Source organism: Pandoraea communis (genome assembly GCF_902459745.1).
GTDB lineage: Bacteria > Pseudomonadota > Gammaproteobacteria > Burkholderiales > Burkholderiaceae > Pandoraea > Pandoraea communis.
The window spans coordinates 285,526-342,217 of sequence record NZ_CABPSJ010000006.1 but is presented as its reverse complement, the minus strand read 5'-3'; the positions used below and the strand labels follow the sequence as shown (position 1 = coordinate 342,217).

Below are 56,692 nucleotides of genomic sequence, written 5' to 3'. Positions count from 1 at the left end.
GGCAAGATGCGGATGCATTACATCCGCATCCTTCCCGGAGATAAGGTGACGGTAGAGTTGACGCCCTACGATCTGTCGCGTGCGCGGATCGTCTTCCGGGCGAAGTGATTAGAGAGAGGGAATTGTCATGAAAGTTTTGGCATCTGTTAAGTGCATCTGCCGCAATTGCAAGTTTGTGAAGCGCAAAGGCGTGCTGCGCGTGATCTGCAGTTCGGATCCGCGCCACAAGCAACGTCAGGGCTAATCGGCCTTTAACGCTATTTAGTTGGGGAATTACGAATGGCTCGTATCGCAGGGGTTAACATCCCGAACCACCAGCACACCGCTATCGGCCTGACGGCTATTTACGGTGTCGGCCGCACGCGCGCTCGCCAGATTTGCGAAGCCGCCGGTGTGCCGTTCTCGAAGAAGGTCAAGGACCTCGACGACGCTGATCTCGAAAAGCTGCGTGATCAAGTCGGTCAATTGACGGTTGAGGGTGACCTGCGCCGTGAAGTGACGATGAACATCAAGCGCCTGATGGATCTGGGCTGCTATCGTGGTATGCGTCACCGCAAGGGCTTGCCGCTCCGCGGTCAGCGCACCCGTACCAATGCGCGTACCCGTAAGGGCCCGCGTAAGGCCGGCGTCTCGCTGAAGAAGTAACCAGAGGATAGGAACTCATGGCTAAGCAACAGAACAACGCCGCTTCGCAGCGCGTTCGCAAGAAGGTCAAGAAGAGCGTTGCAGAAGGCGTCGTGCACGTCCACGCTTCGTTCAACAACACCATCATCACGATCACCGATCGTCAGGGCAATGCGCTGGCATGGGCGACGTCGGGTGGCCAGGGCTTCAAGGGTTCGCGTAAATCGACCCCGTTCGCTGCCCAGGTTGCTGCTGAGTCGGCTGGCCGCGTGGCACTCGAATACGGTGTGAAGAACCTGGAAGTTCGCATCAAGGGCCCGGGCCCGGGTCGCGAATCCGCGGTTCGCGCGCTGAATGCGCTGGGTATCAAGATCACGGCCATCTCGGACGTGACGCCGGTCCCGCACAACGGCTGCCGCCCGCCGAAGCGTCGTCGTATCTAAGACGCTTCAAATCCTGCTATAATCGCGGGTTCGCGCACGGTCTCGGCCGTGCGCGTAGCAATTTCTAAGACCACCGTCCGGTACATTGGTGCCGGACTTGCGTAGTGGACAAAGTTCGCTACGTCAGATTTTGAGATAAAGGAACAACCGTGGCACGTTATATCGGCCCGAAGGCCAAACTCTCCCGCCGTGAAGGTACCGACCTCTTCCTGAAGAGCGCACGTCGCTCGCTCGCCGACAAGTGCAAGCTGGATAGCAAACCGGGTCAGCATGGCCGCACCTCGGGTGCACGTACGTCGGACTACGGTAACCAACTGCGCGAAAAGCAGAAGGTCAAGCGTATTTACGGCGTGCTCGAGCGTCAGTTCCGTCGTTATTTCGCGGAAGCCGACCGTCTCAAGGGCAACACGGGTGAAAACCTGCTGCAAGTGCTCGAGTCGCGCCTGGACAACGTCGTGTACCGCATGGGCTTTGGCTCGACGCGCGCTGAAGCGCGCCAGCTGGTCGGCCACAAGGCGATCGTGCTGAACGGTGTTGTTGCCAACATCCCGTCGATCAAGGTCAAGGCCGGTGACATCGTCACCGTGCGCGAGAAGGCCAAGAAGCAAGTGCGTATTCAAGAATCGCTGTCGCTGGCTGAGCAAGTCGGTTTCCCGATCTGGGTTTCGGTTGACGCCAAGAAGATGGAAGGCACTTTCAAGGCACTGCCGGAACGTAGCGATATCGCGGGCGACATCAACGAAAGCCTGATCGTCGAATTGTATTCGCGTTAATCCGTATGCTGACGCGCCTCACGGCGCGTTTTGCGTTCCGTGCAGGTTGTCACCCATCAGCCTTATCGGTGTAACGAGCCGAGGGTATTGAAAAGGAAACCTATGCAAACCAGTTTGTTGAAGCCCAAGATCATTGCGGTTGAGCCGGTCGGTGAGCATCACGCCAAAGTCGTGATGGAGCCGTTCGAACGTGGCTACGGCCACACCTTGGGCAACGCGCTTCGCCGCGTGCTGTTGTCGTCGATGGTGGGCTATGCGCCGACCGAAGTGACGATCGCCGGCGTTGTGCATGAATACTCCACCATCGACGGTGTCCAGGAAGATGTCGTCAACTTCCTGTTGAACCTGAAGGGTGTTGTGTTCAAGCTGCATAACCGTGACGAAGTCACCGTTACGCTGCGCAAGGATGGTGAAGGTGTAGTGCGCGCTTCGGATATCGAAGTGCCGCATGATGTGGAACTGATCAACCCCGATCACGTGATTGCGCATCTGGCCAAGGGCGGCAAGCTCGACGTTCAGATCAAGATCGAAAAGGGTCGTGGTTATGTCCCGGGTAACGTGCGCCGTTATGGCGACGATTCGGCCAAGGTGATTGGTCGTATCGTCCTCGACGCGTCGTTCTCGCCGGTCAAGCGTGTGAGCTATGCGGTCGAATCGGCCCGTGTGGAGCAGCGTACGGACCTGGACAAACTCGTGATGAACATCGAAACCAACGGTGTGGTGTCGCCGGAAGAAGCGATCCGTCAATCGGCTCGCATCCTCGTCGACCAACTGTCGGTGTTCGCTGCGCTGGAAGGCACGGAAGCCGCCAGCGAAGCGCCGTCGCGTGCGCCGCAGATCGATCCGATCCTGCTGCGTCCGGTGGACGATCTCGAGTTGACGGTGCGTTCGGCCAACTGCCTGAAGGCCGAAAACATCTACTACATCGGTGACCTGATCCAGCGTACCGAGAACGAATTGCTCAAGACCCCGAACCTGGGTCGCAAATCGCTCAACGAGATCAAGGAAGTGCTTGCCTCGCGTGGTCTCACGCTGGGCATGAAGCTCGAAAACTGGCCGCCGGCTGGTCTCGAGAAGTAATGTGTAACGATATGGCCGCCTTCGGGTGGCCATGTCGTTCCGTAAGTGCGGCACGTCGGAGTGTTCCGATACGGCCGATAGCGAAGGTACCGGCCCGCGGTGTTTGTCACCGATAGAAGAGCTAGGTCGAAAACTCTGTTTAAAGGAAAGTTGAAATGCGTCACCGTCATGGTCTGCGTAAACTGAACCGCACCAGCAGCCACCGTCTGGCAATGCTGCGTAACATGTCGAACTCGTTGATCCAGCACGAAGCGATCAAGACCACGCTGCCGAAGGCCAAGGAGCTGCGTAAGGTTGTCGAGCCCCTCATCACCCTGGGCAAGAAGGACTCGGTTGCCAACCGTCGTCTGGCGTTCAATCGCCTGCGCGATCGTGAAATGGTCACCAAGCTGTTCAACGAACTGGGTCCGCGTTTTGCCAACCGTCCGGGCGGCTATCTGCGTATCCTGAAGATGGGTTTCCGCGTGGGCGATAACGCTCCGATGGCTTTCGTCGAACTGCTGGACCGTCCGGAAGTCGACACGGAAGCGCCGGAAGTCGCTGAGTAAGCGATTCGCGCAACGATCTTTTCGAGATCGTGAGTCGTATGAGAAAGCCAGGTCATTGACCTGGCTTTTTTCGTTTCGGCGTGTTGTCCGAAAGCGTGATGGCATCAGTCCGGAAATTGCAGACCGATGCGCACGTTTCATGGGGGCGGTGTACAGTGAACAATCCTTATGCCTGAACGGTCTACCGCACACTATGGATGCTCTTCTTATCGTCATGACGACGTTTCCCGACGAGACTAGCGCCGAAGCCGTGATCGACGGCATGCTTTCCGAGCGGCTGGCGGCATGTGTACAGCAATTGGCGCCGGTGCGTTCCAGCTATCGGTGGCAAGGCAAGCGCGAGACGAGTATCGAAGTGCCACTCATGATCAAGACGACTGCCGCCCGTTATGGTGCGCTTGAGCAGTACATCAAAGAACATCATCCTTACGACGTACCTGAAATCGTTGCATGGCCCGCCACTGCGGCATTGCCTGCCTATGCACGCTGGGTCGAAGATGAGACGCGGGGGAAACTGAATGTTTGATGTGTTAAGAATTGCCGGGCCGCTGATCGTGAGAGCCGGTAGCGATCCGTGGGCATTGCCACGCAATCGCATCTTCCGACGATGGACGTTTGTAGGGTTGGTCGTGGCAGTCGTGCTCTCGCTAGGCGCGGGGCTTGCTCATGCTGCCGACGATTTTCTCGATCCTGATGTCGCCTTCAAGGTGTCGAAGACGGAGCAGCCCGGTGCTGTTCTCCTGCATTTCGAAGTGGCCAAGGGCTACTACCTTTATCGTGAGCGATTCGCCTTCGCGGCGGACAACCCTGCCGTTAAGCTTGGTGCGCCAGAATTTCCGAAGGGAGAGGTCAAGCATGACGAGACCTTCGGCAAGGACATGGAGGTGTATCACGAACCCATCGACGTCCGTATTCCTGTCAGTCAGGCGGGCGGCCCGTTCACACTGAATGTCACCATGCAGGGCTGTGCGGACAAGGGGCTGTGCTATCCGCCGATGGACAAGCCGCTCAAAATTTCGGCGGCTGCTGTAGGTAGCCCGGCGAGCGAGAGTTCAACCGCCGCACCGGCCTCCGGTTCGGTCACGAAGGCACTGCTCGGCGAGGGGGCGCAGGCACCTGGTGGCAAACCGGCTGACACAGCTCAGGTGGTAACGTCCGCCCGCACGGCAGGTGGCTGGTTGTCGGCACGAGACGACTACAGCGAGGCGGAGCGCATTCTTTCCGGTGGCAGTTTTGCGTTGGCGCTGGGTATCTTCTTCGCGCTCGGCGTCGGGTTGGCTTTCACGCCATGCGTATTGCCGATGGTGCCGATTCTTCTGTCGATCGTCGCGGGACAGGAGGCCAGCCGCGGTAAGGCGATACGTCTTGCCATTGCTTACGTGCTCGGCATGGCCGTGGTGAATACCGTCATCGGTGTGGCGGCCGGATTATTGGGGCAAGGCCTCATCGCGTTTTTGCAAGCCCCGTGGGTGTTAGTCCTGTTTGCGTTGCTGATGGTCATCCTGTCGCTGTCGATGTTCGGGATGTACGAGATTCAGTTGCCGTCCGCATTGCGCGCCAGAATCGATGACGCTGCGCGCAAGCAGAAGTCCGGTCAATGGATCGGTGCCGCCATGATGGGCGTGCTCTCGGGGCTGATTGTCAGCCCATGCGTGACGGCTCCGCTGGCAGCTGCGCTCGCCTTCATCGCGAAGACAGGGGACGCGGTCTTTGGTGGTGCGACGCTCTTCGCATTGTCGTTGGGGATGGGGTTGCCGCTCGTGATCCTCGCAGGCGGTGGCGGTGCATTGCTGCCGCGCGCCGGGGCGTGGATGGACGGCGTGAAGCGTTTCTTTGGCTTCCTGCTCCTCGGTGTCGCCCTGTGGATTGTGCGGCCGTTGCTGCCAACGCCCGTTCTGTTGTTGGGCTGGGGGATCCTGCTGTTGGTGGCCGCTACCTTCATGCACGTTTTCGACAACCTGCCTGACGGCGTGAGCGGTGCGCGACGCCTTCTTAAGGGGCTCGGTGTTGTCGTTGCGCTTCTTGGGGCTGTCGCGTTGGTGGGCGCTGCGGCCGGCGCACGTGATCCGCTCGCGCCACTGGCCGGGTTGACGACGGTGGCCTCGGGGAACACCGGCGCGAGTCCTGCGGCGTTCGAGGGCGTCAGGTTTCAGCGTGTACGTAGCGTTGCGGAACTCGATCGGGTTTTGGCGACGGCGGGGCGTCCGGTGATGTTCGATTTCTATGCCGACTGGTGCATTAGCTGCAAGGAGATGGAGCGCTTTGTCTTCACGGATCCGAAGGTGAAAGCGCGCCTTGATCAGATGGTGCTTGTGCAAGCAGATGTCACTGCGAATAATGCCGACGATCAGGCACTACTTAAGCGCTTCGGATTGTTTGGGCCGCCCGGCATCATCTTTTTCGATGGCAATGGAGAGGAAGTGGCTGGCACACGCGTCATCGGGGCACAATCCGCAGACCAGTTTCTGCGCAGCCTCGATAAGGCATATGGACCAGCGCTTTGAGCGTCTGAGTCTCTAAGCGGCACCCGACGTGTTTGTCGATGCGAGATCCGTGGATCTGGCGATAGCTCGATCTCATAGGCAATGTCAAACGGCTAACCCGAGTTGAACCAACCTCCGAGCGTTGGGTGCAAACCCAACCCTTGGGGCCAGTTCAAAAATCGGGGCGGCCGTTCTTTTCGCCGCAGAGGCTTGTGCTCGCGCTAGTGCAGGCAGTCAGGTCGCGTTTGCTTGCCTGACGCTGCCTGCAAATTCTGCCGCTCGCGTCTTGCGCCGCGCTCAGGCTTGCGCGCGGATCAGACGGGCCGCATCAAGTGCGAAGTACGTCAGGATGCCATCCGCCCCGGCCCGCTTGAATGCGAGCAGCGATTCCATCATCACCTTGTCGTGATCGAGCCAGCCGTTCTGCGCGGCGGCCTTGAGCATCGCGTATTCGCCGCTGACTTGATATGCGTACGTGGGGAAGCGGAACTCATCCTTCACGCGGCGCACGATATCGAGATACGGCATGCCGGGCTTGACCATCACCATGTCCGCGCCTTCCTCGATGTCGAGCGCCACTTCGCGCAGCGCTTCGTCCGAGTTGGCCGGGTCCATCTGGTAGGTCATCTTGTTGCTCTTGCCCAGATTGGATGCCGACCCGACAGCGTCGCGGAAGGGGCCGTAGAAGGCCGATGCGTACTTGGCGGCGTACGCCATGATGCGCGTATGGATGTGGTCAGCCGCCTCAAGGGCTTCACGAATAGCGCCGATACGTCCGTCCATCATGTCGGAAGGGGCAACGATGTCCACACCGGCTTCGGCCTGTGTGAGGGCTTGCTTCACGAGAATGCGCGTCGTTGTATCGTTGATGACATAACCGTTTTCGTCGAGTACGCCGTCCTGACCGTGGCTCGTGTACGGGTCGAGGGCCACGTCGGTCAACACACCGAGATCGGGGAAATTGCGTTTGAGTTCGCGCACGGCGCGCGGGATCAGGCCGTCCGGGTTGGTCGCCTCAATGCCATCAGGGGTCTTCAGCGACGCCTCGATGTTCGGAAAGAGTGCAATCACCGGTACGCCGAGCGTGACGCACGTGTCGGCCACGTGGAGCAACTCATCGACGGAGACACGCTCGACGCCGGGCATCGAATCGACTGCCTCACGGCGTTTTTCGCCTTCGAGCACGAACACCGGGTAGATGAGGTCGTCGCAAGTCAGGCGGTTTTCACGCATCAGACGGCGTGAGAAGTCATCGCGACGCATGCGGCGCGGGCGAAGGAGGGGGTAGGAACTCATGCGATCGGTCCTTTGGACGAAGAGTGGTGCTTCGAAGGTTCCCGCGAATTCGGCTGTGTGGACGTGTCCCGAAAACGGATAGTCGTTGCGTTTGGCTCAACGATTCCCTAAGAGGGAAGGCGCGCAAAAAACGGCACTTGCCGGGAAACTTTCGAACGCATGGTATATCATACCAACCGGATGTTCGCACTGTGTGCGAGGGTCCCCCGCTTCTCCTCCCTGAGCGGGCGCCTGTCGTTCTACGATAAGGCTTATTTGAACCCGCCGTGCCTACACGGCGGTTTTTTTATGTGCGCGAGAATCGTTACGGCAAAGCCCCGGACAATCAGGCTTCCCGGCCGATTCAAACGGCCTCATCCGTTCGGCTGAGGGGACGCTACGCCGTCACGTGCGCTCACCAATTCTCGATGACTCCACGAATCGCCAAGCGGCTCGCCGCGACGATTTGTCGCGCCCGTTGGGCATGTCCGCCGTCTACCTTGGCAGTTTGATGCAATGCTGCCTTGCGGTTGTGCCGAGGTGTCGTTCGCGGAACTGAGGATTGCGGACAAGGATGCGCCTGCCCCCCAGTGAGCGAGGGGGCCCGGACAAGCTCATTTCTTGGCGGTGTTGCGCGCCGGAATGGCGAGCCATGCTTCTAGCATGCTCTGTGCTGCATCGACACCGGTGCGCTTTAGCGACGAGAACAACTGGGCCGTGAACTGCGGCGGCGTCGCGGGATCGTCGGACGGCAGTCCGTCGGTGCGAGGCAGCGCAGCCAGGCGTTTTTGCGTGTCGCGCAATACGACAGTCGCATCCTGACGCGTGAGTTTGTCCGCTTTGGTCAGCAGCACATGGATGGGGCGGCCCGTCGGCATGAACCAGTTGATCAGTTCGCAATCGAGGTCGGTGAACGGCCGGCGCGAGTCCATGACGAGCACGAGGCCGCGCAACTGCGGACGCTGCACCAGATAGTCGCCGAGAAGCTGCTGCCAGTGAACCTTCACGCCACCGCCGACTTCCGCGTAGCCATAACCCGGCAAATCGACAAGATAACCGTACAGGTGTTCGAGGTGAGCGATCTCGAAGTAGTTGATGTGCTGCGTACGTCCCGGCGTCTTGCTCGAGAAGGCCAGCCGCTTCTGGTTGCAGAGGATGTTGAGTGCGCTGGACTTACCCGCGTTCGAGCGTCCCGCGAAGGCGACCTCGGGCACGGCCGTAGGCGGCAGATCGCGCAGATGATTGACGGTCGTGAAGAAGCGGGCTTGATGAAGTAGGGACATGACGGAAACCGGGGAGCGCCGCAGCCACAGGGATCGGGCCGCAACGCGGGTGCAGGGGCGCAAAAACGGTGAGTTTGATGCCCACCGGCGACAGGCCGGGGAGCCCCGTTCTGCGGCCTTCTACATGGAAATCCCCTAAAGTCGGGGAAAGACTTTATTGTACAATATGAAAGTTAACCTTGGCCTTGCCAAGGCTTGCCCGAACGTCTCGCGCGCCGTGAGGTTGGAGGAGAAACACGGCGTCGGACGGTGAGTTCGAACGACCGATTTCCCGACAAAACAGATATAAGGTGTGCGAATGAACCGAGGAGTGTGGAAGTCTCTCGCTGCAACACCGTTGGCGCTGGCATGCTTTCTTCTGAGCGGTGCAGGACAAGCCGCCGAGCCTCAGGCGCCTGCCAAGCCAGACCTGAACCGGGGACAGGCGATTGCCAGTCAGGTCTGCGCCGCGTGCCACGCGGCAGACGGCAATAGTACTGGTGGCGCTTATCCGAAGCTCGCCGGCCAGCACGCCGAGTATCTGGACAAACAGCTCGTCGACTTCAAGGCGCAACCCGGCAAAACGCCCGCGCGTAACAACGCCATCATGGCCGGCATGGTCGCGGCACTGTCCGAACAGGACATGCGCAACGTGTCTGCCTATTTCGCCTCGCAGACCGCGAAGCCGGGCGTCGCGCGCAACAAGGACACCGTGCCGCTGGGCGAGAAGATCTATCGCGGCGGTCTGGCCGAGAAGGGGGTGCCCGCGTGCGCTTCTTGTCACGGCCCCACCGGTGCCGGTATGCCGTCGCAGTATCCGCGTCTGTCAGGCCAATGGGCAGACTACACCGCAGCTCAACTGGTCGCGTTTCGCGATGAGACCCGCAAGAACAACGCCCCCATGCACACCGTGGCCTCGCGTTTGTCGGACAAGGAAATCAAGGCAGTCGCGGATTACATCGCCGGTTTGCGCTGATCGGCAGCCCCTGCCCTGACACCATATGAACGTCAGGGTATATTCGCTGACTTATAACGAAACCAGCAGCGGCGCCGCAGAGCGACCGGATCGATCTGGTTTAGCATACACAGGGTGGCGGGCGCGTGAGAAACGCGTCCCCGCCCTTTTTTGTTGTCGGAAACAGGATGAGCATCAGTACCTCCGGAATTCAGATCAAGGGCGCGCAACGATGGGTGCGCGATGGTGTCGAGCTGGTCAGTTCGATGCGTTTTGCCATCAGCCTGCTGACCGTGCTCGCCATTGCCAGCATCGTTGGCACCGTGCTCAAGCAGGGCGACCCGTATCCCAACTACGTCAATCAGTTTGGTCCATTCTGGGCCGACGTTTTCCGTTCGCTCGGCCTGTACACCGTGTACAGCTCGTGGTGGTTCCTGCTGATTCTGTTCTTCCTGATGGCGTCGACGACGCTGTGCGTCGTGCGCAATGCGCCGAAGATGATCGCGGACATTCGCAGTTGGCGCGATCACGTGCGCGAGGGCAGCCTGCGCGCTTTCGGTCACAAGGCCGAATTCACCGGGCCGACGCCGCGTGGTGACCTGCTGCCGCGCCTCACGAGCTATCTCGGACGCCATGGCTACCGTTTCGTTGTGCGCGAGCGCGATAACGCGACGCTCGTCGCGGCCAAGGCGGGCGCGATCAACAAGATCGGCTACATCTTCGCGCATAGTGCCATCGTCATCATTTGCCTGGGCGGGCTGGTCGACAGCGATCTGCTGATCCGTGCCCAGATGCTGCTGTTCGGCAAGTCGCCGCTGCAGGGCAACGCGGTGATCTCGCAGATTCCGGAGACGCATCGCCTCTCGTCGAGCAATCCGGCGTTCCGCGGCTACGCGTTCGTGCCGGAGGGCGGTAAATCGACCACGGCCATCCTGAATTTTCAGGATGGCTCGGTTGTGCAGGATCTGCCGTTCGCCATCGAACTGAAGAAATTCCACGTCGACTACTACTCGACGGGCATGCCGAAGCTTTTCGCGAGCGACATCGTGGTCACCGACCCCGAGACCGGCAAGATGACGGACGCGACGGTGAAGGTCAACGAGCCGTTCATCTTCAAGGGCGTGGCGATCTATCAATCGAGCTTCGAGGACGGCGGCAGCAAACTGAAGCTGACCGGTTACCCCATGCACGGCGCGTCTGACCGGACGTTCGCGTTCTCGGGCGACGTGGGTGGCTCGACGCAACTGCGTGGCGGCGCCGCGGGCAAGGACGAATACACCGTGGAGTTCAGCGACTTCCGGGCGATCAACGTCGAGAACATCAGCAATGGCGGCGGCGAGCGCGATGTGCGCGGTGTGGCTCGCAAGTCGTTGCGCGATGACCTGAGCGCGCAACTCGGCTCGGGCGCCCGCACCGATCTGAGCAAGGATCTGCACAACGTCGGCCCCTCGGTGCAATACAAGGTGCGCGATCGCAGCGGACAGGCGAAGGAGTACCGCAACTACATGCTGCCGATTCTGGTGGGAGACGGCGAGCGTGTCTTCATGACGGGGGTGCGTGACACGCCGGACGGTCCGTTCCAGTACCTGCGCATTCCGGCGGACGAGGACGGCTCCGTCAAGCAATGGATGCTGCTGCGTGCCGCTCTTCAGGACGATGGCGCACGTGCCGAGGCCGCTCGCCGCTTCGCTGCACAATCGCTGCCGGCGCAGACCTCGGCGGCGCTTCGCGGTCAGTTGCAAGAGAGCGCCAAGCGCGAACTGGATCTGTTTGCCGGTGTGATTCCGGCAAGCAAAACGAGCCAGACGAAGGGCGGCTTGCAGGCGATTGCGGAGTTCGTGAACGAAAAGGTGCCGCAGGAGCAGCAATCCAGCGCAGCGGACATGTTCCGCCGCATTCTCGACGGTACGGTCTGGCAATTGTGGCAGGTCGCTCGTGAACAGGCCGGGCAACCGGCCATGGCGCCCTCGCCGGAGAGCGAGCGCTTCGTGCATACGGCCACCAACGCGCTGTCCGACAACTTCCTGTACGACGCCCCGGTCTTCCTGCAACTCGATTCGTTCGAGCAAATCCAGGCGAGCGTCTTCCAACTCACACGCTCGCCGGGCAAGAAGATCGTGTATCTTGGCAGCTTGCTGCTGGTACTCGGCATCTTCTCGATGTTCTATGTACGCGAGCGGCGTCTGTGGATGTGGCTCAAAGACACGCCGGACGGTGGCAGTTCGGTATTGATGGCGGTCTCGACGACACGCCGCACACTGGATTTCGAAAAGGAATTCGCCCGCACGAAGGCGGAGATGGACGAGATCGTCACGAAACGATGAAGGTGAGACAGATGGAGTTATCGCAAAGCTATTCGGATGTCTCCTGGCTGCGCCAGCGCAGTATCGGCGACTGGCTGTTCGCACTGGCGCTGGCGATCGGTGCGGGCTTTGCCCTCAACCGCTACGGCCATTACATGGATTACTACGAGCACACGATTCTGGTGCTCGCCGTACCCACCTTCGCGCTACTCGGCTGGCATTGGCGATCGGTGCGCTGGCTGATGGCCGGGATCGCCATTCTCGCGCTCGCGGGCATCGGCTTGTATCACCATGATTTGGCGCGGGCCGATCAGGCGTTCTTCCTCAAGTACTTCCTCTCGAGTCAGTCGGCCATCCTGTGGATGAGCGCGCTGTTCTTCCTGGCGACGCTTTTCTACTGGGGCGGTCTGCTCGCCCGTTCGCCGTTCGGTGCGAGCGTGGGCTCGTCATTGTGCTGGGCGGCGGTGCTGCTTGGCTTCACCGGCATGATGGTGCGCTGGTACGAGTCGTATCTGGTGGGGGCCGACGTCGGCCACATTCCGATCTCGAACCTGTACGAAGTCTTCGTGCTCTTCTGCCTGATCACGGCGCTGTTCTACCTGTACTACGAGCGTCGCTATGAAACGCGCTCGCTCGGACCGTTCGTGCTGCTCGTCATCAGCGCGGCCGTCGGTTTCAACCTCTGGTACAGCGTGGCGCGCAGCGCCTACGAGATCCAGCCGCTGGTGCCGGCGCTGCAAAGCTGGTGGATGAAGATCCACGTGCCGGCGAACTTCATCGGTTACGGCACGTTCGCCCTCGCCGCGATGGTCGCGGTTGCGTATCTGCTCAAGTCGGGCGAAAACCAGCGTCTGGCAGTGGCCGGCAAGCCGCTCGACAGCGGTTTCTTCTCGTCGCGCCTGCCGTCGCTCGAATTGCTCGACGACGTGATGTACAAGGCCATCGCCGTGGGCTTCGCTTTCTTCACGATCGCCACGATTCTCGGCGCATTGTGGGCTGCCGACGCATGGGGCGGTTACTGGAGTTGGGACCCGAAGGAGACGTGGGCGCTGATCGTCTGGCTGAACTACGCCGCGTGGCTGCACATGCGTCTGATGAAGGGGCTGCGTGGTGTGGTGGCGGCGTGGTGGTCGCTGACCGGTCTGCTGATCACGACGTTCGCGTTCCTCGGGGTGAACATGTTCCTCTCGGGGCTGCACAGCTACGGACAGCTCTGACGCGGGTCTGCGCATCGGGGCCCACTCGGAAAGCCGCCGCGCTCAGGTGCCGGCGGCTTTTTTCATCGTGCCGTATGATTGCCCGCAACGTGGTGGCGGGAACGGCGTCGCCGGAGCGTCAGTCTCAATCGACAGTGGCGTACGCAATTTGGTGAAATGAGCAACAGAGGCAGACCGGGCTGGTCAGGGAGGCGAATCATGAGTACGAGCAGATCGCGTTTGCGCGGTGCTGACATTCCGGCGAGCAGCATCACGCCTCGCGAGGTCGTCACCGGACGGCGGCGCTTTTTGCGCGCTTCCGGTGTCGGATTGACGGGGTTGGGCGGTGCGGCCCTCGGCGTACTGCCGCAACGTTTCGCGTTCGCAGCCGATAGCCCCGGCACCGGCCTCGCAAAACTGACGTCGACGCGTAACACGCGCTACGTGATTACCGACAAGCCGACCGACATCAAGGACGTCACCACCTACAACAACTTCTACGAGTTCGGCACCGACAAATCCGATCCGGCACGCCGGGCAAGCACGCTCAAGCTGCGCCCGTGGCAGATTGCGATCGAGGGCGAGGTGAAACAGCCGAAGGTCTACGACATCGATGCGCTGCTCAAGCTCGCACCGCTCGAGGAGCGTGTCTATCGCCACCGGTGTGTCGAGGGCTGGTCGATGGTAATTCCATGGATTGGCTATTCGCTCGCCGAACTCATCAAGCAGGTGCAGCCAACGGGCAACGCGAAGTACGTGGAATTTGTCACCCTGGCCGATCCGAAACAGATGCCGGGGCTGTCATACCCTGTGCTCAGTTGGCCGTACGTCGAGGGCCTGCGGATGGATGAGGCGATGCATCCGCTTTCGCTTCTGACGTTCGGCCTGTACGGCGAGGTGCTGCCGAACCAGAACGGCGCACCGGTGCGGATGGTGGTGCCGTGGAAGTATGGGTTCAAGAGCGCCAAATCCATCGTGAAGATCCGTTTCGTCGAGAAAATGCCGCTGACGAGCTGGAATCGTGCCGCGCCGGACGAGTACGGTTTCTATTCCAACGTGAATCCCGGTGTCGATCATCCGCGCTGGAGTCAGGCGACCGAGCGGCGCATCGGCGACGGCGGTATTTTCACGCCCAAGCGCAAGACGTTGATGTTCAACGGCTACGGTGAGCAAGTCGCCAGCCTGTATCAGGGCATGGATCTGCGCAAATTCTTCTGAGCCGACAGCGCGTGCCGACGACGCCATCCAATTCGAGGGAAGTGCCCGGCGCTGCCGCTGGCGCCGCCCGTGCCGCGAAACATTCGCCCCCCGTGCCGCGTTGGCTGCCGTGGGCCAAAGCGGCCGTCTTCCTGCTGGCGATGGTGCCGTTGCTACGACTTGGCGTCTACGGGTTGACCGATCGGCTTGGCGCGAACCCGGTCGAGTTCATTACGCGTTCGACAGGCACCTGGACGCTGGTCATGCTTTGCATCACGCTCGCGATCACGCCGGTGCGTCGCGTGTTGGGGCAGCCATGGTTACTGCGCTTGCGCCGCATGCTCGGGCTGTTTGCGTTTTTCTACGGCGCGCTGCATTTCACGACGTATTTCTGGCTGGATCAGTGGTTCGATTGGGCAAGCATTCTGCGCGACGTGTCGGGCAAGCGCCCGTTCATTACCGTGGGTTTTGCGGCGTTCGTGCTGATGGTGCCGCTGGCGCTCACGTCGCCGTACGCGATGGCGCGACGCATGGGCGGGAGGCGCTGGCAGCGGCTGCATCGCGTGATCTATGCGATTGCCGTGCTGGCGATCCTGCACTACTGGTGGATGAAGGCGGGCAAGAACGATCTCGCCCAGCCGGCGATCTATGCGATCGTGGTGGCTGGCCTGCTCGGCGCCCGTCTGATCTGGGCGCTTCGCAGGCAGTGGCGTCAGGCGTTACCGGGCAGCAACCGTTCGCCGGCGAACAGCGACTCGACCGTTTCACGTTCGCGCACGAGGTAGGCCTGGTCGCCGTCGACCATGACTTCGGCGGCGCGCGGACGCGTGTTGTAGTTGGAACTCATCGCGAAGCCGTAGGCGCCCGCCGAGCGGATCGCGAGCAGATCGCCCGGGACAATCGCCAATGCACGGTCGCGGCCGAGCCAGTCGCCGCTTTCGCACACGGGGCCCACCACGTCATAAGTCACGGCATCGGTTGCGCGACGCGCAACCGGATCGATCGCGTGATACGCCTCGTACATTGCCGGACGCGCCAGATCGTTCATCGCCGCGTCGACGATGGCGAAATTCTTCGTCTCGCCGTGCTTGAGGAATTCCACGCGCGTAAGCAGCACACCGGCGTTACCGACGAGCGAGCGGCCCGGTTCGAACAACACCTGACGATGGCCATGACCGCGCTTGGCGATGTGATCGAGCAGCGTGGTGGCGAATGCCGTGATGTCCGGCGGCGTCTCGTCCGTATAGGTGATGCCCAGGCCGCCGCCAACGTCGATGTGATGCAGTGAGATGCCTGCGGTTTCGAGTTTTTCGACGAGATCGAGGACCTTGTCAGTAGCGTCGAGATACGGCGAAATTTCCGTGATTTGCGAGCCGATATGGCAGTCGATGCCAACGACTTCGAGGTTTGGCATTGCGGCGGCGGTGCGATAGGCGTCGAAGGCTTCTTCGTAGGCCACGCCGAACTTATTGCCGCGCAGACCCGTGGAGATGTACGGGTGCGTCTTGGCATCGACATTCGGATTCACGCGGAGCGACACGCGGGCGCGCTTGCCGGCTTGTCCGGCCACTTCGTTGAGGCGATCGAGTTCCGGACGCGATTCCACGTTGAAGCAGAAGACATCCTTTTCCAGCGCGTAGCGCATCTCGTCCGCATGTTTGCCGACGCCCGAGAACACGGCACGCTTCGGGTCGCCTCCTGCTGCGATGACGCGGGCGAGTTCACCGGCCGACACGATATCGAAGCCGGCGCCGAGCTTGGCGAACACGCCGAGCACGGCGAGGTTCGAGTTGGCCTTGGCGGCGTAGTGCACGGCGGCGTTGCGGCCTTCGCACGCCTTGGCGTACGCCTGATAGGCGTTCGTCAGGGCCGCTTTCGAATAGACATAGAGCGGCGTGCCGAAACGCTCGGCGAGGACGGGCAGGGCAACGTTCTCGGCGTGGAGTACGTCGTCGCGGTAGGAGAAGATGGCGTCGGACATCGCAAAAACTCGGTAATCAACTAGGGCACGCTGGCAAAGCGGAGGGCTTCAGGCCTGATCCTGCTTATTCCGGCTTGGCTGCCGGCACCGATGCGGCCGAGGGCACGTCGACAGACGGCCCACGCTGAGGCTCGGGCACGAGTGGCGGCGGCGGCAGCGGTGTACCTGGCGGCGGCGCCGGTTTCACCGGAGGGGCAGGATAGTACAGCGGCCCGGCCTGACCGCAGCCAGCCAACACGCTCAAAAGGGTAATCGAGGCTACAATCGCGCAGGTTCGAATAGGTGCAGTCATTGGGGGTATCGCCGCGTGGTGCGGCATGCGAACGATGACGCAAAGCGTGGAGTTTAGCATGACGGAAAGTGAATTCCTGGCGCTCGCCGAGGCAGTGCTGGCGCAGGTGGAGGTGGCCGTCGAGGGTAGCGACGTGGATATCGACTGCGAACGTACGGGCAACGTCCTGACGCTCGAATTCGAAGACGGCAGCAAGATCATCGTCAACCTGCAAACGCCGATGAGCGAAATCTGGGTGGCCGCGCGCTCGGGCGGTTTCCACTACCGCCTGAAGGGCGACGAATGGCGTGACACCCGCGACGATTCCGAACTATTCGAAGCACTGTCGCGTTTTGCGTCGCAACAGGCGGGCGAGGCGGTGACATTGCAGGCCGGTTGACAAAAGAATCGCGGCGCAGGGCTCCAGCGTGACTGGAGGCGCAGCGCCGCGCGGCGTTTCCGGGCCACCGGCCCGGACGACCCCCGTCAGGGCTTGCCGTTGAACATGTCCAGAATGCGCTGACGCTCCTGCCGATCCACCGGTGCGGGTGCCGGATTCGATTGCGCCGGTATCTGACCCGGCAGCGATCCCCCCGACGGACCCGGCGCCGCCGACCCGTCCGGCGCGGTATCCGCGCTCAGGCCAACCGTACTCACCGCGCGTCCCGGCGGATAGTCATCGTAGAAGTAATCGCCATTCGCCTGAATGATGCCCTGCGGCATCGTTCGCGTTGATTCCGGTACACCGCGCAAGGCCTTCGACATGTAGTCGATCCAGATCGGCAGTGCCAGACCGCCGCCTGTTTCTCGATCGCCCAGATTGCGCGGCTGATCGAAGCCGATCCACGCCACGCCCACCAGTTGCGACTGATAGCCGGCGAACCAGGCATCGTGCGAATCGTTTGTCGTCCCCGTCTTGCCAGCCAGATCGCTGCGCTTGAGCGCGTTGGTCTTGGCTGCGGTGCCGCGCGTCGCGACGTCGTGCAACATCGAATTCATGATGAACGCATTGCGTGCCGGAATGGCCCGGATCGTCTCGTCGCCCGCTATGGAGGGCTTTTCCTCCATGACGACGTTACCCTTCGAGTCGGTAATGCGCGCCACGATGAATGGATTCACGCGGAAGCCGCCATTGGCAAACACGGCATAGGCGCTCGCCATTTGCAGCGGCGTGACCATCCCCGCACCCAGCGCCATCGGCAGATAGGCCGGATGCTTATCGGCCTCGAAGCCGAATCGTCCGATGAACTTCTGCGCATAGCCCGGCGTGATGCTTTGCAGGATCCGGATGGACACGAGGTTGCGTGAGCGCATCAGCGCAACGCGCATCGGCATCGGGCCTTCGAAGCCGCCGCCGTAGTTCTTCGGCTCCCAGGGCTGCCCCCCCGTCTGTGCCGCCGTGAAGTACAGCGGGCCATCATTAATGATGGTCGCCGGCGCAAAGCCCTTCTCAAGGGCCGCCGAGTAGATGAATGGCTTGAAGCTCGACCCTGGTTGACGCCACGCTTGCGTGACGTGGTTGAACTTGTTCCGGTTGAAGTCGAAGCCACCGACCAGCGATCGAATCGCGCCGTTCTGGGGGTCGAGCGATACGAACGCCGCTTCGATATCCGGCATCTGCACGATTTGCCAGTTTTCCTTCGCGTCCTTTTTCACACGAATCACCGAACCCCGGCGAATCTTTTGTTTCGGCTGGGCTTTTGCATTCAAACCGGCCGCAGCAAAGCGCAGGCCGTCGCCGGTCACGGTAACGTCGTCGCCGTTCAGCAGCACGGCCTTGACCTGCTGGGGCGAAGCGGAAAGCACCACGGCGGCAACCATATCGCCACTGTCCGGATGCTCGACCAGCGTGTCGTCGATCAATTGTTCGCGCTCGTCCTGATCGTCCGGCAGATCGATATTGGCCTCCGGGCCGCGATAGCCATGACGCAATTCGTAGGCCATGACGCCGGCGCGCAACGCCTCGTAGGCGGCCTCCTGATCGGCGGAATTGATCGTCGTGTAGACGTTGAAGCCACGCGTGTAGATCTCGTCCTTGAACTGGGCGTAGAGCAACTGGCGAACCATTTCCGCAACGTACCCTGCATGCACGCTGAACTCGCTGCCCAGCCCGCGCACTACCAGCTCCTGTGCGATGGCCTGATCGTATTCGGCCTTTGTGATGTACCCGAGGTCGTACATCCGCTTGAGGATGTACTCCTGACGCACGCGAGCGCGCTTGTAGTTGACGATCGGGTTATATGCCGACGGTGCCTTCGGCAGTCCGGCGAGCATGGCGGCTTCAGCGAGCGTGATGTCCTTCAGATCCTTGCCGAAGTAGACCCGTGCCGCACTGGCGAAGCCGTAGGCGCGTTCTCCGAGATAGATCTGATTCATGTATAGCTCGAGAATCTGATCCTTCGTGAGGCGCGACTCGATCTTGTAGGCGAGCAGCGCTTCGTAAATCTTGCGTGTGTAGGTCTTCTCGCTCGACAGGAAGAAGTTGCGCGCGACCTGCATCGTGATCGTACTGGCGCCCTGCGAGGATCCGCCGCGCGTGAAGTTCGCGACGCCCGCGCGGAAAATGCCGATGAAGTCGACCCCGCCGTGTTGATAGAAGCGGTCGTCTTCGATGGCGATCACCGCCTTCTTCATGACGTCCGGAATATCGGCGAAGTGCACCAGATTCCGACGCTCCTCACCGAACTCGCCGATCTGGATTTCATCGGCGGTGTAAATGCGCAACGGGATCTTGGGCCGGTAGTCGACGATCGTGTCGAGCGACGGCAACTGTGGCGTCATCACCACCAGGATGTACCCCACGAGCAACGCGCCACAGACGACCATCGCGGCCATCAGGCCGGCGAACCAAAGCGCGAGGCGCAGCCAGATGGAGCGGCGCGGCTTGGGCGGGCGCTTGTCGCGGGGTGTCTCAGTTTGGGGTGTGCTTGCCATGGGGGAACCGGAAAAATCGATGGGCCGATTATAACGAACGCCCCGCAACCTCCCGTTGCCACCCCTCGAAATCAGGGTTCAGGCCTACGGGTTCTAGGAATCGGACGAAGAAAAAGTGGCGTGAATTCCTAAAGCGCATTTCGCTTACCTCGTCGACGCGTGGATTCGGACTGGTCCGATTGGGCAGCCTCGTTGCGCTGGATAGCATCGATCACATCGACAAGAAGAGAGACGGGAGGACGTCATGATCGAAGCGGTCTTGCGCGGTGCGCGCCACATCGGCAGTCAATTTTCGGCGGTGTTGCCGCGGGCCGGGGGTGGGGGTTGCGGTATTTATTTTGACGCTGGCGGCCTGCATTTCGTTCGCCTGACGCGTGTGGCCGGGCTAGCGCGATTGCGTCTGGCCGGCTACGGGTCGGCCATTTTGGAGGATGACATGCTGCGCGGTGCGTTGATCGCCAAGCCGGAGGCGGCAGCCCGTCGTCTGGAAGAGCTACTGGAACGAATCGGCATCAGCGCCACGGATTTACGTGATGACACCATCGTGCTCGCCCTACCTGCGCACGGGCTCAAAACGCAGGTCGTCGATTATCCGGCGGACCTTCCGGCGCGTGCGTTGCGCGCCTGGTGCGAGCGGCGCGCCGCCTTGCTGTTGCCTGGGGATGGCGACCCCGATTTGCGCAATCGTGTGGGTGTGACGTGGGCCGACCCGGGCAATCACCGGCTGCGGTTGTACGCCTGTGAGGCCGAATTGGTGGATGACCGCGTCGCCGTGCTCGAAATGTCGGGACTTCGAGTGCATGCGATCGACGCAGCGCACGAGGCGGGGCGCAGAGCGTTCCGATGGGCGTGGCCGGCAGATGGTGATGCGAGTACGCCCGAGCGAGCCGGTACGCCTAAGGCGCTGCTGCAGGTGGATGCTCACGATCTCGACCTGTCGGTATTCGCCTCGGACACTTGTGTCGCCGACGCGCGAGAGCGATTCGATGGCGTCGGCGCGCATCCTGATGCGTTGGCAAGCGTTGTGCGAGAGTTGGCTGGCAAGCTGCCGGTTGGTCCCAGCGTCATGTACGTGGCGGCACAGGGCGCGAGTCCCGGTGGACTCGTGGCGATCTGCGACGCCTTGGGTGCGGCGTGTGGCATACCGGTGAGGCCGTTCGATCCGCTACGGCGCTTTGAGGTACCGGGTGCGGCCGGGCCAAGGCGTCAGACGTTTGCGCAACGCACATCGCTTGCCGTGCCTTGCGGGCTGGCACTGCGTGCCATGTCGATACAGGGGGTGGCATGCGAATGAGTATGGAAATGCCGCCGCTCGATTTCCTTCCCACGCTGGCTCAGCGACGGCAGCGCGACTTTCGGCGGCAATGCCGCGTGTGGGCGTGCGTGGCGGCGTTCGGCGCGCTGGCGTCGCTTGTGCCGATTGTCCGCGACATTCACGTGCGTCGCGAGGCACTGGCGCAATTGGCGGCGTTACGCGTAGCCAGCGACAAGTTGAGCGCAACGTTGACGGCGTTCGACATCACGGGACGCGAACTCGCGGTCATGCATGCTCATCGCCGGGCCGCCGTCGCGCTGGTCGAACGGCGGCAACCCGTCGCTTACCGATTGCTGGACATCATGCGTGCCTGCGCCGACGGCGTGCGATTGACTGCGGTGACGACGGGCGACGCTCAGCTCCGTGTCGAAGGCTATGCGACGACGCAATCGCGAGTGCGGGAAACACAGAAGCGTTTGAGAGCATTACCGTGGGTGCGCAAAGTGGCGGAAGTCGAATCGAGTGTCGTCCCGGAGAGCGTCAGACGTCAGTGGGTGAGCGCTGCGGGGCAGGCACTGGCGCCGAACATCCGGCGATTCACGCTGCGTATCGAATGGAAAGTGGACGCCAAACCGATCGCACTCGCGGTCAATGCGGATGCCGGCGTTGCATTGAGAGAGGAGGTGCCAGATGTACGGTGAGCAACCTCCGCCGGAGGATGTCCGCGACATTTTTCACGACGTGGCGGCCCGTTGGCGCGCGCGGCGGGCGGTGTGGCGGTCGGTGTCTCCAGTCGAATGGACGCGATCGGTGCGGTGGGCGCTGGCAAGTCTCGCCTGGCTGATGGGTCTTGCGATAGCGTGGTCGGTCTGGTGGCTGGTGGGCTTGCCCGCGCGCGCGACTTTGCAGAAGGATCTCGGCGTCGAGCAGCAGACGTTGGATAGCGCTAACGAAGCTGCGCGTCGATTGCCCGTCCTGATGGCGGCGCTTCAAGAGGCGGAAACCGAGTCGACGGCCTGGCGGCGTTTGTTGCCGCTTGCCGCGAAAGGCGAGGGCGACGACGCTCCGGCAACGGGCCAGTCCGAGGCTTCGCTGCCCGATTCCGCGAATGACGCGGATTCGGCGTGGCGTGCCGATCTTGAGTATCTCGTTGCTCGCGCGGGCCTGACGTTGGAGATGGCCCGAGCGGGGCCGTCGGCGTTAGCGGACGATATCGTGATCGAACGGGCGGAAATCCGCGTCAGGGGACCCGTCTCGAACTTGCTTGGCTGGCTTGCCGAGATTGACAGTGTGCCGCGTCATGTGGCCGTCGAGCACCTGTCGCTTCAGGGACCCGGATGGGGATCGTCGGGCGTGACAGGTGCGGGCGATGCCGGACTGACCGTCACGGTGGCTGCCTACCTGTGGCAGCGACCCTCAGATCTGCCCGGTGCGCCCGTAGCGCAGCCTTTGCCGGCGTTGCCGGCGCCTGCGTCGCGCTGGCGCATGCCCGAAGACACGAATGACGTCTTTCGCACGCCGCTCACACGTCATTCCGCGCAAGACGCGGTGACGATGACACCTTCCGGGCCGCAGCAGGCATCGGACGACGATGGGAATCCGGTCGGATCGATGCGTGCGGGATCGCGTCAAGTCACGCTGCGACGCACGACAACGACCGGATTGTCCGCGACATGGCAAGAGGAGCCTTTACGGCAAGGGACAGCGGGAGCGCAAGCGCCGTGCGTTGATATCACGCTCCATGGTGTCGACGTGGTCGATGCGCTGCGGGCATTCGCGCGTCTGACCGGGCGGAGCGTGGTGATTGGCGAGCGCGTTGCGGGGCGTCTCGACATGGAGGTGCGGTGTGTCTCTACGGCTACGGCGTTCGACGTGATGATCCGGAGTGCCGGCCTCGGCGTCCAATCCCTGAAGGGTGTCGACTGGATCGCCCCGCGAACCGACCTGCTGGCCGACGAGCAGACGCAACTGGAGGCTGCGGCAAAGCGCGAGGCGTTGCTGCCGCTGGTCAGTCGGCGCTTCACGCTGAACTACCCTAGGGCGTTGGCGTTGCGGGAGATCATCATGGGCGAGAAAGACCGTAAGGGGCAGCGGCTGTTGTCCTCGCGAGGCAGTCTGATCGCCGATCCGCGAACGAACCAATTATTCGTGACCGACCTACCGGAAAAACTCGATGCGCTGGCTTCGTTCGTTGCGCGGATCGACGTACCTGTGCGGCAGGTGCTGATCGAAGCGCGCATCGTTGAGGCCGATGATCGGTTCAGTGAGTCGCTCGGCGTCCGGCTGGCGGGATACGACGAGCGGGGAGATCGTGGGCAGAAGGCGGACATCCGACCGGCGGCAGGCAATTCGTCCGGCAACGGCGACACGCATCAGGGCGACGGAAAGTCGCAAGGCCATGCGCTCGACGTTGGGCTGTCTGCGGCGGCGCTGGCAGGCGTCACGCCGCCCAGTCTGGCCATCACGTTATTCGGTCGCTCGGCGACGCGTTTTCTGCAATTGGAGCTGTCGGCGCTCGAGACGACCGGGCGCGGGCGCGTCGTTTCCCGGCCGCGCGTGGTTACGGCGGACAAGATTCAGGCCGTCATCGAGCAGGGTACGGAGTTGCCGTACCAGACCCGCAGCGTTCGTCGCAACGTGACTTCCGTCCAATTTCGCAAGGCCACGCTGAAGCTCGAAGTGACGCCGCTGATCACGCCCGATGGTCAGGTGATCCTGGATGTCGACGTGCGCAAGGACAGCATTGGGCACGCCGTGGCCGAGGGCTTTGCGGTGGACACCCGGCACGTCAAGACGCAGGTCCAGGTCGAGAACGGCGGGACCGTGGCTATCGGCGGGATCTACCAGGAAGAGCGCCGCGACAGCCATGCCAGCGTGCCATGGTTGGGGAATGTGCCTTTGCTCGGGGCGTTGTTCCGTAATCGAGCCAACGACGACCGTCGTACCGAACTGCTGGTGTTTCTCACGCCCAGCGTGGTGCCTGAGGGTAAGCATGAGGAAGATATTGCCGAGCCTGCGAGGCATTCAGCCTTGAGCGTGGGCATGGGCACGAAAGCTGGCCCGTCGAGCCCGGGTGGCGCGGTGGATGGGGGGAATGAGCTGGCGTGGGGGCAGGTGTCTGCACGGGGCGAAACCCCGAACTCCCCCCGAGCGGCCAGCATCCCGCCAGCCACAGGGACGTCACCGGCAACGCGCCTCGAATCGTCGCCAAACGTCCGGCTGCTTGGCCATCCCCGGCTGACTGGGGAGGGGGCCTGAGGCGACGCGTTCCGCACGCCCGACGCATATCCCGGTATCATCAGGGGCTGGAACCCAAATATCAGCGATTTATGCTGGAAAACGTAATACTTGTCGGATTGATGGGGGCGGGCAAGACCACGGTTGGACGCGCAGTGGCACGACGTCTAGGACGACAGTTCTATGACTCCGACCATGAGATCGAAGCGCGCACGGGTGTGCGCATTCCGGTCATCTTCGAACACGAAGGCGAGGACGGCTTCCGTCAGCGCGAAGCCCAGACCATCGACGAACTCACCCAGCGCAGTGGCATCGTACTCGCGACCGGCGGGGGCGCGGTGCTGCGCGCCGAAAATCGCGAGAACATCAAGTCGCGGGGCACCGTCGTGTATCTGCGCGCCAATCCGCACGATCTCTGGCTGCGCACGCGTCGCGACAAGAACCGTCCGTTACTGCAAACCGCAGACCCGCGAGCGCGTCTCGAGCAGTTGTTTCAGGAGCGCGACGCGCTATATCGCGAATGCGCGACCTTTGTCATCGAGACCGGTCGGCCGAGCGTCAATGCGCTCGTCAACATGGTGCTGATGCAACTGGAAATGGCAGGGATCGTACCCAGCAACACCGAGGTGTCGCACGACGTGCCCGACACCGCTGAGGGGGCGCGAGTCGAGACTCACGACGTCGCGCACGATGTTGCGCACGACATGACAGGGCCGGCGGGCGGCAACGGCGGGGATCCGGCGCAAGCCGGTCGCGAGGATGCGCCGCAGGCGACACCTGCGGCACCCGCACCCGATACGCTTCCTCGCTGACTCCGTCGATATCGCTCAACATGACAACAAGCGGCATGATTACCCTCAAACTTGATCTCGGCGAGCGCGCCTATCCCATTCACATCGGTACCGACCTGCTCACGCAGGAAGCCCTGTTCGCGCCGCATGTGCGTGGCACGCACGCCGTGATCGTGACAAACACGACCGTTGCCCCGCTTTACGCGGAGCGTGTCGCGGCAACGCTGCAGCGACTCGGGAAACGCGTGGTCACCGCTGCGCTACCCGATGGAGAAGCACACAAGAACTGGCAGACGCTCAATCTGATTTTCGATGCCCTGCTGGGGGCGCAGGCGGACCGCAAGGCCACGCTCATCGCGCTGGGCGGCGGTGTCGTCGGCGACATGACGGGGTTTGCTGCCGCCTGCTATATGCGGGGGGTTCCCTTCGTGCAAGTGCCGACAACGTTGCTCGCGCAGGTAGATTCGTCCGTCGGCGGCAAGACGGGCATCAACCATCCGCTCGGCAAAAACATGATCGGGGCGTTTTGGCAGCCGAGTGCGGTACTCGCCGACATTGGCACGTTGTCCACGCTGCCTGAGCGTGAGTTGGCAGCCGGGATGGCAGAAGTCATCAAGCACGGCGCGATTGCCGATGAGAAATACTTCGACTGGATCGAAGCGAATATCGATGCGTTGAATGCCCGCGATACGGCGGCGCTTTCCTATGCGGTGCAGCGTTCCTGCGAGATCAAGGCACAAGTCGTCGCCAGCGACGAACGTGAACAAGGCCTGCGTGCCACGCTGAATTTCGGCCACACGTTCGGTCATGCCATCGAAGCCGGGCTTGGCTACGGCGAATGGTTGCATGGCGAAGCCGTGGGATGCGGTATGGTGATGGCTGCCGATCTGTCGGCGCGGTTGGGCTTCATCGACGAAGCCCTCGTGTCGCGTATCAAGGCGCTGGTCACGGCGGCCAGGCTGCCGGTGAAGGGGCCGGACCTCGGGGAAGATCGCTATATCGATCTGATGCGGGTCGACAAGAAGGCGGAAGGTGGGGACATCCGCTTCGTGCTGCTTAACCGGCTGGGGCAGGCGTTCATGACGAGCGTTCCGGACGCCGAACTTCGCGCTACCTTGCGCGCCAACACTTGAGGACGGAGGGCTGGCGATGATCGATTACGAAGCGTCGCTTGCCCCTTACGCGGCGCGCTCCAGCGCGTCACGCGGGCGGCGGTTCAAGGAACCGGTATCCACGACGCGCACGGATTTTCAGCGCGACCGCGACCGCATCATTCATTCGACCGCATTTCGCCGGCTCGAATACAAGACGCAAGTCTTTGTGAATCACGAGGGCGATCTGTTCCGTACGCGTCTGACGCACAGTCTGGAAGTCGCGCAGATTGGCCGGTCGATCGCGAGGAATCTGCGTGTCAACGAAGATCTCATCGAGGCGATTGCGTTGGCGCATGACCTGGGGCACACCCCCTTCGGCCACGCCGGACAGGACGCGCTCAACGCCTGCATGCAGGACCACGGCGGGTTCGAGCACAATTTGCAAAGCCTGATCGTTGTCGACGAACTCGAGGAGCATTACGGCGGCTTTAACGGTCTGAACCTCTGTTTCGAGACCCGCGAAGGCATTCTCAAGCATTGCTCTCGCGCCAATGCGAGAGGCTTGGGCGAGCTTGGCGAACGTTTCCTCAAGGGACGCCAGCCCGGCATCGAGGCGCAGATTGCCAATCTCGCCGACGAGATCGCGTACAACAATCACGATATCGACGACGGCGTGCGCTCAGGTTTGCTGTCGCTCGATCAGCTTGACGACGTACCGCTCTGGAAGCGTTACTGCGCCGAAGCACGGTTGGCATGGCCGGAAATTTCCGGCCGGCGGCTGGTGCATGAAACAACGCGACGGATCATCAACGCATTGATCGTCGACCTGATTACGACCACTCGCCAACGCGTCGCGGACGCTTCGCCGTCCTCGATGGATGACGTGCGCGGCGCCGGGCCGCTGGTGGCTTTCAGCAGCGAGATGCGCGAGCAGGCAGGACACCTCAAGCGGTTCCTGTTCGATAACCTGTATCGGCACTACCTTGTCATGCGCATGGCCGCGAAAGCGCAGCGCATCGTTCAGGAGCTGTTCGATGCTTTCCTTGCCGATCCCCGCTTGCTGCCACCGAATTACCGCGCCGGGAATGCCGAGGATCAGCCGCGCTGGATCGCGCACTACGTCGCTGGAATGACGGATCGTTACGCCATCAAGGAATATCGCAGGCTCTTCACGATCGAGCCGACGCTTTGAGGCTCGGGTGAGGGAATAAAACGAAGCAGCCGGCATTTGCCGGCTGCTTTCATTCTGGCCGTGCCGACGAGAACCTGGATCGTTTCGTCAGACGGAAAACCCGGACGTGTGCAACGCCTTGCCGGGAACGATTAGCTGCGTCCCGCGATGAAACCGAGTACCAGTGCCACGGCGGCCACGGTGCCCACGGTCTGCCACGGGCGTTCGTGCACGTAGCCGTCGGCTTCCTCCCAGACTTCGTTGGCGCGGCGGCGCAGGTTGGCACGCGCATCGCCGAAGTCGCTGCGCGCCTGCCGGAGTTTGTCGCCGATTTCGGCGCGCAGGGCCTCAACGTCCGATGCCGACTTGGCGTTGGAGAGGGCGTGGTCAAGATCGTCCAGCAGATCGCGCACACGCGCCGCCACATCGCCGTTTGCCAGACGCGCTGCGCGCGCCGCACGCCGGCCGGCATAGCGCGCATCTTCCAGACCACTATTGAGTGCCGTTTCCGCTTTCGAGGCAATTCCCATTTTCAGACTCCCAAAAGGTGATATTGAAATGCGGCGTTCGATGCACCCTGGTTGGGTCGACGCCGGTGGAACCCTGAGGCGAACGGCCATTATGGCGCGGCAGTTCGCGTGCGTACACCTTCAGAGAGTGGAGGAAGAAAGAAAGTTGCGGCGCGTTTGCTGAAGATCGTGTGAGAAGACGCCTACGTTGCTGCCAGAAACGAAAAAACGCCGCGCGATGCGGCGTTTTTGGAACCACTCGACGCGTCTTTCGATGCGTCGAGGCTGGTTAGAAGCGATAACCCAGCGACAGGAACGTCACCACCGGGTTCAGTCGGACCTTGGCTTCGCTGGTCGTCGTGATCGGACCGCGAGTCGTGGTCAGCTTGGCCGTCGTGCTGACCGGGATGTACGACACGGAGAAAGCCAGCGTCCAGTGCTTGTCCATGTTGTAGTTGATACCGGCGTTGAAGACCGGGGCCCAGGAATTGGTCAGACTTGCCGTCGTGTTGCCGCCGGGGCCGAGGGTTAGCGCATTGCTGGCCAGCGACTGGAAGCCCGGCGTGAGTTCGATGTTCGAGTAGAAGAAGTAGCTGGCCCCGATACCCAGGAACGGACGCCACGTGTCGTTTGCCTGGCCGAAGTAGTACTTCAGCAACAGCGCGGGGCTCCATTGTTTGGCCGAGGCGAGCGCGCCCCCACCCGGCAATGCGAGGCTACCCTGACCGTACAGGCGGAACTTCGGCGGAACACCAACCACGGCTTCCACAGCGATGTTGTCGGTGAAGAAGTGGGCGAACGTGATGCCTACCGTGTCGGCGTCGTCCACCTGCGCGCCGGTGTTGCCCAGGCGGCTGTTCAACGCATTGGCCAGGCCGGGCACGCTCGATCCCGTTACATTCAGGGGGTTACTCGAAACCTGCGGCGAGAGATGGAACCAGCCAAGGTTGATAACGTTATCGCCAGCTTGCTGTGCGAAGGTGGCCCCCGATGCCGTCAGCATGGCTGCGGCAGCAATTGTCAAATGCTTCAACTTCATCGATTCGTCTCCTGCTCAAGATTCTTTATTGTTGAGAATTCCGTTAAATGAAATTCAGGGCCATTATGCCGACCGTGCAAAATGCCGGATAGCAAGAGTCTGGAGGCTGCGCTCTAAAGGTGTTGTTTCCACGCATCGACTCATGGAATGCCCCTAGAAAAAAGCGCTGGACGAGAGAAAAGCGTGCCCTTATATGTCAGGCACGCTTTTGGGAATTCACTGCGGAGTCCGACATGCCGGACGCATTTTACGTCCCGCACACTGAGTTTAGAACTTGTAGCCGAGCGATACGAAGGTCACAATCGGATTCAGCTTGATTTCGGCGTCCGAGGACGAGAGAACCGTTCCGTCCTGCGCTTTGATCTTGATGTTCGCGGTGGTCTTGAGCGGCAAGTAGGAGACCGATGCGCTAGCGACCCAGTGTTTGTCGAAGGAATAGGAAAGACCTGCGTTAAAAACCGGTTGCCACGACGCTGACGATTTCGCTTCCACGCTCGTTGGCCCGTTATGCCCGGAAGTGAATGCGAGCACGCTACCGAAATTCTGATTTAGCGCCGCTTCGAAATTCGGATTGAGACTGACGTTTGTGAAGAACGTATAGCTCACACCGACACCCAGAAAAGGGCGCAACGACGAATTGGCTTGTCCGAAGTAATACTGCAGCACGAGCGCCGGACTCCATTGGCGAACGCTTTGCACAATCGGGTTGTTTTGCGCCGCACCTAGGTCGATACTCGTGAGCGCGCCGGCGATGCCCGGCGGCGCGATCACGCCCTGACCCGTGAGCTTGAATTTGGCGGGAACACCGGCCACTGTCTGCAAGGCGATGTTGTCGGTGAAGAAGTGGGTAATGACAAGCCCGAGCGTATCGGCGTTGCTGACCTTCGCGCCGCTGCCGGGGGAAGTGAAGTTCGACGGCACCAGGGCAGGCGTGAGACCCTCCTGAGTGACGCTGGTGGTCATCGGCTTGCTGGAGTCTTGCGGGGCGATGTGAAACCATCCGAGGTTGACGACGTTGTCGCCGGCTTGTTGTGCAATGGCGCTGGTGGACGCCAGGGAAATGCCGAGTCCGAGCGCGCAAAGGCGCGCCGCGAACCGATAGGTTCGAATTGTCATTTGTCTATCCTCCCAAGATTATTTATTTATTTTTTGATGCATTATGCGCTTGGGATTTCATGGCGCAATCGCCGGATCTAGAGCTTTTGCACGAATTAACGGGGTTTGGCTGGATATCAGTATTTAAAGAGATTTTTCGAGATAAAACTCTCTCGTGAATCGTGATGTCGAGCTTTAAAGCATTAAATTTAAACAAGCATGGCCCGATTACCGAGACTTTTCATTCCGCGCCAACCGCAGCATGTCATTCTGCGCGGCAATAACCGGCAAGCCATCTTCGTGGACGACGAAGACCGGCGCGTATTCCACGACCGGCTGCGCGACGCTGCACGCGCCAACGGATTGGCGATTCACGCGTGGTGCATGATGCCGAACCATCTGCATCTGGTCGCCACGCCGTCCGACGAGCGCAGTCTGCCTGCAACCTTGCAGGCGGTCGGCCGCTATTACGTGCTGTATTTCAACCGTCGCCACCACCGCACCGGCACCCTGTGGGAAGGCCGGTATCGCGCCACGGTGATCGAGGCCGAGCACTATCTGTTGCTCGCGAGCCGTTATGTCGAACTCAATCCGGTGCGCGCAGGTCTGGTGGACGCCCCAGGTAATTACGTGTGGTCGAGTTACAACCATCACGTCGGCCTCACGGTCGACAGCCTGGTAACGGATCACGCGCTGTACTGGGCGCTCGGCAATACGCCGTTCGAACGTCAGCGCGCTTACGCAGAGGGGTTCTCGATTCCGCTGCCGCCGCATGAGATCGACGCACTGCGTACAGCAACGCAAAAAGGGTGGTTGCTCGGCGGCCCCGAGTATCAGGCGCGCATGTCGCTCGCCGCGAATCGCCGGGTGAGTCCGCTAACGCGTGGCCGCCCCCGGAAGCCGGTGTCCGATACCCTTTGATGCGCCTCCCGACAGACCGGCTCCGGTCTGTCATCCATATTCCAAGCACTTGAAATCACGGGTTTTTCGGCAGACCCTCATCGGACGAAATTAATTTGACCCCATTAAAAATGAGCCTTCTTTTGGTGCGGTTTTTAATTGGAATCTGACCCCATTAAAATATTTTGTCATTGTGAATTTCATGGCGTATATTCCAACTTCGGCCGATTGGTGCGATGCGCAAAAGCGTGCGCGCTGAGTCGGCCCCTGTGGCAACGCCCGAGAACGATCTTCGACGTGCGCGAATCCGCAGCCCTGGCCCGCCCGGCCAACCCCACTTAACCCGGTCGACCGCGACGAGCATGCGCGCGGCGACCTCGCCAAGAGACGGTGTAACTCGTGGAAATGAAACAACAACCGATTGCGACGGCAGCAGCGCTGCCGGGTGAGGCGTACTTGGCGCCGGACGCACAGGGCATGTACGACCCGGCCAACGAACACGATGCCTGCGGCGTGGGCTTCGTGGCGCACATCAAGGGCGTGAAAAGCCACGCTATCGTCGAGCAGGGCCTGAAGATTCTCGAGAACCTCGATCACCGGGGCGCCGTCGGTGCCGACCCGTTGATGGGGGACGGCGCCGGTATCCTGTTGCAGATTCCCGACCAGTTCTACCGTGAAGAAATGGCCCAACAGGGCGTGACCCTGCCGCCGGCCGGTGAATATGGCGTCGGCATGATCTTCCTGCCGAAGGAGCACGCGTCGCGTCTGGCTTGCGAACAGGAACTCGAGCGCACCGTGAAGGCTGAAGGGCAGGTCGTGCTGGGCTGGCGCGATGTCGCGATCGATCGCGACATGCCGATGTCGCCCAACGTGAAGGCCACCGAGCCGGTGATCCGCCAGATCTTCATCGGTCGCGGTCAGGACATCATGGTGACGGACGCCCTCGAGCGTAAGCTGTACGTCATCCGCAAAACGGCAAGCCACCGTATCCAGGCGCTCAAGCTCAAGCACGGCAAGGAATATTTCGTGCCGTCGATGTCGGCGCGCACTATCGTCTACAAGGGCCTGCTGCTGTGCGATCAGGTCGGCCGCTACTATCGCGATCTGGCCGATCCGCGCACCGTCTCGGCACTCGCTCTCGTTCACCAACGCTTCTCGACGAACACGTTCCCGGCCTGGGAACTGGCGCACCCGTACCGCATGGTCGCGCACAACGGTGAAATCAACACCGTGAAGGGCAACGTGAACTGGATCAACGCCCGCACGGGCGCGATCTCGTCGGCCGTGCTCGGCAGCGATCTGCAAAAGCTGTGGCCGCTGATCTATCCGGGCCAGTCGGACACCGCGTCGTTCGACAACTGCCTCGAAATGCTCACGATGGCCGGCTACCCGCTCGCCCACGCCGTGATGATGATGATCCCGGAAGCCTGGGAACAGCACACGCTGATGGACGAGAACCGCCGCGCGTTCTACGAATACCACGCCGCGATGATGGAGCCGTGGGACGGCCCCGCCGCCATCGCGTTCACCGATGGCCGTCAGATCGGCGCGACGCTCGACCGTAACGGCCTGCGTCCGGCGCGCTTCGTGATTACCGACGACGAGATGGTCATTCTGGCGTCGGAGTCGGGCGTGCTGCCGATACCCGAGTCGAAGATCGTCAAGAAGTGGCGTCTTCAGCCGGGCAAGATGTTCCTGATCGACATGGAACAGGGCCGCATCATCGACGACAAGGAACTGAAGGACAACCTCGCCAACGCGAAGCCGTACAAGAGCTGGATCGACGCCGTGCGCATCAAGCTCGACGAGATCGAGCCGAAGGTCGAAGAGGCCGGTGTGCATCACGACACCGCCACGCCGCTGCTCGACTTGCAGCAGGCATTCGGCTACACGCAGGAAGAAGTGAAGTTGCTGATGACGCCGATGGCGATCAACGGCGAAGAAGCCGTGGGCTCGATGGGCAACGACAGCCCGCTCGCGGTCATGAGCAACAAGAACAAGACGCTCTATCACTACTTCCGTCAGCTCTTCGCGCAGGTGACGAACCCGCCGATCGACCCGATCCGCGAGAACATGGTGATGTCGCTGGTGTCGTTCATCGGCCCGAAGCCGAACCTGCTCGACACGAACAACATCAACCCGCCGATGCGTCTCGAGGTGTCGCAGCCGGTGCTGGACTTCAAGGAAATCGCGAAGATCCGCCACATCGACAAGTACACCGGCGGCAAATTCCGCTCGTACGAGTTGAACATCTGCTATCCGGTTGCGTGGGGCAAGGAAGGTATCGAGGCACGCCTCGCATCGCTGTGCGCCGAAGCCATCGACGCCGTGAAGTCGGGCTACAACATCCTGATCGTCTCGGACCGCCTGACGAACCGCGAACAAGTCGCGATCCCGGCGCTGCTCGCCACGTCCGCCGTGCACCAGCATCTGGTCACGCAGGGGCTGCGCACGAGCACGGGCCTGGTGGTCGAAACCGGGTCGGCGCGTGAAGTGCACCACTTCGCATTGCTCGCGGGCTACGGCGCGGAAGCCGTGCACCCGTACCTGGCGATGGAAACGCTTGCCCAGATCGCCCGCAAGCAAGGCGGCGATCTGACGCCGGAAAAGGCGATCAAGCACTTCGTCAAGGCCGTGGGCAAGGGCCTGCACAAGGTCATGTCGAAGATGGGCATCTCGACGTACATGTCGTACACGGGCGCGCAGATCTTCGAAGCCATCGGCCTGTCGCAGGAACTGGTCAGGAAGTATTTCCACGGCACGGCATCGAACGTTGGCGGGATCGGCATCTTCGAAGTGGCCGAGGAAGCCGTGCGTCTGCATCGCGACGCCTTCGGCGACAATCCGGTGCTGGCCAACATGCTCGACGCCGGCGGTGAATACGCGTTCCGCATTCGTGGCGAAGACCACATGTGGACGCCGGACGTCATTGCCAAGCTCCAGCACTCGACCCGTTCGAACTCGTACCAGACGTACAAGGAGTACGCGAATCTCATCAACGACCAGAGCAAGCGCCACATGACGCTGCGCGGTCTGTTCGAGTTCCGCGTCGATCCGCAGCGCGCGATCCCGCTCGATCAGGTGGAGTCGGCCAAGGACATCGTGAAGCGTTTCGCCACGGGCGCCATGTCGCTCGGTTCGATCTCGACCGAAGCGCACGCCACGCTGGCTGTCGCGATGAACCGTATCGGCGGCAAGTCGAACACGGGTGAGGGCGGTGAAGATCCGCGCCGCTATCGCAACGAGCTGAAGGGCATTCCGATCAAGAAGGGGGAATCGCTCGCGTCGATCGTGGGTCGCGATGTCATCGAGTCCGATATCGAGTTGCAAGATGGCGATTCGCTGCGCTCGCGCATCAAGCAGGTCGCGTCGGGCCGCTTCGGTGTGACGGCCGACTATCTGGTCTCGGCCGACCAGATTCAGATCAAGATGGCGCAGGGTGCGAAGCCGGGCGAAGGCGGTCAGTTGCCGGGTCACAAGGTGACGGAATATATCGGCAAGCTGCGCTACTCCGTGCCGGGCGTTGGCCTGATTTCGCCGCCGCCGCACCACGATATCTATTCGATTGAAGATCTGGCGCAGCTCATTCACGATCTGAAGAACGTGAACGCCTCGTCGTCGATCTCGGTGAAGCTCGTGTCCGAAGTGGGCGTGGGCACGGTTGCCGCCGGTGTCGCGAAGGCCAAGGCCGATCACGTGGTGATCGCCGGTCACGACGGTGGCACGGGCGCGTCGCCGCTGTCGTCGGTGAAGTATGCCGGCACGCCGTGGGAACTGGGTCTGGCGGAAACGCAACAGACGCTGGTGCTCAACCGCCTGCGCGGTCGTATCCGCGTGCAGGCCGACGGTCAGATGAAGACCGGCCGCGACGTAGTGATCGGTGCATTGCTCGGCGCAGACGAATTCGGCTTCGCGACGGCACCGCTCGTCGTCGAAGGCTGCATCATGATGCGCAAGTGCCACCTGAACACCTGCCCGGTGGGCGTGGCGACGCAAGACCCGGTGCTGCGCAAGAAATTCCAGGGCAAGCCGGAACATGTCGTCAACTACTTCTTCTTCGTGGCCGAGGAAGTGCGCGAAATCATGGCGCAACTGGGCATCTCGAAGTTCGACGACCTGATCGGCCGTGCCGACCTGCTCAACACCAAGTCGGGCGTGGAGCACTGGAAGGCGAAGGGGCTCGATTTCTCGCGCATCTTCTATCAGCCGGAAGTGGGCGCCGACGTGCCGCGTATGCACGTCGAATCGCAAGACCACGGCCTGACGGGGGCGCTCGATCATGCGCTCATCGAAAAGGCGCTGCCGGCGCTCGAGAAAGGCGAGCATGTCTCGTTCATCCAGCCGGTGCGTAACCGCAACCGTACGGTTGGCGCGATGCTCTCGGGCGAAGTGGCCAAGCGTTACGGCCACGACGGCCTGCCGGACGACACGATCCACGTGCAGCTCAAGGGCACGGCGGGTCAGAGCTTCGGTGCGTTCCTCGCGCGCGGCATTACGCTCGATCTGGTGGGTGACGGCAACGACTACGTGGGCAAGGGGCTGTCGGGCGGCCGCATCATCGTGCGTCCGACCAACGACTTCCGTGGCAACGCCGAAGACAACATCATCGTGGGCAATACCGTGATGATCGGCGCCATCGAAGGCGAAGCCTTCTTCAACGGTGTGGCCGGCGAACGCTTCTGCGTGCGCAACTCGGGCGCCACCGCAGTGGTGGAAGGCACGGGCGATCACGGTTGCGAGTACATGACCGGCGGTACGGTGGTCGTGCTGGGCGAGACCGGCCGTAACTTCTCGGCCGGTATGTCGGGCGGTGTGGCTTATGTGTACGACGCTGACGGTACGTTCACCGCGAAGTGCAACACGGCGATGGTCGCACTGGATCCGGTGCTGCCGCACGCCGAGCAGGAGCGCACGGTGAGCCAGGGGCTGTGGCATCGCGGTCAGACCGACGAGGCGCAACTGCGCGAACTGATCGAGCGTCACTTCCAGTTCACGGGCTCCACGCGCGCGAAGGCGCTGCTCGAAGACTGGGACGGCGCGCGCCGCAAATTCGTGAAGGTGTTCCCGAACGAATACAAGCGAGCCTTGGGCGAAATGGCCAAGGCGGGCGACAAACAAGCACTGGCGGCCTGAAGCCGCTCGCGCGGCAACGCCACGGGGTGAGGGCCCCACGGCGTGCCGCGCGCGGGCGAGGCACGGTAACCACAAAACTTTCCGACTGAAGAAACATGGGCAAGGTCACAGGTTTTCTCGAATTCGAGCGCCAGAGCGAGTCGTACGAAGCACCGCTGGCACGCATGAAGCACTACAAGGAGTTCGTGCTCGCGCTCTCCGACGATCAGGCAAAAGTGCAGGGCGCACGCTGCATGGACTGCGGCATTCCCTTCTGCACCAACGGTTGCCCGGTCAACAACATCATTCCCGACTTCAACGATCTGGTGTATCGCCAGGACTGGAAGTCGGCCATCTCGGTGCTGCACTCGACGAACAACTTCCCGGAGTTCACGGGCCGTATCTGTCCGGCGCCGTGTGAAGCTGCGTGCACGCTGAACATCAACAGCGACGCCGTGGGCATCAAGTCCATCGAGCACGCGATCATCGACAAGGCGTGGACCGAAGGCTGGGTCGAGCCGCAGCCCGCAAAGCACAAGACCGGCAAGACGGTCGCTGTGGTCGGTTCGGGCCCGGCGGGTATGGCCGTGGCGCAGCAACTCGCGCGCGCCGGTCACGACGTCACCGTGTTCGAAAAGAACGATCGCGTGGGCGGGCTGCTGCGTTACGGTATCCCCGACTTCAAGCTGGAGAAGTGGCTGATCGACCGTCGCATGCGCCAGATGGAAGCCGAAGGCGTGACGTTCCGCACCGGGGTTTATGTCGGCCGCGATGCCCCCGATGCGCACATCAACAACTTTTCCAAAGAGACGATTTCGCCGGATCAGTTGCAGGCGCAGTTTGACGCCGTGGTAATCGCGGGTGGCGCAGAGCAGCCGCGCGATCTGCCGGTGCCGGGCCGCGAGCTGGAAGGCATCCATTTCGCGATGGAATTCCTGCCGCAACAAAATAAGGTGAATGCGGGCGACAAGCTGGCGAACCAGTTGCTGGCCACGGGCAAGCGTGTGATCGTGATCGGCGGTGGCGACACCGGCTCCGATTGCGTGGGCACGTCGAACCGCCACGGCGCGAAAAGCGTGACGCAGTTCGAACTGCTGCCGCAGCCGCCCGAGCACGAGAACAAGCCGATGGTGTGGCCGTACTGGCCGACCAAGCTGCGTACGTCGTCGAGCCACGAAGAGGGCTGCGAGCGTGACTGGTCGGTGGCGACGAAGCGCTTCGAAGGCAAGAACGGCAAGGTCGAGAAGCTGATCGCCGTGCGTCTCGAATGGAAGGACGGCAAGATGCTGGAAGTGCCGGGCTCGGAATTCGAACTCAAGGCCGATCTGGTGTTGCTCGCGATGGGCTTCGTCTCGCCGTTGCAGACCGTGCTCGACGCGTTCGGCGTCGACAAGGATGCACGCGGCAACGTGCGCGCCTCGACCGAAGGCGAGCGCGCCTACACGACGAACCTGCCGAAGGTCTTCGCCGCAGGCGACGTGCGCCGTGGTCAATCGCTGGTGGTGTGGGCGATTCGCGAAGGCCGTCAGTGCGCCCGTGCCGTTGACGAGTTCCTGATGGGACATTCGGAACTGCCGCGCTAAGCTTCAAAGCGTGCCCTTCGGGGTGCGCGCAGGTAATGCCTGCCAAAACCACAAATACGGGGTTGAGAGGAGGGGCGCAGAGGTAGGCATCTGCGTCACTGTGGAGAAACCGTCCGGACGGCAACGTCCGGGCGGTTTTTTCTTGCCCCTTCATCTCGCCTGCAAGGATCTGCGGCGCCGCTGATGGGATTGAGGAATCCGTCGATCTCTAAATATAAGATGTCATACAACAAGGCGCTTTCACTGCCAATTCATATGTGATAAAACGTTCCGAGCGTAGGTAATCTTCAACTAACGCAAGGGTTATAGCGTCAGGCGACGGAGCCGCCGGAAGCCCTAGGGATTATCCGTAAACGGCGTATTCGACCATTGTCATCGTACATCTTCTGACGTAGGATGCCTCTCCATGCGAGCTGCGCGCTCGCGACAAGAATATTCACGGAGAGAGACAACCATCATGGCACTGAAAATCAAAGGCCTGCGCTGGTGGATGATCGGGCTGCTGACGCTTGGCACGGTCATGAACTACCTTGCGCGCAGTTCGCTTGCCGTTGCCGCCCCCACGGTAATGAAGGATCTCCACATTACGACTCAGCAATACGGCTGGATCACCGGCGCATTCCTCGTGTTGTATCCGATCGGCGCCCCGCTCACCGGCTACCTGATGGACCGCATCGGTCTGAGATTGGGCTTCCTGCTGTGCGGCGTGATGTGGTCGGTGGTATGCATGCTGCACGGTCTGGCAGACGGCTGGATCGGTCTGTTCGTGCTGCGCGGATTGCTGGGGCTGGCCGAGGCGTCGTTCATTCCGGCCGGCATGCGCGCGGCGGCGTTCTGGTTCCCGTCGAAGGAGCGAGCGCTTGCCGCGGGCATCTTCAACATCGGTACGTCGGTAGGCGCGATTCTCGCGCCGCCGCTGATCGCCTGGTCGATCATGCGCTACAACTGGGAAACGGCGTTCGTGATCGCGGGCGGTCTCGGCCTCGTGTGGGGCGTGCTGTGGTACCTGTTCTACCGTCACCCGACCGATCATCCGGCACTCACGACGGCAGAGTCCGAGTACATCAATGAAGGGCATGCCGTCGACCTCGCTGCCGACGCGCGCAAACCGAACCCGCTTTCGATCCTGCGTCAGCGCAATTTCTGGGGCATCGCCCTGCCGCGCTTCTTCGCCGACCCGGTGTGGGGCACGATCGTGTTCTGGATGCCGCTATACCTCAATCAGGCGCGCGGTTTCGATCTGAAGACGATTGCCGCGACGGCATGGTTGCCGTTCGTGGCGGCGGACATCGGGTGCCTGATGGGCGGCACGATTTCCGTCTGGCTGAACAAGCATTTCAAAATCACGATTTTCAACGGCAAGCGGGTTGTGTTCACCGTCGGCGCCATCATCATGACGGCGATGTGCGGGGTGGGCTTCGTCGCAGATCCGATGATGGCGATCTTCCTGCTGTGTCTGGGCGGCTTTGCGCACCAGACGCTTTCGATCAGTGTGATTTCGATGTCGGCCGACCTGTTCCCGCGTAACGAAGTGGCGACGGTGACGGGCATGGCCGGATTGTCCGCGGGGATCGGCAACCTGCTTTTCACGCTGGTGATCGGCACCTTCGTGACGGTGGTGGGCTATGCCCCGTTCTTCGTGGCGCTGGGCCTGGGCGATCTGATCGGCGCGGTGATTTTGTGGACCGTGGTCAAGCCCGGCATCACGGGCACGGCCACGCCGTTGCCGGCCAGACGCGTCGACGTGGGCCGCACGGCCAATGCGTAGCGGACGGGGTGGCGGGGCAAGACTTCGCCGCATGACGATTTGACGTGCGTCGCGCTGCCCACCTCCCCTCGGGTATGCGGCGCGGCGTCGGCTTTGTTGTCGCAATGCATCGTGGCATGCATTGCGATCTACCGATGAACAAGGAGTGACATGAGCCAGACTTCCGGCAAACCCTTCCGTCGTCTGCTGCTGACCGGCGCGGCGGGCAATCTTGGTAAACAACTGCGCGGCAAGCTCGCAGAATGGGCAGACATCGTGCGCGTGAGCGACATCGTGCCGCTCAAGGCCGAGGCGCCGCACGAAGAAGCCATGCAGGTCGACCTCGCCGATCGCGCCGCGGTGCACGCCTTGCTCGAAGGGGTGGATGCGCTGGTGCATCTGGGTGGCGTTTCCGTCGAAGCGCCTTTCGACGACATTCTGCAAGCCAACATCCTCGGCTTGTATAACGTCTACAGCGCGGCGCAGAAGCAGGGCGTGAAGCGCATCGTCTACGCCAGCTCGAATCACGCGGTCGGTTTCCATCCCGTGACGGAAGTGCTCGACGTCGACGCACCGCATCGCCCGGACGGCATGTATGGCATCTCGAAGTGTTTTGGCGAAGACCTGTCGCGCTACTACTTCGACCGCTTCGGTCTTGAGACCGTGTGTCTGCGCATCGGGTCGTCGTTCGAGCAGCCAAAGAACCCGCGCATGATGGTGACGTACCTGAGCTATCGCGATTTCGTCGAGCTCGTGCGTTGCTCGCTGTTCACGAATCGTGTGGGACATGCCATCGTCTACGGCGTGTCGAACAACCCGACGCTGTGGGTCGACAACACGAAGGCTGCGTTCCTCGGCTTCCGTGCGCAAGACAGTTCCGCCGAATTCGCCGGTCTGTTCCCGCTCAAGGCCCCCGATCCGCAGATGGACGACTGGACGCAGCGCTTCCAGGGCGGCCCGTTCGTGTTGTTGGGGCCGATGGAGCCCAAGGCATGAGCGTGTCCATCGAACGACTCGAGCCGTCGCGAGATACACCGCATGCCGTGGGGGAAAGCCCGCTGTGGCGCGCGAACGAGCAAGCGCTCTACTGGGTAGACATCCCCGCGAAGCAATTGCATCGCGTGACGCCCGCCGACGGCGAGCATTGCCAATGGACCTTCCCGGAACAGATCGCGTGCTTCTCGTTCGACGCCTCGGGCACGTTGCTCGCGGGTTGCGAGACCGGGCTGTTCGCGGTGCGGCTGGGGACGCCCGGCGTCATTGCCGCGTCCGAGTGGCAGCGGATGGCCGCCCCTCCGTTTCCCGCGCCGGGCATGCGCTTCAACGACGGGCGCTGTGACCGTCAGGGCCGCTTCTGGGCGGGCACGATGGTGCAGGACATGTCGCTCGCGAGCGACGCGGGTTCGCTCTTTCGTTTCGATGCCGATGGGCATCTGTCCGCACCGCTCGTCGACGGTCTTGTCACGCAGAACGGTCTGGGTTTCTCGCCCGACAGCCGCACGATGTATCTTAGCGATTCGCATCCGACGCGCCGTCGCGTGTGGGCGTTCGACTTCGATGCGCAGAGCGGCGCGATCGGTGAGCGGCGTTTGTTCGTGGACATGAATCGATATCCGGGCCGCCCCGACGGCGCGGCCGTCGATGCCGATGGCGGCTACTGGACGTGTGCCAACGATGGCAGCCGTTTGTTGCGCTTCACGCCGGCGGGCGAGTTGGATCGAGAAATCGTGTTGCCGGTGTCGAAGCCCTCGATGTGCGCGTTCGGCGGGCGCGACTTCGATACGTTGTTCGTGACGTCGATTCGTCCGGGCGCGGGCGCCAACGAGCACGATGGCCACGTGTTTGCCGTGCGTTGCGGCGTGCAAGGATTGCCGGAAGTGCCTTATGCCGGATTGGCCGGCGCGTTTTCGGCGGCAGGTGTGTAGGCGGGGGTGTGTCGGTGGCGACGCCGCGCAAGCACATAAGCGGCGAGCACTGCGGAAGTGGTTCCGGGTTGGCTGGCTTACACGGATGGCCACCCGGTGAGGCGGCGGGACGTCGGATCGACGGTAGTCAGCGATCCGGCGTCCCGTTTTGCCGTCGGCGGACCGATGGCGTTTCGTGGCATCGGCACGATCAGTGCGTGACGTCCGCCGTGACAAGCGACTTGCCGCGCGTCTCGGGCAGCAGCAGCGCGCACACGACCACGAGCAGGTAACCGCCGCCCGCCACCATGCCGATGGCCTTCACGAGCGAGCCGGTTTGCGCGAGCATGCCGACGGCGATGGGGAAGAACGAGCCGATGCCGCGTCCCAGGTTGTAGCAGAAACCTTGTCCGGAACCGCGAATGTGGTTCGGATACAGCTCCGTCAGATACGCGCCGATACCGGCGAAAATGCCTTGCACGACGATGCCGAGCGGGAAACCGAGCAACAGCATCGCGCTGTCGGTGATCGGCAGCATCGTGTACGCCATGCCGAGCAGGAACGATGCGACGGCGAAGAAGACGAAGGCGCCGCGACGTCCGAGTTTGTCGGAGAGAATCGCACCGACGATGTAGCCCACGAACGAGCCGACGATCAGCACGATCAGATACGCGCTCGTGTTGAACACCGAGAGCCCGCGCACGGTCTTCAGATAGGTCGGCAGCCACGTGGTGATCGCGTAGTAGCCGCCAAGCATGCCGGAGCACAGCAAGCTGCCGAGGATCGTCGTCTTCAAATGCTCCGGGGCAAATATCTGCATGAAATTGCCGTGCAGTTTGCCCTCGGCGATCTTGCGGCGGGTCTGCGTGTAGATCTCCGGGTCCGACACGTTACGGCGCACGTACGTGATCCACAGCGCGGGCACGATACCGATCCAGAAGCACGCGCGCCACGCGGTGCCTTCGTCGAGCACGGCGAAGAAGAACCAGTACAGCAGCGCGGCGGCGGCCCAGCCGACCGACCAACTGCTTTGCACCGTGCCGACCGCCTTCGCGCGATGCTGTGGCGAGCGGATCATCTCGCCCATCATCATCGTGACGACAGTCCATTCCCCGCCGAAGCCGATGCCTTGCAACGTGCGCGTGATGAGCAACTGCCAGAACGAGTTCGTGAAGCCCGAGAGGAACGTGAACAGGCAAAACGTGGCGATCGTCCACTGAAGCACGCGCACGCGGCCGAAGCGATCCGCGAGAATGCCGGCGAGCCATCCGCCCACCGCTGACGAGATGAGCGAACTGGTCGCGATCATGCCCGCTTCGCCCTTCGTCATCCCCCACGCTGCGATGAGCGTGGGAATCAGGAAGGAATAGATCATGAAGTCGAACGCATCGACGGCGTAGCCGCCGAAGCCCGCATACAGGGCCTTGCGCTCCTTCGTGTTGAGTTCCTTGAACCAGGAAAAAAATGCCATGAAGACTCCTCGGTGGATCGTGTGCTTGTCGTTATGTGTGTGACGTGTGTTGTTTTTTGTACCCACGCGGGGTGACGTGCGACTCAGAGTGTCAGGCCCCCGTCGACGTGGATCACCTGTCCCGTGATCTGGCGCGCATGCGGGCCGAGCAGGAAAACGGCGAGCGCGGCGATATCGTCGGGCTCGCAGAGGCGGCCGGTAGGCGTGGCGTCGGCCGCGCGCTGCCATGCGGCGGGATCGATGGCCGAGTGCCCGCTGTCCTTGCGCGTGTAGCCGGGTGCAACGCAATTGATCGTCACGCCCGAGCTGGCGTATTCGGCGGCGGCGCTTTTGGCGAGCGCTTCGATGGCGGCTTTGGCGGCGGCCGTTGCGGGAAAGCCGGGCTGATTCGGTGCGAAGCGATGGGCGACGAACGAACTGACGGCGACCACACTGGCCTGCGGCGAGCGTTGCAGGTCGGGTAACGCGCAGCGCAGCAGCGCTGCAAACGCGCCGGGCATGGCCGCGAGCGTGAGTGCGAAGGCGTCGTCGTCTACGTCGGTCAAGCGCTGGCGCGTCGCGAAACCTGCGTTGCTCACGAGTTGATCGATCGAGCCGAAGGCGTCGTGCGCGGCGTCGATCAGACGCGCGGCGGCCGAGGTCTCAGCGAGATCGCCGAACCAGACGGCGCACTGCGCGCCAAGGCTCTCGCAGGTCTGACGCACTTCGGCGAGGCGCGCCTGACTCGCGTCGGACGCCCCGCGGGTATGCAGCAGCAGGCGTGTCTGCGTAGAAGCGAGCCGGCGGGCGATGGCCGCGCCGATGCCGGAAGCGGCGCCGGTCACGACGATAGTGCGTGCGGCGCGGTGAGGAGACTGGCCGGATGAGGAAGCAGGGGTGGTCACGATGAACCCGGGGCGAGCAAAGGGTGCTCGTGATTATGCCAAAGCCCTTGTGCGCCGGGACAGCCGTGTCAATATTATTTAGGAAGTGAATGAATTGGCGCGCATGCGTGCTAGGCGGCGCCGACCACCCGTGAGCGCTCGATGTCGTTGGTTGCATGCAGTGTCATGGTGTGCTGATGAAAGCGTCCGAGTGTTTCGCGATGCGCCACGCTGACCATCATGGTGCCGGGCAGATGCGCGTGCAGGGCTTCGTACACGGCTTCCTCGGTCTCCACGTCGAGTGCGCTGGTCGCTTCGTCGAGGAACAGGTAATCGGGTTTCTGAAGCAAGGCGCGTGCGGCGGCGATCCGCTGCTGTTCGCCGCCCGAGAGCCGCCGCGCCCAGTGCGCGACCGTTTGCAACGCGTCATTGTATTGGCCGAGATTGACGGCAGTCAGCGCCGCGCGGCACTCGGCGTCGCTGAACGTGTCGGGCGGCGAGGGGAACGCCAGCGCGGCCTTCAGCGTGTCGATGGGGAGATAGCTTTGCTGCGAGAGGAACAGTACGCGGGCGTTGGCGGGAACTTCGATGCGGCCGCTGCCGAAGGGCCACAGCCCGGCGAGTGCGCGCAGCATGGTGCTCTTGCCGCAGCCCGAGCGGCCGCGGATGAGCCACCGTGAGCCCGGCGTGAAGGCGAACGATCCGGCCACCGCGAGCGGTGCGCCGTTGGGAAGCGCGAGATGCAGATCGGTCGCCGCATACGCGGGGGACGTCGAACTGCTCGCCGTCACGATGGAGATCGCGCCCTCGCGCGGCACCTGCGGCGGTTCGTCGATCACACGTGTGAATTCGCGCAGACGATTGACCGTCGCCTTCCAGTCGGCCAGGGTCGCGAAACTGTTCACGAACCACGAGAAGCCGTCGCTCACCTGCCCGAAGGCGTCGATGATCCGCATGAGCACGCCGAGCGTGAATGCGCCTGCGAAGTAGCGCGGCGCGGCCGCCATGATCGGGAAGACGATGGCGATCTGCGCATAAATCGAGTTCGCGAAGATCAGGCGCTTCGTCACGACCATGATCTGCCACCAGTTGTCGCGCACGGCGCCGAAGGCCGCCTTCAGGCGCGACAACTCGGCGCCTTCGCCACGATAGAGGGCGACCTGCTCGGCCGACTCGCGCAGACGCACCAGCAGAAAACGAAAATCCGCTTCCACCTGCTGCTGCCGATAGCTCAGCCCGACGAGCGGGCGGCCGACCTTGAAGATGAAGTACGAACCCACGACGGCGTATAGCGCCGCGACCCAGACCATGTAGCCGGGAATCGTGATGTTCATGCCGCCCAGCGCGAACGACACCGCGCCCGAGATCGTCCACAGAATCGTGATGAACGAGAACAGTGAGACGAGTGTCGTCAGCAAATCGAGCGAGAGCGCCAGCGACGAACTCACGAGCGTGCGGATGTCTTCCGAAATACGTTGGTCGGGGTTGTCGGCGAGATGATCGCGTTCGATGCGGTAATACGCCTGATGGGCAAACCACTTCGCCAGGTTCGTATCCGTTACCCATTGCCGCCACCGGATTTCGAGCATCTGCCGGAAGTAGGTGCGGAACGTGGCGATGATGATGAAGCTGAAGGCGAGTATCGCGAACTCGGCGAGCGAAGACTTGAAGACGGGCCAGTCGCGCTTATCCAGGGCATCGTAGAAGCCGGCGTTCCACGCGTTCAGGCGCACGTTGATGAACACGACCGCAAGGTTGAGCACCACGACGAGGGCGAGCAACCGGCGTCCCTCCCAACGCTTCTCCGAGATCCAGTAAGGCCGGATCAATTGCCAGGCCGTGGGGTGCTTTGGCGGTTTGGGCGCGGGCGCGATAGGGTCGCCGGCCGGCGGCACGTTGGGAGATTGGGGAGGCTTCGGCGTGTGAACCATGATCGTCTGGCGGCGCTGCCGCAGTGGTGCAACGTGTTTTGGGGGCAACGGCTCATTTGACCTCAGTTCCCGATGCTGCGTTGCACGAATTCCAGCCCGGGACTCGCGTCACGTCGACATTCAGTTTACGTGTCGTTACAAGACTCGGAAGATTCGTCAAAAAACGAGACGCAACGGACGTGCAACCGGCCGGAAACCTAGCTTGCACGGGCGTCGGCATCTATGTTGTAATGACTGCGGGCGAAACAGGGGTGCTCCGTGCCGGACGCGGGTGTTGACCATGCGTAACGATGTCACGGGGCTGAGAGAGACCCTTTGCACCCGACCCGGGTAATACCGGCGTGGGAAGTTTCCGACTCCTCCAGTGGGGTAAGGTGTCCAACACCGTTTCGTCCTTTTGCTTTCATGAGGAAAGGACCCCATGCGCTGCCTTCCACAAATTCCTTCGTGTTCCCCTGAGTGCCTGCGCGCCGTGACGGCTTGCGCGGCAGTGCGCGTATGAGCGCATCCACTTCCCGTTCCGCTTCCCGTCCTGACGTCGCCATCCTTGGCGGCGGGCTGTCCGGCCGTCTTCTCGCCTGGCAACTGATCCGCGCCGGTGCGCGCGTGGCGCTGTTCGAGCGCGGCGACGCCGACGGGTCGTCTGCGGCCGGCTGGGTCGCGGCCGCCATGCTCGCGCCGCTGGCCGAGGCCGCCGTGGCCGAACCGAGCATCGTCGAGATGGGCGCGGCGGGCCTCGAGCGCTGGCCGTCGTTGATCGACGGCCTGCCTGAGCACGTCTTCTTCCAACGTAACGGCACGCTGGTCGTGTGGCATCAGCCCGACCGTGCCGAAGCTGTCATGTTCGACCGCCGCATGCGCGCGAATGCCCCGCCGGCATTGCTGCGCGGTGGTGTCGAGCGGGTGACGGGTGCGCAATTGAGCGAGGTCGAGCCCGCGCTTGCCGGGCGTTTTCAGGAGGGCTGGTTGCTGCCGAACGAGGGCCAGCTCGATAACCGTCAACTGCTGCGTGCGCTGGCGGCGGGGCTCGCCAAAGCCGGGGCGGAACTGCATTGGCATACGGAGATCGCCGAGGGGGCCTACCCCGACGCCGGTCTCGTCATCGATTGCCGCGGGCTGGGTGCGCGCGGTGTGCTCACGCGCCTGCGCGGCGTGCGTGGCGAAGTGGTACGCATTCACGCGCCAGGTGTCGGATTACGCCGGCCGGTACGGTTGCTGCATCCGCGTTATCCGATCTACATCGCGCCCAAGGAAAACGATCTGTATGTGATCGGGGCGACCGAACTCGAGTCGGAAGACATGTCGCCGATGACCGTGCGCTCGGCGCTCGAACTGCTCTCGGCGGCGCATTCGCTGACCCCGGCGTTCGGCGAGGCGCGCATTATCGAATTGAACGTCAACTGCCGCCCCGCGCTGCCCGACCACCTGCCGCGCGTGCAGTGGGACGGTGCGCGGCTGCTGCGGGTGAACGGCTTGTACCGGCACGGCTATTTGCTGGCGCCGGCAGTCACGGGAGAAGCTTGCGCGCTGGCGCAGGCGTTGATGCAATCGACTGGCGGGCAAGTGGGCGTTGGCCATGCGTTCGACTGGGAGACGTGGCGAGCGAGCCGGCCGTGGCCGGACCTGTTCCGGCACGGATGAGAGGGAGCTGTACGCGATGGACATCCATATCAATCAACAGACACTGAGCGTGGCCGAGACGGCGACGCTGGCCGAGGCGCTGGTCGCCTACGGCGCCAAGCCGCCGTTCGCCGCGGCGATCAACGGGCAATTCGTACCCAAGACGCAATACGCCGCGCGTTCGCTCGCGCAGGGCGACAAGATCGATGTCGTGCAACCGGTGGCCGGAGGCTGAAATGAACGCATTCACCGAATCGGCCAACGTGGCTGCAGGCAGCGCGCGCGACGCGCTCACGCTGTACGACACCCGCTTTGGCAGCCGTTTCCTGCTCGGCACGGCGCGCTATCCGTCGCTGCAAGTGCTGAGCGATTCCATTGACGCGGCCCGTCCGGGCATGGTGACGGTGGCGTTGCGCCGTCAACTGTCGGGCACGGGGGCGCAGGCCTCGGAAGGCCCTTTCTGGGAGACGCTGCGCCGTCTCGCGGTGCCGGTGCTGCCCAATACGGCGGGTTGCCATTCAGTGCAGGAAGCGATAACGACGGCGCAAATGGCGCGCGAAGTCTTCGAAACCGACTGGATCAAGCTCGAACTGATCGGCGACGACTACACGCTCCAGCCCGATCCGTTCGGTCTGGTGACGGCCGCCGAGCAATTGATTCGCGATGGCTTCAAGGTGCTGCCGTATTGCACGGAAGATCTGGTGCTGTGCCGCCGTCTGCTCGACGTCGGCTGTCAGGCGCTGATGCCTTGGGGGGCGCCGATCGGCACCGGTAAGGGGGTGATCAATCCCTACGGTTTGCGGCTCCTGCGCGATCGTCTGCCGGACACGCCCTTGATCGTCGATGCAGGCCTCGGTCTGCCGTCGCACGCCTGTCAGGTGATGGAGTGGGGCTACGACGGTGCGCTGCTCAACACCGCCGTGGCGCTCGCCGCGCAACCGGTGGAGATGGCCGGGGCGTTTGCCGCTGCGATCAAGGCAGGGCGTGCCGCGTGGCTCGCCGGGCCGATGGCCGAACGCGAGAGCGCCGAAGCCAGCACGCCGGTGGTCGGTGTGCCGTTCTGGCATCAGACGGGCGTCTGAACGTCGTTCGCCGCTAGCCCGAATCACAAGGAAATTTCATGACGACGCATACCGGCGCCGCCCCGTTGTCGCACGTGCAATGCCTGCCCGCCGACGCGCCGCTTGCCATGGCGTGGCAGCAGGCCGCTGCCGACATTCGCGCGCGGCTCGCGCCGTGGCCCTCGGACAACACGGCGCCGCATTGGCGTCTGCATGCACAGACGCCGGCCGGCGCAGGTCGAGGTGACGTGGTCTGGTGGCCGCTCTCGCCGCAAGGTGAGGTGGGCACAGCCGCATCGGTGCAGATCGACGTCTGGCGTGCGGAGGGTGCCGTCGTGTTGTGTTCGCACGCGCTCGCGCACGGGGGGCATGTGCAAGACACGCTGTACACGCATGACGCGATCTATCGTGTGGCGGGTGTGGACGATCCCGCCTTCTTCCCCGCGTTCGCCGCGTTTCTCGACTGCGGCTTCGCGCCGCACGACGCGCTCGTGCTGGCCCGAGCCTGGCGCACCGACGGCAGCCATGCGCGCCCGGAAGATGAGAACACGCTGGGGGCATGGCCGACTTTGCTCGAGACTTTCCCTGCTGTGCTTGGACAGGTGCCGTCGCCCGGCCGCTTCCCGGCATGCCCGTCACGCCTCGGCCTGTATCCGGTGTTGCCCGATGCGGCCTGGTGCGAACGCATGGCCGATCTTCAGGTTGGCACCGTTCAATTGCGCATCAAGAACCCGGCGCACCCCACGCTGCGTTCGGAGATCGAGCGGACCGTGGCCGCCGGGCGTCGCGTGACGCACGACAGCGCATGGTTCATCAACGACCACTGGCGCGAGGCGGCGCAGGCGAACGCGTACGGTGTTCATCTCGGGCAGGAAGACATGGCGGCGCTCTCGGCCGACGAGGTGGCGGCGCTGTTTGCGAGCGGCATGCGGCTGGGTATCAGCACGCATGGCTATTATGAGATTCTCGCGGCGCATCACTTCCGGCCAAGCTATCTGGCGGTCGGCGCCGTGTTCCCCACGACGACCAAGGTGATCGCAACGGCGCCGCAGGGGCTTGCGAAGCTGGCGCGGTATGTGAAATTGATCGCCCCGCATTACCCGCTGGTGGCGATTGGCGGCATCGATGCGGCCAATCTCGCACAGGTGCTCGATACGGGCGTGGGATGCACGGCGGTCGTGCGTGCGGTGACGGAAGCCGTCGATGTCGTGGCAGCGGTGCAAGGAATGCAGCGGGAATTTGCGCGGCGCGTGTGACGCAGACTGGAGGCTACAAGTTGCGTGTCATGAACACCGCCCCATCGCCGTACCCGGCCAGCTTGGCGGCAATGAGCGGTGAGACATCCGCCGCGGCGGCATAACCGAAGCGCGCCCAGAACCCTTGCGATTGCTGTACCGCGACAAGCGCCGATGCACGCAACCCCAGCGACTGCGCCGACGCCAGCGCGACGGCATAGAGTTGACTGGCGACACCCGCGCCGCGCGTGCGGGGGGCGAGCGCCATATCGTGCACATACCAGCAGTCGGGCGCATCGGGCAGGGCGTCGAGGACCGTGTCCAGCGGCGGCGGGGCAGCGATGCGCCAGGGGTGCGTGAACAGGTAGCCGGCCACCGGGGCAGGCGCCGAGTCGGCGTCGACCGCGACCCAGCAGGTGGACGCCGACAACGTGAGCCGCGAGGCCAGCGTGGCTTCCGACTCATGCATCGGATCGCGATAGGCTTGCGCCTGCACCGTCAACACCTGGGAAATATCGCCGGGTAGCATCGGACGAATCCGAAACTTCGGCATCTCCGTAGGCTGCGTCTGATGGGGGCGGGAAGACGATGGGGTGGCGCGGGACATCCGGGTCAATGGCTTATTGCGTGAAACGCCATATTGTAGCAACCGCACAACACCTATGCAGACAACGGCATTGGTAAGTCCTTGCCGCGGTTACGTTTTCTGTCTGTTGCGCACTTCGGAACGCGTCGGCGCGAATATGCCAAGGCGCTGTAGAATGCCGCGGGGCTGCACCGATCCCCGCTTTCGCCCACCCTGGTTGGGCGGCATCGATTTGCATTCCCCCCTATAATTGGCGTTTTGCGCCGCACTATAAGACCCGAAACGTGCCTACCCCGAATCCGGAAAATTTGCTCGAATTGCGCGACGTCAGCTTTGGTTACGGCGAACGTCTGGTGCTTTCCGGGTTGAATATGCGGTTTCCCCGCGGCAAGGTCGTTGCCGTCATGGGGGGCTCGGGTTGTGGCAAGACAACGGTATTGCGCCTGATCGGCGGGCTCGTCCATGCCAGCCGGGGCACAGTCGATTTCGACGGCACCGATGTTGCCTCGCTCGACCACAACGGCTGGTACCGGCTGCGTCGCCGCATGGGCATGCTGTTCCAGTTCGGTGCGCTCTTCACTGACATGACGGTGTTCGACAATGTGGCGTTCCCGCTACGCGAACACACCCGGCTCGATGAAGCACTCATTCGCGATCTTGTGCTGATGAAGCTCAACGCGGTCGGGCTGCGTGGCGCACGCGACATGAAGCCGGCCGAGATCTCGGGCGGGATGGCGCGCCGGGTAGCGCTTGCACGCACGATGGCGCTGGACCCGGACCTGATCATGTACGACGAGCCGTTCACCGGTCTGGACCCGATCTCGATGGGCATTACGGCGAATTTGATTCGCAAGCTCAACGATGCGCTGGGCGCCACGTCCATCATTGTTTCGCACGATGTTGCGGAGACGTTCACCATCGCCGACTACATCTATTTCATTAGCGAAGGCCGCATTGCGGCGGAGGGTGAGCCCGACGCGCTGCGTGCCTCGAATGACCCGACGGTGCGCCAGTTCATCGACGCGCAGCCGGACGGCCCTGTGAAGTTTCAGTATCCCGCACCACCGCTGGCGGAAGATTTCGGTATCGGAGCGCGTGCATGATCACCGCCATTGGCAGTTTTGTTCGCGGCCACGTTGAGCGAGTCGGCTACGGCGCACGCTTGTTCCTGCGCATGCTTCGCTCGAGCGGCGCGCTGTTGCGCCGGCCTCGTCTGGTGACCGACCAGGTGCATTTTCTGGGCAACTATTCGTTCGTCATCATTGCCGTCTCGGGCCTGTTCGTCGGCTTCGTGCTGGGCTTGCAAGGCTATTACACACTCAACAAGTACGGCTCGGAACAGGCGCTGGGGCTGCTTGTGGCGCTCTCGCTGGTGCGTGAGCTGGGCCCGGTGGTGGCGGCGTTGCTATTTGCCGGACGCGCCGGCACTTCGCTCACGGCCGAAATTGGCCTGATGAAGGCGGGCGAACAACTGACCGCCATGGAAATGATGGCGATCGATCCGATCGCACGTGTGGTGGCCCCGCGTTTCTGGGCGGGCGTGATCGCCATGCCGATTCTTGCGGCGATCTTCTCGGCCGTGGGTATTTTTGGCGGTTACCTGGTCGGCGTGCAATTGATCGGCGTGGACTCCGGCGCGTTCTGGTCGCAGATGCAAGGCGGCGTGGACGTGTGGGCAGACGTCGCCAACGGCGTCATCAAGAGCATCGTGTTCGGCATTGCCGTCACATTTATCGCGCTGTATCAGGGGTTCGAGGCGCATCCGACACCGGAGGGCGTGTCGCGTGCGACTACGCGCACGGTGGTGCAAGCGTCGCTGGCCGTGCTCGGCCTCGACTTCCTGCTCACGGCCCTCATGTTCAGCTAACGGGCCAACGTGCCTGCCAAGACATAGACAGACAGTTTGCGCACACTGACACAATGAAAAAACACCCCCTCGACTTCTGGGTCGGCCTGTTCGTGGTTCTCGGATTTGCAGCACTGCTATTCCTCGCACTCAAGGCGGGCAACATGAGTTCGCTGTCGTTCTCGAGTACGTATCCGGTAACGGTGCGCTTCGACAACATCGGTGGTCTCAAGCCGCGCGCGCCGGTCAAGAGCGCGGGCGTGGTGGTCGGTCGCGTGGCGTCGATCAGATTCGACGACAAGCGTTATCTGGCCGATGTCACGCTCAATATCGATGCGCAGTATCAGTTTCCGAAGGACTCGTCGGCGAAGATCCTGACCTCGGGTCTGCTCGGCGAGCAATACATCGGCCTTGAGCCCGGCGGTGACGATCAGATGCTCAAGGGCGGTGATACGATCACGCTCACGCAATCCGCCATCGTGTTGGAAAATCTGATCGGCCAGTTCTTGTACAACAAGGCGGCGGATGCCGGTGGCGCCCAGGCGGGCGGTGCATCGGCTGCGCCGGCGCCAGCAACTCCTGCGGCAGCACCGGCGCAAGGGGCAGCAACGGTAAACCAAGGAAAATAAAAGAATGACCCGCTTCCGTACTTCGGTAGTGCTGGCCGCCGGCGCGATGACGCTGGCAGGCTGCGCCACTGTCACCAACCCGAATGCCGCCGACCCCATCGAAGGTTTCAACCGTTCGATGTATACGTTCAATGACACGCTCGACAAGGCTGTCCTGGTGCCGGTAGCCAAGGGCTACCGCTACGCGGTGCCGGATCCGGCACGCGATATGGTCACGAACTTCTTCTCGAACGTGGGCGATGTGTACAACTTCGCCAACAATCTGTTGCAGTTGGAGATCACGGCCGCCGCGCAGGATCTGATGCGCCTGACGATCAACACGTTCTTCGGCGTGGGCGGTCTGTTCGACTTCGCAACGCCGGCCGGGCTGCCGAAGCACAGCCAGGATTTCGGCGTGACGCTGGGCAAGTGGGGCTTGCCTGACGGTCCGTACCTCGTGCTGCCGTTGCTCGGGCCGAGCACCGTGCGCGACACCGTCGGCATGGCCGGCAACATGGTCATCGATCCGACGTCTTACATCAGGCCGGACTGGGTGAGCTACTCGCTCTTTGGCGTGCGTCTGGTGAACACGCGGGCGAACCTGCTCGACGCATCGAACCTGCTGGAAGCTGCCGCACTCGATCCGTACTCGTTCACGCGGGACGCCTATCTGGCGCGTCGCAAGTACCTGATCAATGGCGGCGCATCGGGTGATGCCACGCTGCCGAACTACGAGGACGAAGGGGACGCAGCGGGTGCCGCAGGGGCTGCCGCTGGCGGCAAGAGCGGACAGCCGATGCCGGCTGCGCCCGCGTCGGGCGCAAGCGCACCGGCACCGGCACCGGCCTCGGGCGTGCAAGGCGAGCCGGAAGCGCCGCAAGGCTCGCCGGTGCCCGGAAAGTTGGTCCCGGGTGGCCTGCCGTTCCATCGTTGATCGACGCAGATCGAGCGCAGTTCGGCGCCGATCCGCATATATGAAGCGCGCCCCGCTCGCCGGGGCGCCGTCGGCAGGCCCTTCGGGCAACAGTTTGTTACACGACACTGCCGTCATTCCGAGAACTCAAGACACGACGCGGGTATCCAATCTCGCAACACTCGTTACTCGAAAGAGGAAGTCCACAATGAAGAAGTTCTGGCTCATTCCCGTCATGGCGTTCATGACTTACACCGCTGCCGGCTCTGCCATGGCGCAGGCGCAGGCCCCGGACGTGCTGGTCAAGCAGACCGTGACCGAAGTCATGACCGCCGCCAAGAACGATCCGAACATCCAGAAGGGCGATCTGAACAGCATCACCAAGCTGGTCGAGCAGAAGATCATGCCGCACGCCGACTTCAAGCGGACCACGCAATTGGCGACGGGCCGCGCTTGGGCAACGGCGACCGAAGCTCAGCGTCAGCAACTGACGGAGCAGTTCAAGATGTTGCTGCTGCGCACGTATGCAGGCGCCATTGCGCAGATTCGTGACCAGCAGGTCAACTACAAGCCGTTCCGCGCTCAGCCGAGCGACACCGACGCCGTGGTCTACACCGATGTCATCAACAACGGTCAGCCGGTCGAACTGGACTACCGCCTGTACAAGACGGCCAGCGGCGAATGGAAGCTGTACGACCTGAACGTGCTGGGCGCCTGGCTCATCCAGACGTACCGCAATCAGTTCTCGGAGAAGGTCAATCAATCGGGCGTCGATGGCCTGATCAAGTTCCTGACCGAGCGTAACCAGCAACTCGCCGGCGGCAAGTAAGCGCATGCTCGCGTTGCAGACCGACCTCACGCACGACACCGCCGGCGACGTTCTCGCAAAGGCGATCGACCGCATCGATGCGGGCGAAACCCAGATCGATTGCGCCGGACTGACGCATTTCGACTCGTCGGCGCTTGCCGTGTTGCTGGCACTGCGCCGCCATGCGGTTCGCCGCGGTGCGACGTTGGCGTTCACTAACTTGCCGACGGGATTGGCCAGCCTTGCACTGGTGTACGGTGTCGACCATCTGCTCTCGAGCTGATGCGTCTGGCCGGACTGCCGCCCCTGAAGAAAGCGCCGTCTCCCAACGGCGCTTTTTTTGTGGGCGGTGCGATAGCGCTCGCCGAAAGTCGTGCGTTACAGACGTTACCGGCGTTATGGGCGTTATGGGCGTGACGGACGTTACGGCACCGCCAGACCCGCTGTAAGCACGGCCGGTACCGGCTTCCTTTATAATCAGGGGTTTTCTGCCGACTTTTGGGCAGTTATCCCCATCCGGGCACCCTTGCCGCCGATTTGGCTGCTGCCGCGATCCCAGCGGTCTGCGCCCACGGCCAGTCGTGACCGGAGAACACAATGGCGTGCCCGCCAAGACGGGTGCGCGCAGTCCATGGCCGCCATCGAAATCCGTAACGTCAAAAAACGCTATCAGGCGTTGCAGGCGCTCAAGGGCGTCAGCTTCTCGATCGAAGAAGGTGAATTCTTCGGTTTGCTCGGCCCCAACGGCGCTGGCAAGACTACGCTGATCAGCATTCTCGCGGGCCTCGCGCGCGCGGATGCGGGCAGTATCAGCGTGCTCGGGCACGACGTGGTGCGAGACTACCGCAATGCCCGGCGCAAGCTCGGTGTGGTGCCGCAGGAACTCGTTTTCGATCCGTTCTTCTCTGTGCGCGAAACGCTGCGTATCCAGTCCGGCTACTTCGGGCTGACGCGCAACGACGACTGGATCGACGAAGTGATGGCCAACCTCGATCTGACCGACAAGGCGAATGCCAACATGCGCCAGCTCTCGGGCGGCATGAAGCGACGCGTGCTCGTGGCGCAGGCGCTCGTGCACCGTCCGCCGGTGATCGTGCTCGACGAGCCGACCGCCGGGGTTGACGTGGAACTGCGTCAGACGCTCTGGAAGTTCATCTCGCGTCTGAACCGCGAAGGCCACACGATCGTGCTCACCACGCACTATCTGGAAGAAGCCGAAACGCTGTGCGATCGCATCGCCATGCTCAAGCGCGGTGAAGTCGTGGCGCTCGAGCGCACCGCCTCGCTGCTCCAGCGCTTCGCGGGCACGCGTCTCGTGCTGCGTTTCAAGCAAGGCACGCTGCCCGACGAACTGCGTCCGCTGCTGGTCGACGGACAGGACACGGGCGGGCATCAGTTCGCGCTGCGGCTGGCGGGCTGCGACGAAGTGGAATCGATTCTCGCCACCTGCCGCGCGGCGGGCGGCATCGTCGAGGACATCGACATTCAGAAGGCCGATCTCGAAGACGTGTTCGTGCAGATCATGTCCGGTTCACGCGCGCAGGAGGTGGCAGCATGATCGGTGGATGGGTCGGATTCCGCACGCTGTTCTATAAGGAAGTGCTGCGTTTCTGGAAGGTGAGCTTCCAGACCGTGGGCGCGCCGGTGCTCACCGCGCTGCTGTATCTGATGATCTTCGGCCATGTACTCGAAGATCGCGTGAAGGTCTATGACCAGATCACCTACACCGCGTTTCTGGTGCCGGGCCTGGTGATGATGAGCGTGTTGCAGAACGCGTTCGCCAACAGTTCGTCGTCGCTGATTCAGTCCAAGATCACGGGCAACCTCGTGTTCGTGCTGCTGCCGCCGCTCTCGCATTGGGAGATGTACGGTGCGTACGTGCTCGCCGCCGTGGTGCGCGGGCTGTCGGTGGGGTTGGGCGTTTTCGTGGTGACGGCGGCGTTCACGCATCTGTCGTTTGCCGCGCCGCTGTGGATCATCGGCTTCGCGTTCCTCGGGGCGGCGATTCTCGGGACGTTGGGACTGATCGCAGGCATCTGGGCCGAGAAGTTCGACCAGCTCGCGGCGTTCCAGAACTTCCTGATCATGCCGGCGACGTTCCTCGCGGGCGTGTTTTACTCGATTCACTCGCTGCCGCCGCTGTGGCAGGCTGTCTCTCACTTCAACCCGTTTTTCTACATGATCGACGGGTTCCGTTACGGCTTCTTCGGTGTGTCCGACGTGGCCCCGGAGACGAGCCTCGCCGTCGTCGGTGCGACTTTCCTGATACTCGCAATCGTGGCGCTGAATCTGCTGCGCCGCGGCTACAAACTGCGTCACTGAACTTCTCTAGGATCGGCAATGCTGCCTACCCCCGAACAAATCAAACAGTACATCGAAGCCGGCCTGGCTTGCGAACACGTGGCCGTCGAAGGTGATGGCCAGCACTTCTTCGCGACCATCGTGAGCGCGCAGTTCGAAGGTAAGCGCCTCATTGCGCGCCATCAACTCGTATACGCCGCGCTGGGCGATCGCATGAAGGCGGAAATTCATGCGCTGTCGATGAAGACCCTCACGCCCACGGAGTATCAGGCGCAATGAGGATTACGCAAGAGAGCGCCGGCGCAGCCGGCAACAGCGAGGCCGCCGCCGGCGAGCGCGTGGCCGCAGACCACCTTGAAATCGAAGGTGGCGAGCGGCTGGCAGGAGAGATTACCGTCTCGGGTGCCAAGAACGCCGCGCTGCCCATTCTGTGCGCGAGTCTGCTCACGGCCGAGCCGCTGGTGCTCGGTAACGTGCCGGATCTGCACGACGTGCGTACCATGCTGACGCTGCTCGCGCGCATGGGCGTCAAGGTCGAGCGCCACGGTGAATCGGTCACGCTCGACGCGTCGCAGATCGCCGAGCCTGCGGCCCCTTACGACCTCGTGAAGACCATGCGGGCATCGATTCTCGTGCTCGGCCCGCTGCTCGCCCGCTGTGGCGAAGCGCGCGTGTCGCTGCCCGGCG

General features: G+C 62.5%; 52 protein-coding genes, 1 pseudogene and 1 riboswitch (2 of these 54 running past the window's edge). Of the genes and pseudogenes, 41 read left to right on the top strand and 12 right to left on the bottom strand.

Annotation, left to right across the window (positions count from 1 at the left end; translation table 11 throughout):
• The 9 genes from infA to dsbD form a co-directional block, all read left to right on the top strand.
• A protein-coding gene (gene infA, locus PCO31110_RS21390) for a translation initiation factor IF-1 (protein ID WP_010804116.1) crosses the window boundary here: on the top strand, window positions 1-108 show its 3' end. Its footprint begins 111 nt before the window's first position; 108 of the gene's 219 nt are visible here — the last part of the coding sequence; the start codon falls outside the window, past its left edge; the stop codon is at window positions 106-108.
• Window positions 109-127: 19 nt separating this feature from the next.
• Window positions 128-244, top strand: coding sequence for a 50S ribosomal protein L36 (rpmJ, locus tag PCO31110_RS21385; RefSeq protein WP_010804115.1), 117 nt, complete (start codon window positions 128-130; stop codon window positions 242-244).
• Window positions 245-279: 35 nt separating this feature from the next.
• Window positions 280-645: a 30S ribosomal protein S13 gene (gene rpsM, locus PCO31110_RS21380; RefSeq protein ID WP_010804114.1), complete on the top strand. Its 366-nt coding sequence runs from the start codon at window positions 280-282 to the stop codon at window positions 643-645.
• A gap of 17 nt (window positions 646-662) precedes the next feature.
• Complete coding sequence (gene rpsK / locus PCO31110_RS21375; RefSeq protein WP_010804113.1) at window positions 663-1,067, top strand: 30S ribosomal protein S11; 405 nt, start codon at window positions 663-665, stop codon at window positions 1,065-1,067.
• 149 nt (window positions 1,068-1,216) lie between these two features.
• The gene (gene rpsD, locus PCO31110_RS21370) at window positions 1,217-1,840 is read left to right on the top strand and encodes a 30S ribosomal protein S4 (RefSeq protein ID WP_010804112.1); all 624 of its coding nucleotides are present in this window, start codon (window positions 1,217-1,219) and stop codon (window positions 1,838-1,840) included.
• Window positions 1,841-1,942: 102 nt separating this feature from the next.
• Window positions 1,943-2,920, top strand: a complete 978-nt coding sequence (locus PCO31110_RS21365; RefSeq protein ID WP_010804111.1) for a DNA-directed RNA polymerase subunit alpha — start codon at window positions 1,943-1,945, stop codon at window positions 2,918-2,920.
• A gap of 155 nt (window positions 2,921-3,075) precedes the next feature.
• Window positions 3,076-3,468 (top strand): 50S ribosomal protein L17, encoded by a 393-nt coding sequence (gene rplQ, locus PCO31110_RS21360; RefSeq protein WP_010804110.1) that lies wholly within the window; start codon window positions 3,076-3,078, stop codon window positions 3,466-3,468.
• 193 nt (window positions 3,469-3,661) lie between these two features.
• A complete protein-coding gene (gene cutA, locus PCO31110_RS21355) occupies window positions 3,662-3,994 on the top strand; it encodes a divalent-cation tolerance protein CutA (RefSeq protein WP_010804109.1) in 333 nt (110 codons plus the stop codon).
• A complete protein-coding gene (gene dsbD, locus PCO31110_RS21350) occupies window positions 3,987-5,972 on the top strand; it encodes a protein-disulfide reductase DsbD (RefSeq protein ID WP_010804108.1) in 1,986 nt (661 codons plus the stop codon). The genes cutA and dsbD overlap by 8 nt, the downstream gene beginning before the upstream one ends.
• A gap of 276 nt (window positions 5,973-6,248) precedes the next feature.
• On the opposite strand, the gene hemB is transcribed toward dsbD, so the two are convergent.
• Both hemB and yihA read right to left on the bottom strand, forming a co-directional pair.
• Window positions 6,249-7,247, bottom strand: coding sequence for a porphobilinogen synthase (gene hemB / locus PCO31110_RS21345; RefSeq protein ID WP_010804107.1), 999 nt, complete (start codon window positions 7,245-7,247; stop codon window positions 6,249-6,251).
• A 593-nt stretch (window positions 7,248-7,840) separates the two neighbouring features.
• Window positions 7,841-8,509 carry a ribosome biogenesis GTP-binding protein YihA/YsxC gene (gene yihA / locus PCO31110_RS21340; RefSeq protein WP_010804106.1) on the bottom strand — a complete coding sequence of 223 codons (669 nt, stop codon included), beginning with the start codon at window positions 8,507-8,509 and terminating at the stop codon, window positions 7,841-7,843.
• 298 nt (window positions 8,510-8,807) lie between these two features.
• Here yihA and PCO31110_RS21335 point away from each other — a divergent pair, with 298 nt between their 5' ends.
• The 5 genes from PCO31110_RS21335 (at window position 8,808) to msrQ (ending at window position 14,924) form a co-directional block, all read left to right on the top strand.
• Window positions 8,808-9,464 carry a c-type cytochrome gene (locus PCO31110_RS21335; protein WP_036664047.1) on the top strand — a complete coding sequence of 219 codons (657 nt, stop codon included), beginning with the start codon at window positions 8,808-8,810 and terminating at the stop codon, window positions 9,462-9,464.
• A gap of 167 nt (window positions 9,465-9,631) precedes the next feature.
• On the top strand, window positions 9,632-11,767 hold the full coding sequence (locus tag PCO31110_RS21330; RefSeq protein ID WP_246189927.1) for a cytochrome c biogenesis protein ResB: 2,136 nt from the start codon (window positions 9,632-9,634) through the stop codon (window positions 11,765-11,767).
• A gap of 11 nt (window positions 11,768-11,778) precedes the next feature.
• Entirely contained in the window at window positions 11,779-12,963 is a 1,185-nt protein-coding gene (gene ccsB / locus PCO31110_RS21325; protein ID WP_036664066.1) for a c-type cytochrome biogenesis protein CcsB, read from the top strand.
• Window positions 12,964-13,161: 198 nt separating this feature from the next.
• Entirely contained in the window at window positions 13,162-14,160 is a 999-nt protein-coding gene (msrP, locus tag PCO31110_RS21320) for a protein-methionine-sulfoxide reductase catalytic subunit MsrP (RefSeq protein ID WP_010804102.1), read from the top strand.
• Window positions 14,161-14,171: 11 nt separating this feature from the next.
• Window positions 14,172-14,924, top strand: coding sequence for a protein-methionine-sulfoxide reductase heme-binding subunit MsrQ (gene msrQ / locus PCO31110_RS21315; protein WP_150691322.1), 753 nt, complete (start codon window positions 14,172-14,174; stop codon window positions 14,922-14,924).
• Here msrQ and lysA read toward each other — a convergent pair.
• The gene (gene lysA, locus PCO31110_RS21310; RefSeq protein WP_150691321.1) at window positions 14,852-16,120 is read right to left on the bottom strand and encodes a diaminopimelate decarboxylase; all 1,269 of its coding nucleotides are present in this window, start codon (window positions 16,118-16,120) and stop codon (window positions 14,852-14,854) included. The two genes, msrQ and lysA, sit on opposite strands and share 73 nt — an antisense overlap.
• Before the next feature lie 64 nt (window positions 16,121-16,184).
• Entirely contained in the window at window positions 16,185-16,412 is a 228-nt protein-coding gene (gene lptM / locus PCO31110_RS26300; RefSeq protein ID WP_370855845.1) for an LPS translocon maturation chaperone LptM, read from the bottom strand.
• Between the two features lie 58 nt (window positions 16,413-16,470).
• On the opposite strand from lptM, the gene cyaY reads away from it, so the two are divergent.
• Window positions 16,471-16,791: an iron donor protein CyaY gene (gene cyaY, locus PCO31110_RS21305; RefSeq protein ID WP_150691320.1), complete on the top strand. Its 321-nt coding sequence runs from the start codon at window positions 16,471-16,473 to the stop codon at window positions 16,789-16,791.
• A gap of 86 nt (window positions 16,792-16,877) precedes the next feature.
• Here the strand turns inward: cyaY and PCO31110_RS21300 are convergent, their stop codons facing one another.
• On the bottom strand, window positions 16,878-19,325 hold the full coding sequence (locus PCO31110_RS21300; protein WP_010804098.1) for a penicillin-binding protein 1A: 2,448 nt from the start codon (window positions 19,323-19,325) through the stop codon (window positions 16,878-16,880).
• Between the two features lie 244 nt (window positions 19,326-19,569).
• Here PCO31110_RS21300 and pilM point away from each other — a divergent pair, with 244 nt between their 5' ends.
• From pilM to PCO31110_RS21270, 6 genes and pseudogenes are all read left to right on the top strand, one after another.
• Window positions 19,570-20,619 (top strand): type IV pilus biogenesis protein PilM, encoded by a 1,050-nt coding sequence (gene pilM / locus PCO31110_RS21295; RefSeq protein WP_150691319.1) that lies wholly within the window; start codon window positions 19,570-19,572, stop codon window positions 20,617-20,619.
• 8 nt (window positions 20,620-20,627) lie between these two features.
• Window positions 20,628-21,281, top strand: coding sequence for a PilN domain-containing protein (locus tag PCO31110_RS21290; protein ID WP_150691318.1), 654 nt, complete (start codon window positions 20,628-20,630; stop codon window positions 21,279-21,281).
• A gap of 82 nt (window positions 21,282-21,363) precedes the next feature.
• Window positions 21,364-23,838, top strand: a complete 2,475-nt coding sequence (gene pilQ, locus PCO31110_RS21285) for a type IV pilus secretin PilQ (RefSeq protein ID WP_174979687.1) — start codon at window positions 21,364-21,366, stop codon at window positions 23,836-23,838.
• Window positions 23,839-23,909: 71 nt separating this feature from the next.
• Window positions 23,910-24,428 (top strand): annotated as a pseudogene (locus PCO31110_RS21280) (shikimate kinase); the annotation flags it as partial.
• 236 nt (window positions 24,429-24,664) lie between these two features.
• A complete protein-coding gene (gene aroB / locus PCO31110_RS21275) occupies window positions 24,665-25,741 on the top strand; it encodes a 3-dehydroquinate synthase (RefSeq protein ID WP_150691315.1) in 1,077 nt (358 codons plus the stop codon).
• A gap of 16 nt (window positions 25,742-25,757) precedes the next feature.
• The gene (locus tag PCO31110_RS21270; RefSeq protein WP_010808146.1) at window positions 25,758-26,894 is read left to right on the top strand and encodes a deoxyguanosinetriphosphate triphosphohydrolase; all 1,137 of its coding nucleotides are present in this window, start codon (window positions 25,758-25,760) and stop codon (window positions 26,892-26,894) included.
• 131 nt (window positions 26,895-27,025) lie between these two features.
• On the opposite strand, the gene PCO31110_RS21265 is transcribed toward PCO31110_RS21270, so the two are convergent.
• The 3 genes from PCO31110_RS21265 to PCO31110_RS21255 all read right to left on the bottom strand — a co-directional run bounded on the left by PCO31110_RS21265 (window position 27,026) and on the right by PCO31110_RS21255 (window position 29,537).
• Window positions 27,026-27,403: an ElaB/YgaM/YqjD family protein gene (locus PCO31110_RS21265; RefSeq protein WP_010808147.1), complete on the bottom strand. Its 378-nt coding sequence runs from the start codon at window positions 27,401-27,403 to the stop codon at window positions 27,026-27,028.
• 268 nt (window positions 27,404-27,671) lie between these two features.
• Complete coding sequence (locus PCO31110_RS21260; protein ID WP_010808148.1) at window positions 27,672-28,421, bottom strand: OmpW/AlkL family protein; 750 nt, start codon at window positions 28,419-28,421, stop codon at window positions 27,672-27,674.
• A 267-nt stretch (window positions 28,422-28,688) separates the two neighbouring features.
• Complete coding sequence (locus tag PCO31110_RS21255) at window positions 28,689-29,537, bottom strand: OmpW/AlkL family protein (RefSeq protein WP_010808149.1); 849 nt, start codon at window positions 29,535-29,537, stop codon at window positions 28,689-28,691.
• 198 nt (window positions 29,538-29,735) lie between these two features.
• On the opposite strand from PCO31110_RS21255, the gene PCO31110_RS21250 reads away from it, so the two are divergent.
• The 6 genes from PCO31110_RS21250 (at window position 29,736) to PCO31110_RS21225 (ending at window position 40,783) form a co-directional block, all read left to right on the top strand.
• Complete coding sequence (locus PCO31110_RS21250) at window positions 29,736-30,437, top strand: transposase (protein WP_010808150.1); 702 nt, start codon at window positions 29,736-29,738, stop codon at window positions 30,435-30,437.
• 384 nt (window positions 30,438-30,821) lie between these two features.
• Entirely contained in the window at window positions 30,822-35,549 is a 4,728-nt protein-coding gene (locus PCO31110_RS21245; protein WP_010808151.1) for a glutamate synthase subunit alpha, read from the top strand.
• Between the two features lie 95 nt (window positions 35,550-35,644).
• Window positions 35,645-37,111, top strand: a complete 1,467-nt coding sequence (locus tag PCO31110_RS21240) for a glutamate synthase subunit beta (RefSeq protein ID WP_150691314.1) — start codon at window positions 35,645-35,647, stop codon at window positions 37,109-37,111.
• A gap of 457 nt (window positions 37,112-37,568) precedes the next feature.
• Window positions 37,569-38,879, top strand: coding sequence for an MFS transporter (locus PCO31110_RS21235; RefSeq protein ID WP_010808153.1), 1,311 nt, complete (start codon window positions 37,569-37,571; stop codon window positions 38,877-38,879).
• A gap of 150 nt (window positions 38,880-39,029) precedes the next feature.
• Entirely contained in the window at window positions 39,030-39,854 is an 825-nt protein-coding gene (locus PCO31110_RS21230; RefSeq protein WP_150691313.1) for an NAD-dependent epimerase/dehydratase family protein, read from the top strand.
• Window positions 39,851-40,783: an SMP-30/gluconolactonase/LRE family protein gene (locus PCO31110_RS21225; protein WP_150691312.1), complete on the top strand. Its 933-nt coding sequence runs from the start codon at window positions 39,851-39,853 to the stop codon at window positions 40,781-40,783. The genes PCO31110_RS21230 and PCO31110_RS21225 overlap by 4 nt, the downstream gene beginning before the upstream one ends.
• 190 nt (window positions 40,784-40,973) lie before the next feature.
• Here the strand turns inward: PCO31110_RS21225 and PCO31110_RS21220 are convergent, their stop codons facing one another.
• The 3 genes from PCO31110_RS21220 to PCO31110_RS21210 all read right to left on the bottom strand — a co-directional run bounded on the left by PCO31110_RS21220 (window position 40,974) and on the right by PCO31110_RS21210 (window position 45,027).
• On the bottom strand, window positions 40,974-42,233 hold the full coding sequence (locus PCO31110_RS21220; protein WP_010808156.1) for an MFS transporter: 1,260 nt from the start codon (window positions 42,231-42,233) through the stop codon (window positions 40,974-40,976).
• A gap of 83 nt (window positions 42,234-42,316) precedes the next feature.
• A complete protein-coding gene (locus PCO31110_RS21215) occupies window positions 42,317-43,117 on the bottom strand; it encodes an SDR family NAD(P)-dependent oxidoreductase (protein WP_150691311.1) in 801 nt (266 codons plus the stop codon).
• A gap of 110 nt (window positions 43,118-43,227) precedes the next feature.
• Window positions 43,228-45,027 (bottom strand): ABC transporter ATP-binding protein/permease, encoded by a 1,800-nt coding sequence (locus PCO31110_RS21210; RefSeq protein ID WP_150691310.1) that lies wholly within the window; start codon window positions 45,025-45,027, stop codon window positions 43,228-43,230.
• Between the two features lie 237 nt (window positions 45,028-45,264).
• Window positions 45,265-45,392: riboswitch (TPP riboswitch) on the top strand.
• A gap of 133 nt (window positions 45,393-45,525) precedes the next feature.
• On the opposite strand from PCO31110_RS21210, the gene PCO31110_RS21205 reads away from it, so the two are divergent.
• Genes PCO31110_RS21205 through PCO31110_RS21190 form a run of 4 tightly spaced genes read left to right on the top strand, consistent with a single transcriptional unit; the run spans window position 45,526 to window position 48,964 of the window.
• Complete coding sequence (locus PCO31110_RS21205; protein ID WP_010808159.1) at window positions 45,526-46,668, top strand: FAD-dependent oxidoreductase; 1,143 nt, start codon at window positions 45,526-45,528, stop codon at window positions 46,666-46,668.
• A 16-nt stretch (window positions 46,669-46,684) separates the two neighbouring features.
• Window positions 46,685-46,882 carry a sulfur carrier protein ThiS gene (thiS, locus tag PCO31110_RS21200; RefSeq protein WP_010808160.1) on the top strand — a complete coding sequence of 66 codons (198 nt, stop codon included), beginning with the start codon at window positions 46,685-46,687 and terminating at the stop codon, window positions 46,880-46,882.
• Window position 46,883: 1 nt separating this feature from the next.
• Entirely contained in the window at window positions 46,884-47,729 is an 846-nt protein-coding gene (locus PCO31110_RS21195) for a thiazole synthase (RefSeq protein ID WP_010808161.1), read from the top strand.
• Window positions 47,730-47,767: 38 nt separating this feature from the next.
• Entirely contained in the window at window positions 47,768-48,964 is a 1,197-nt protein-coding gene (locus tag PCO31110_RS21190; protein WP_246189926.1) for a thiamine phosphate synthase, read from the top strand.
• Between the two features lie 13 nt (window positions 48,965-48,977).
• Here the strand turns inward: PCO31110_RS21190 and PCO31110_RS21185 are convergent, their stop codons facing one another.
• Window positions 48,978-49,472 carry a GNAT family N-acetyltransferase gene (locus PCO31110_RS21185; protein WP_246189925.1) on the bottom strand — a complete coding sequence of 165 codons (495 nt, stop codon included), beginning with the start codon at window positions 49,470-49,472 and terminating at the stop codon, window positions 48,978-48,980.
• 341 nt (window positions 49,473-49,813) lie between these two features.
• Between PCO31110_RS21185 and PCO31110_RS21180 the strand changes: the two genes are divergently transcribed.
• The 10 genes from PCO31110_RS21180 to murA form a co-directional block, all read left to right on the top strand.
• Complete coding sequence (locus PCO31110_RS21180) at window positions 49,814-50,632, top strand: ABC transporter ATP-binding protein (protein ID WP_010808164.1); 819 nt, start codon at window positions 49,814-49,816, stop codon at window positions 50,630-50,632.
• Window positions 50,629-51,396 carry a lipid asymmetry maintenance ABC transporter permease subunit MlaE gene (mlaE, locus tag PCO31110_RS21175; RefSeq protein ID WP_010808165.1) on the top strand — a complete coding sequence of 256 codons (768 nt, stop codon included), beginning with the start codon at window positions 50,629-50,631 and terminating at the stop codon, window positions 51,394-51,396. Before PCO31110_RS21180 ends, mlaE begins: the two co-directional genes overlap by 4 nt.
• Before the next feature lie 53 nt (window positions 51,397-51,449).
• Window positions 51,450-52,004, top strand: a complete 555-nt coding sequence (gene mlaD / locus PCO31110_RS21170; RefSeq protein WP_010808166.1) for an outer membrane lipid asymmetry maintenance protein MlaD — start codon at window positions 51,450-51,452, stop codon at window positions 52,002-52,004.
• 4 nt (window positions 52,005-52,008) lie between these two features.
• Window positions 52,009-52,917, top strand: a complete 909-nt coding sequence (locus PCO31110_RS21165) for an MlaA family lipoprotein (RefSeq protein WP_150691309.1) — start codon at window positions 52,009-52,011, stop codon at window positions 52,915-52,917.
• A 187-nt stretch (window positions 52,918-53,104) separates the two neighbouring features.
• Window positions 53,105-53,725 carry an MlaC/ttg2D family ABC transporter substrate-binding protein gene (locus PCO31110_RS21160; RefSeq protein ID WP_010808168.1) on the top strand — a complete coding sequence of 207 codons (621 nt, stop codon included), beginning with the start codon at window positions 53,105-53,107 and terminating at the stop codon, window positions 53,723-53,725.
• A 4-nt stretch (window positions 53,726-53,729) separates the two neighbouring features.
• The gene (locus PCO31110_RS21155; protein ID WP_010808169.1) at window positions 53,730-53,987 is read left to right on the top strand and encodes an STAS domain-containing protein; all 258 of its coding nucleotides are present in this window, start codon (window positions 53,730-53,732) and stop codon (window positions 53,985-53,987) included.
• 348 nt (window positions 53,988-54,335) lie between these two features.
• The gene (locus PCO31110_RS21150; RefSeq protein WP_010808170.1) at window positions 54,336-55,262 is read left to right on the top strand and encodes an ABC transporter ATP-binding protein; all 927 of its coding nucleotides are present in this window, start codon (window positions 54,336-54,338) and stop codon (window positions 55,260-55,262) included.
• Window positions 55,259-56,026, top strand: coding sequence for an ABC transporter permease (locus PCO31110_RS21145; RefSeq protein ID WP_010808171.1), 768 nt, complete (start codon window positions 55,259-55,261; stop codon window positions 56,024-56,026). Before PCO31110_RS21150 ends, PCO31110_RS21145 begins: the two co-directional genes overlap by 4 nt.
• Window positions 56,027-56,044: 18 nt before the next feature.
• On the top strand, window positions 56,045-56,284 hold the full coding sequence (locus PCO31110_RS21140) for a BolA family protein (protein ID WP_010808172.1): 240 nt from the start codon (window positions 56,045-56,047) through the stop codon (window positions 56,282-56,284).
• Window positions 56,281-56,692, top strand: partial view of a UDP-N-acetylglucosamine 1-carboxyvinyltransferase gene (gene murA / locus PCO31110_RS21135; RefSeq protein WP_150691308.1) — the start only. 929 nt of this gene lie beyond the right edge of the window; the window shows 412 of its 1,341 coding nt (coding positions 1-412); its start codon is at window positions 56,281-56,283; its stop codon lies off the right edge, out of view. The genes PCO31110_RS21140 and murA overlap by 4 nt, the downstream gene beginning before the upstream one ends.

What these genes read in the sequence shown, in the direction of transcription:
- rpmJ (WP_010804115.1), top strand. Translation starts at nt 128, where the DNA reads ATGAAAGTTTTGGCATCTGTTAAGTGCATCTGCCGCAATTGCAAGTTT.
- rpsM (WP_010804114.1), top strand. Translation starts at nt 280, where the DNA reads ATGGCTCGTATCGCAGGGGTTAACATCCCGAACCACCAGCACACCGCT.
- rpsK (WP_010804113.1), top strand. Translation starts at nt 663, where the DNA reads ATGGCTAAGCAACAGAACAACGCCGCTTCGCAGCGCGTTCGCAAGAAG.
- PCO31110_RS21365 (WP_010804111.1), top strand. Translation starts at nt 1,943, where the DNA reads ATGCAAACCAGTTTGTTGAAGCCCAAGATCATTGCGGTTGAGCCGGTC.
- rplQ (WP_010804110.1), top strand. Translation starts at nt 3,076, where the DNA reads ATGCGTCACCGTCATGGTCTGCGTAAACTGAACCGCACCAGCAGCCAC.
- cutA (WP_010804109.1), top strand. Translation starts at nt 3,662, where the DNA reads ATGGATGCTCTTCTTATCGTCATGACGACGTTTCCCGACGAGACTAGC.
- dsbD (WP_010804108.1), top strand. Translation starts at nt 3,987, where the DNA reads ATGTTTGATGTGTTAAGAATTGCCGGGCCGCTGATCGTGAGAGCCGGT.
- hemB (WP_010804107.1), bottom strand. Translation starts at nt 7,247, where the DNA reads ATGAGTTCCTACCCCCTCCTTCGCCCGCGCCGCATGCGTCGCGATGAC.
- yihA (WP_010804106.1), bottom strand. Translation starts at nt 8,509, where the DNA reads ATGTCCCTACTTCATCAAGCCCGCTTCTTCACGACCGTCAATCATCTG.
- PCO31110_RS21335 (WP_036664047.1), top strand. Translation starts at nt 8,808, where the DNA reads ATGAACCGAGGAGTGTGGAAGTCTCTCGCTGCAACACCGTTGGCGCTG.
- PCO31110_RS21330 (WP_246189927.1), top strand. Translation starts at nt 9,632, where the DNA reads ATGAGCATCAGTACCTCCGGAATTCAGATCAAGGGCGCGCAACGATGG.
- ccsB (WP_036664066.1), top strand. Translation starts at nt 11,779, where the DNA reads ATGGAGTTATCGCAAAGCTATTCGGATGTCTCCTGGCTGCGCCAGCGC.
- msrP (WP_010804102.1), top strand. Translation starts at nt 13,162, where the DNA reads ATGAGTACGAGCAGATCGCGTTTGCGCGGTGCTGACATTCCGGCGAGC.
- lysA (WP_150691321.1), bottom strand. Translation starts at nt 16,120, where the DNA reads ATGTCCGACGCCATCTTCTCCTACCGCGACGACGTACTCCACGCCGAG.
- lptM (WP_370855845.1), bottom strand. Translation starts at nt 16,412, where the DNA reads ATGACTGCACCTATTCGAACCTGCGCGATTGTAGCCTCGATTACCCTT.
- cyaY (WP_150691320.1), top strand. Translation starts at nt 16,471, where the DNA reads ATGACGGAAAGTGAATTCCTGGCGCTCGCCGAGGCAGTGCTGGCGCAG.
- PCO31110_RS21300 (WP_010804098.1), bottom strand. Translation starts at nt 19,325, where the DNA reads ATGGCAAGCACACCCCAAACTGAGACACCCCGCGACAAGCGCCCGCCC.
- pilM (WP_150691319.1), top strand. Translation starts at nt 19,570, where the DNA reads ATGATCGAAGCGGTCTTGCGCGGTGCGCGCCACATCGGCAGTCAATTT.
- PCO31110_RS21290 (WP_150691318.1), top strand. Translation starts at nt 20,628, where the DNA reads ATGCCGCCGCTCGATTTCCTTCCCACGCTGGCTCAGCGACGGCAGCGC.
- aroB (WP_150691315.1), top strand. Translation starts at nt 24,665, where the DNA reads ATGATTACCCTCAAACTTGATCTCGGCGAGCGCGCCTATCCCATTCAC.
- PCO31110_RS21270 (WP_010808146.1), top strand. Translation starts at nt 25,758, where the DNA reads ATGATCGATTACGAAGCGTCGCTTGCCCCTTACGCGGCGCGCTCCAGC.
- PCO31110_RS21265 (WP_010808147.1), bottom strand. Translation starts at nt 27,403, where the DNA reads ATGGGAATTGCCTCGAAAGCGGAAACGGCACTCAATAGTGGTCTGGAA.
- PCO31110_RS21260 (WP_010808148.1), bottom strand. Translation starts at nt 28,421, where the DNA reads ATGAAGTTGAAGCATTTGACAATTGCTGCCGCAGCCATGCTGACGGCA.
- PCO31110_RS21255 (WP_010808149.1), bottom strand. Translation starts at nt 29,537, where the DNA reads ATGACAATTCGAACCTATCGGTTCGCGGCGCGCCTTTGCGCGCTCGGA.
- PCO31110_RS21250 (WP_010808150.1), top strand. Translation starts at nt 29,736, where the DNA reads ATGGCCCGATTACCGAGACTTTTCATTCCGCGCCAACCGCAGCATGTC.
- PCO31110_RS21245 (WP_010808151.1), top strand. Translation starts at nt 30,822, where the DNA reads ATGAAACAACAACCGATTGCGACGGCAGCAGCGCTGCCGGGTGAGGCG.
- PCO31110_RS21240 (WP_150691314.1), top strand. Translation starts at nt 35,645, where the DNA reads ATGGGCAAGGTCACAGGTTTTCTCGAATTCGAGCGCCAGAGCGAGTCG.
- PCO31110_RS21235 (WP_010808153.1), top strand. Translation starts at nt 37,569, where the DNA reads ATGGCACTGAAAATCAAAGGCCTGCGCTGGTGGATGATCGGGCTGCTG.
- PCO31110_RS21230 (WP_150691313.1), top strand. Translation starts at nt 39,030, where the DNA reads ATGAGCCAGACTTCCGGCAAACCCTTCCGTCGTCTGCTGCTGACCGGC.
- PCO31110_RS21225 (WP_150691312.1), top strand. Translation starts at nt 39,851, where the DNA reads ATGAGCGTGTCCATCGAACGACTCGAGCCGTCGCGAGATACACCGCAT.
- PCO31110_RS21220 (WP_010808156.1), bottom strand. Translation starts at nt 42,233, where the DNA reads ATGGCATTTTTTTCCTGGTTCAAGGAACTCAACACGAAGGAGCGCAAG.
- PCO31110_RS21210 (WP_150691310.1), bottom strand. Translation starts at nt 45,027, where the DNA reads ATGGTTCACACGCCGAAGCCTCCCCAATCTCCCAACGTGCCGCCGGCC.
- PCO31110_RS21205 (WP_010808159.1), top strand. Translation starts at nt 45,526, where the DNA reads ATGAGCGCATCCACTTCCCGTTCCGCTTCCCGTCCTGACGTCGCCATC.
- thiS (WP_010808160.1), top strand. Translation starts at nt 46,685, where the DNA reads ATGGACATCCATATCAATCAACAGACACTGAGCGTGGCCGAGACGGCG.
- PCO31110_RS21195 (WP_010808161.1), top strand. Translation starts at nt 46,884, where the DNA reads ATGAACGCATTCACCGAATCGGCCAACGTGGCTGCAGGCAGCGCGCGC.
- PCO31110_RS21190 (WP_246189926.1), top strand. Translation starts at nt 47,768, where the DNA reads ATGACGACGCATACCGGCGCCGCCCCGTTGTCGCACGTGCAATGCCTG.
- PCO31110_RS21185 (WP_246189925.1), bottom strand. Translation starts at nt 49,472, where the DNA reads ATGCTACCCGGCGATATTTCCCAGGTGTTGACGGTGCAGGCGCAAGCC.
- mlaE (WP_010808165.1), top strand. Translation starts at nt 50,629, where the DNA reads ATGATCACCGCCATTGGCAGTTTTGTTCGCGGCCACGTTGAGCGAGTC.
- mlaD (WP_010808166.1), top strand. Translation starts at nt 51,450, where the DNA reads ATGAAAAAACACCCCCTCGACTTCTGGGTCGGCCTGTTCGTGGTTCTC.
- PCO31110_RS21165 (WP_150691309.1), top strand. Translation starts at nt 52,009, where the DNA reads ATGACCCGCTTCCGTACTTCGGTAGTGCTGGCCGCCGGCGCGATGACG.
- PCO31110_RS21160 (WP_010808168.1), top strand. Translation starts at nt 53,105, where the DNA reads ATGAAGAAGTTCTGGCTCATTCCCGTCATGGCGTTCATGACTTACACC.
- PCO31110_RS21155 (WP_010808169.1), top strand. Translation starts at nt 53,730, where the DNA reads ATGCTCGCGTTGCAGACCGACCTCACGCACGACACCGCCGGCGACGTT.
- PCO31110_RS21150 (WP_010808170.1), top strand. Translation starts at nt 54,336, where the DNA reads ATGGCCGCCATCGAAATCCGTAACGTCAAAAAACGCTATCAGGCGTTG.
- PCO31110_RS21145 (WP_010808171.1), top strand. Translation starts at nt 55,259, where the DNA reads ATGATCGGTGGATGGGTCGGATTCCGCACGCTGTTCTATAAGGAAGTG.
- PCO31110_RS21140 (WP_010808172.1), top strand. Translation starts at nt 56,045, where the DNA reads ATGCTGCCTACCCCCGAACAAATCAAACAGTACATCGAAGCCGGCCTG.